This window comes from Spirosoma harenae (assembly GCF_054776975.1).
This window is the reverse complement of sequence record NZ_BAAHBD010000024.1, coordinates 115,344-173,014: the sequence shown is the minus strand read 5'-3', so window position 1 is coordinate 173,014 and position 57,671 is coordinate 115,344. Positions and strand designations below refer to the sequence as shown.

General features: G+C 47.1%; 44 protein-coding genes (2 of these 44 cut by a window edge). 15 read left to right on the top strand and 29 right to left on the bottom strand.

All coding sequences use genetic code 11. From position 1 onward, the window contains the following. Positions 1–491, top strand: partial view of an ABC1 kinase family protein gene (locus tag ACYVE4_RS23220; RefSeq protein WP_461042643.1) — the 3' end only. Its footprint begins 835 nt before the window's first position; the window shows 491 of its 1,326 coding nt (coding positions 836–1,326); the start codon falls outside the window, past its left edge; the stop codon is at positions 489–491. 71 nt (positions 492–562) lie between these two features. Here the strand turns inward: ACYVE4_RS23220 and ACYVE4_RS23215 are convergent, their stop codons facing one another. Further along, complete coding sequence (locus tag ACYVE4_RS23215) at positions 563–1,483, bottom strand: pirin family protein (protein ID WP_461042642.1); 921 nt, start codon at positions 1,481–1,483, stop codon at positions 563–565. Between the two features lie 222 nt (positions 1,484–1,705). On the opposite strand from ACYVE4_RS23215, the gene ACYVE4_RS23210 reads away from it, so the two are divergent. The 3 genes from ACYVE4_RS23210 to ACYVE4_RS23200 all read left to right on the top strand — a co-directional run bounded on the left by ACYVE4_RS23210 (position 1,706) and on the right by ACYVE4_RS23200 (position 3,832). Beyond that, entirely contained in the window at positions 1,706–2,296 is a 591-nt protein-coding gene (locus tag ACYVE4_RS23210) for an SHOCT domain-containing protein (RefSeq protein ID WP_461042641.1), read from the top strand. A gap of 152 nt (positions 2,297–2,448) precedes the next feature. Then, on the top strand, positions 2,449–3,645 hold the full coding sequence (locus tag ACYVE4_RS23205) for a serine hydrolase domain-containing protein (protein ID WP_461042640.1): 1,197 nt from the start codon (positions 2,449–2,451) through the stop codon (positions 3,643–3,645). A gap of 58 nt (positions 3,646–3,703) precedes the next feature. Continuing rightward, positions 3,704–3,832 (top strand): hypothetical protein, encoded by a 129-nt coding sequence (locus ACYVE4_RS23200; RefSeq protein WP_461042639.1) that lies wholly within the window; start codon positions 3,704–3,706, stop codon positions 3,830–3,832. On the opposite strand, the gene ACYVE4_RS23195 is transcribed toward ACYVE4_RS23200, so the two are convergent. Both ACYVE4_RS23195 and ACYVE4_RS23190 read right to left on the bottom strand, forming a co-directional pair. Then, positions 3,833–4,852 (bottom strand): Gfo/Idh/MocA family protein, encoded by a 1,020-nt coding sequence (locus ACYVE4_RS23195; RefSeq protein ID WP_461042638.1) that lies wholly within the window; start codon positions 4,850–4,852, stop codon positions 3,833–3,835. It abuts the gene before it with no gap. Between the two features lie 136 nt (positions 4,853–4,988). Further along, positions 4,989–5,567, bottom strand: coding sequence for a DUF4142 domain-containing protein (locus ACYVE4_RS23190; protein WP_461042637.1), 579 nt, complete (start codon positions 5,565–5,567; stop codon positions 4,989–4,991). Between the two features lie 126 nt (positions 5,568–5,693). Between ACYVE4_RS23190 and parS the strand changes: the two genes are divergently transcribed. From parS to ACYVE4_RS23170, 4 genes are all read left to right on the top strand, one after another. Beyond that, positions 5,694–6,077: a type II RES/Xre toxin-antitoxin system antitoxin gene (gene parS / locus ACYVE4_RS23185; RefSeq protein WP_461042636.1), complete on the top strand. Its 384-nt coding sequence runs from the start codon at positions 5,694–5,696 to the stop codon at positions 6,075–6,077. An 18-nt stretch (positions 6,078–6,095) separates the two neighbouring features. Further along, positions 6,096–6,545 carry an RES family NAD+ phosphorylase gene (locus ACYVE4_RS23180; protein WP_461042635.1) on the top strand — a complete coding sequence of 150 codons (450 nt, stop codon included), beginning with the start codon at positions 6,096–6,098 and terminating at the stop codon, positions 6,543–6,545. A gap of 273 nt (positions 6,546–6,818) precedes the next feature. Then, entirely contained in the window at positions 6,819–9,338 is a 2,520-nt protein-coding gene (gyrA, locus tag ACYVE4_RS23175; protein WP_461042634.1) for a DNA gyrase subunit A, read from the top strand. 149 nt (positions 9,339–9,487) lie between these two features. Continuing rightward, positions 9,488–10,927 (top strand): tetratricopeptide repeat protein, encoded by a 1,440-nt coding sequence (locus tag ACYVE4_RS23170; protein ID WP_461042633.1) that lies wholly within the window; start codon positions 9,488–9,490, stop codon positions 10,925–10,927. 508 nt (positions 10,928–11,435) lie between these two features. Here ACYVE4_RS23170 and ACYVE4_RS23165 read toward each other — a convergent pair. Both ACYVE4_RS23165 and ACYVE4_RS23160 read right to left on the bottom strand, forming a co-directional pair. Then, positions 11,436–11,951 carry a helix-turn-helix transcriptional regulator gene (locus tag ACYVE4_RS23165; protein WP_461042632.1) on the bottom strand — a complete coding sequence of 172 codons (516 nt, stop codon included), beginning with the start codon at positions 11,949–11,951 and terminating at the stop codon, positions 11,436–11,438. Between the two features lie 264 nt (positions 11,952–12,215). Further along, positions 12,216–13,031 (bottom strand): 2,3,4,5-tetrahydropyridine-2,6-dicarboxylate N-succinyltransferase, encoded by an 816-nt coding sequence (locus ACYVE4_RS23160; protein ID WP_461042631.1) that lies wholly within the window; start codon positions 13,029–13,031, stop codon positions 12,216–12,218. 1,050 nt (positions 13,032–14,081) lie between these two features. Between ACYVE4_RS23160 and gap the strand changes: the two genes are divergently transcribed. Next, complete coding sequence (gap, locus tag ACYVE4_RS23155; RefSeq protein WP_461042630.1) at positions 14,082–15,077, top strand: type I glyceraldehyde-3-phosphate dehydrogenase; 996 nt, start codon at positions 14,082–14,084, stop codon at positions 15,075–15,077. A 108-nt stretch (positions 15,078–15,185) separates the two neighbouring features. Here gap and trmB read toward each other — a convergent pair whose 3' ends face one another. The 4 genes from trmB to ACYVE4_RS23135 form a co-directional block, all read right to left on the bottom strand. Beyond that, positions 15,186–15,851, bottom strand: coding sequence for a tRNA (guanosine(46)-N7)-methyltransferase TrmB (gene trmB / locus ACYVE4_RS23150; RefSeq protein ID WP_461042629.1), 666 nt, complete (start codon positions 15,849–15,851; stop codon positions 15,186–15,188). A gap of 118 nt (positions 15,852–15,969) precedes the next feature. Then, positions 15,970–16,368, bottom strand: a complete 399-nt coding sequence (locus tag ACYVE4_RS23145) for a hypothetical protein (protein ID WP_461042628.1) — start codon at positions 16,366–16,368, stop codon at positions 15,970–15,972. A 25-nt stretch (positions 16,369–16,393) separates the two neighbouring features. Continuing rightward, positions 16,394–17,692, bottom strand: a complete 1,299-nt coding sequence (locus ACYVE4_RS23140; protein ID WP_461042627.1) for a bifunctional folylpolyglutamate synthase/dihydrofolate synthase — start codon at positions 17,690–17,692, stop codon at positions 16,394–16,396. Positions 17,693–17,701: 9 nt separating this feature from the next. Further along, positions 17,702–18,646 (bottom strand): hypothetical protein, encoded by a 945-nt coding sequence (locus ACYVE4_RS23135; protein ID WP_461042626.1) that lies wholly within the window; start codon positions 18,644–18,646, stop codon positions 17,702–17,704. A gap of 299 nt (positions 18,647–18,945) precedes the next feature. Between ACYVE4_RS23135 and menD the strand changes: the two genes are divergently transcribed. After that, on the top strand, positions 18,946–20,688 hold the full coding sequence (menD, locus tag ACYVE4_RS23130; protein WP_461042625.1) for a 2-succinyl-5-enolpyruvyl-6-hydroxy-3-cyclohexene-1-carboxylic-acid synthase: 1,743 nt from the start codon (positions 18,946–18,948) through the stop codon (positions 20,686–20,688). Between the two features lie 63 nt (positions 20,689–20,751). Here the strand turns inward: menD and ACYVE4_RS23125 are convergent, their stop codons facing one another. The 9 genes from ACYVE4_RS23125 to ACYVE4_RS23085 all read right to left on the bottom strand — a co-directional run bounded on the left by ACYVE4_RS23125 (position 20,752) and on the right by ACYVE4_RS23085 (position 34,275). Then, positions 20,752–22,479 carry an arylsulfatase gene (locus tag ACYVE4_RS23125; RefSeq protein ID WP_461042624.1) on the bottom strand — a complete coding sequence of 576 codons (1,728 nt, stop codon included), beginning with the start codon at positions 22,477–22,479 and terminating at the stop codon, positions 20,752–20,754. Positions 22,480–22,541: 62 nt separating this feature from the next. Next, a complete protein-coding gene (locus tag ACYVE4_RS23120; RefSeq protein ID WP_461042623.1) occupies positions 22,542–23,600 on the bottom strand; it encodes a cellulase family glycosylhydrolase in 1,059 nt (352 codons plus the stop codon). Between the two features lie 34 nt (positions 23,601–23,634). Further along, a complete protein-coding gene (locus ACYVE4_RS23115; protein ID WP_461042622.1) occupies positions 23,635–25,287 on the bottom strand; it encodes an arylsulfatase in 1,653 nt (550 codons plus the stop codon). 65 nt (positions 25,288–25,352) lie between these two features. Continuing rightward, positions 25,353–26,816: a RagB/SusD family nutrient uptake outer membrane protein gene (locus ACYVE4_RS23110; protein WP_461042621.1), complete on the bottom strand. Its 1,464-nt coding sequence runs from the start codon at positions 26,814–26,816 to the stop codon at positions 25,353–25,355. Between the two features lie 21 nt (positions 26,817–26,837). Beyond that, positions 26,838–30,332 (bottom strand): SusC/RagA family TonB-linked outer membrane protein, encoded by a 3,495-nt coding sequence (locus ACYVE4_RS23105; protein WP_461042620.1) that lies wholly within the window; start codon positions 30,330–30,332, stop codon positions 26,838–26,840. Positions 30,333–30,363: 31 nt separating this feature from the next. Next, a complete protein-coding gene (locus ACYVE4_RS23100) occupies positions 30,364–31,368 on the bottom strand; it encodes a FecR family protein (protein ID WP_461042619.1) in 1,005 nt (334 codons plus the stop codon). Then, positions 31,365–32,066, bottom strand: coding sequence for an RNA polymerase sigma-70 factor (locus ACYVE4_RS23095; RefSeq protein WP_461042618.1), 702 nt, complete (start codon positions 32,064–32,066; stop codon positions 31,365–31,367). The genes ACYVE4_RS23100 and ACYVE4_RS23095 overlap by 4 nt, the downstream gene beginning before the upstream one ends. A gap of 119 nt (positions 32,067–32,185) precedes the next feature. Continuing rightward, entirely contained in the window at positions 32,186–33,163 is a 978-nt protein-coding gene (locus ACYVE4_RS23090; protein WP_461042617.1) for a polysaccharide deacetylase family protein, read from the bottom strand. A gap of 35 nt (positions 33,164–33,198) precedes the next feature. Further along, positions 33,199–34,275: a tetratricopeptide repeat protein gene (locus ACYVE4_RS23085; RefSeq protein WP_461042616.1), complete on the bottom strand. Its 1,077-nt coding sequence runs from the start codon at positions 34,273–34,275 to the stop codon at positions 33,199–33,201. Positions 34,276–34,306: 31 nt separating this feature from the next. Between ACYVE4_RS23085 and ACYVE4_RS23080 the strand changes: the two genes are divergently transcribed. From ACYVE4_RS23080 to cobA, 3 genes are all read left to right on the top strand, one after another. Beyond that, complete coding sequence (locus ACYVE4_RS23080; RefSeq protein WP_461042615.1) at positions 34,307–34,555, top strand: hypothetical protein; 249 nt, start codon at positions 34,307–34,309, stop codon at positions 34,553–34,555. A 369-nt stretch (positions 34,556–34,924) separates the two neighbouring features. Continuing rightward, the gene (locus tag ACYVE4_RS23075; protein WP_461042614.1) at positions 34,925–37,075 is read left to right on the top strand and encodes a nitrite reductase; all 2,151 of its coding nucleotides are present in this window, start codon (positions 34,925–34,927) and stop codon (positions 37,073–37,075) included. An 87-nt stretch (positions 37,076–37,162) separates the two neighbouring features. Further along, entirely contained in the window at positions 37,163–37,915 is a 753-nt protein-coding gene (gene cobA / locus ACYVE4_RS23070; protein ID WP_461042613.1) for a uroporphyrinogen-III C-methyltransferase, read from the top strand. Between the two features lie 100 nt (positions 37,916–38,015). Here the strand turns inward: cobA and ACYVE4_RS23065 are convergent, their stop codons facing one another. Further along, positions 38,016–38,753 (bottom strand): FkbM family methyltransferase, encoded by a 738-nt coding sequence (locus ACYVE4_RS23065; RefSeq protein ID WP_461042612.1) that lies wholly within the window; start codon positions 38,751–38,753, stop codon positions 38,016–38,018. A gap of 23 nt (positions 38,754–38,776) precedes the next feature. Beyond that, positions 38,777–40,147, bottom strand: coding sequence for a histidine--tRNA ligase (gene hisS / locus ACYVE4_RS23060; RefSeq protein WP_461042611.1), 1,371 nt, complete (start codon positions 40,145–40,147; stop codon positions 38,777–38,779). A gap of 203 nt (positions 40,148–40,350) precedes the next feature. Between hisS and ACYVE4_RS23055 the strand changes: the two genes are divergently transcribed. Both ACYVE4_RS23055 and ACYVE4_RS23050 read left to right on the top strand, forming a co-directional pair. After that, a complete protein-coding gene (locus ACYVE4_RS23055; RefSeq protein ID WP_461042610.1) occupies positions 40,351–43,395 on the top strand; it encodes a SusC/RagA family TonB-linked outer membrane protein in 3,045 nt (1,014 codons plus the stop codon). 11 nt (positions 43,396–43,406) lie between these two features. After that, complete coding sequence (locus ACYVE4_RS23050) at positions 43,407–45,092, top strand: RagB/SusD family nutrient uptake outer membrane protein (protein WP_461042609.1); 1,686 nt, start codon at positions 43,407–43,409, stop codon at positions 45,090–45,092. Between the two features lie 51 nt (positions 45,093–45,143). Here the strand turns inward: ACYVE4_RS23050 and ACYVE4_RS23045 are convergent, their stop codons facing one another. From ACYVE4_RS23045 to ACYVE4_RS23005, 9 genes are all read right to left on the bottom strand, one after another. Next, the gene (locus ACYVE4_RS23045; protein WP_461042608.1) at positions 45,144–46,124 is read right to left on the bottom strand and encodes an XdhC family protein; all 981 of its coding nucleotides are present in this window, start codon (positions 46,122–46,124) and stop codon (positions 45,144–45,146) included. Then, positions 46,081–48,402 (bottom strand): xanthine dehydrogenase molybdopterin binding subunit, encoded by a 2,322-nt coding sequence (locus ACYVE4_RS23040; protein WP_461042607.1) that lies wholly within the window; start codon positions 48,400–48,402, stop codon positions 46,081–46,083. The genes ACYVE4_RS23045 and ACYVE4_RS23040 overlap by 44 nt, the downstream gene beginning before the upstream one ends. Before the next feature lie 9 nt (positions 48,403–48,411). After that, positions 48,412–49,857 (bottom strand): FAD binding domain-containing protein, encoded by a 1,446-nt coding sequence (locus ACYVE4_RS23035; RefSeq protein ID WP_461042606.1) that lies wholly within the window; start codon positions 49,855–49,857, stop codon positions 48,412–48,414. A gap of 52 nt (positions 49,858–49,909) precedes the next feature. After that, positions 49,910–51,178 carry an NAD-dependent dihydropyrimidine dehydrogenase subunit PreA gene (preA, locus tag ACYVE4_RS23030; protein WP_461042605.1) on the bottom strand — a complete coding sequence of 423 codons (1,269 nt, stop codon included), beginning with the start codon at positions 51,176–51,178 and terminating at the stop codon, positions 49,910–49,912. Positions 51,179–51,255: 77 nt separating this feature from the next. Then, on the bottom strand, positions 51,256–52,611 hold the full coding sequence (locus tag ACYVE4_RS23025) for an NAD(P)-dependent oxidoreductase (RefSeq protein ID WP_461042604.1): 1,356 nt from the start codon (positions 52,609–52,611) through the stop codon (positions 51,256–51,258). Between the two features lie 106 nt (positions 52,612–52,717). Beyond that, entirely contained in the window at positions 52,718–53,584 is an 867-nt protein-coding gene (locus tag ACYVE4_RS23020) for a nitrilase-related carbon-nitrogen hydrolase (RefSeq protein WP_461042603.1), read from the bottom strand. 138 nt (positions 53,585–53,722) lie between these two features. Continuing rightward, positions 53,723–55,105 carry a dihydropyrimidinase gene (gene hydA / locus ACYVE4_RS23015; protein WP_461042602.1) on the bottom strand — a complete coding sequence of 461 codons (1,383 nt, stop codon included), beginning with the start codon at positions 55,103–55,105 and terminating at the stop codon, positions 53,723–53,725. Continuing rightward, positions 55,089–56,591, bottom strand: a complete 1,503-nt coding sequence (locus ACYVE4_RS23010; RefSeq protein ID WP_461042601.1) for an NCS1 family nucleobase:cation symporter-1 — start codon at positions 56,589–56,591, stop codon at positions 55,089–55,091. Before ACYVE4_RS23010 ends, hydA begins: the two co-directional genes overlap by 17 nt. Before the next feature lie 116 nt (positions 56,592–56,707). Continuing rightward, positions 56,708–57,671, bottom strand: partial view of a nucleoside hydrolase gene (locus ACYVE4_RS23005; protein WP_461042600.1) — the 3' portion only. It continues 101 nt past the right edge of the window; the window shows 964 of its 1,065 coding nt (coding positions 102–1,065); its start codon lies off the right edge, out of view; the stop codon is at positions 56,708–56,710.

The following is a 57,671-nucleotide window of genomic DNA, read 5'->3' as shown; positions in this document are numbered from 1 at the left end:
ACCCGCATCCCGGTAATTTCCTGATGCGACCCGATGGCACCATGGGCGTTATTGATTTTGGTTGCGTGAAAGTAATTCCTGATTATTTCTATGATAATTATTTTCTGTTGCTCAGACCGGATAAACTCCTTGACCCGCCTGTAGCAGAGCAGGTTTTCCTGAATTTAGGCTTTCTGGTTCCACAGGATACTCCATCAGAACGGAAATTTTATTCGGATCTGTTTGTGCAGATGATCGATATGCTGGGCAAACCGTTTGCCTGTGAGACATTCGATTTTGGTGATGATGCTTATTTCAATAAAGTATACGCGTTTGCGGAAGATTTGTCGAAAATGGAAGAACTTCGTTCGTCGAAGGTCGTACGGGCCAATCGCGATGGATTATACATCAATCGAACGTACTATGGTCTGTATGCTATGCTTAACGAATTGAAAGCTCGCGTGACGATTACCAAGCCCGAATGGTTGCACACGAAGCAATTGGTAGCATAACAAATTATTCGCAACTTCCCCCGATTACTGATCAACGTACGTCAGTTATCGGGGGAAGTTGTGTTTAGTTGTCAGGATAAAGGCGGAGGTGGGGGCGTAGGCGTTCCTGCCGGTCTTGAATGATCCTGTGGCAAGGGGATAAACTCGTGATTATCATTGGGTGGTAATTGAATTCGACCGGCTTGCCAGTCGGCTTTGGCTTGTTCGATACGCTCCCGGCGCGACGAAACGAAATTCCACCAGATAAACCGTTCTCCAAGCGGTTCACCGCCAAGAAGCATGATCGTAGCCGTTTCAATCGCTGTAATCGCCGGATCAACACCGGCTGTGAAGACGAGCAATTGCCCTGCCCCATATCGATGTCCATTCACCTCAACGGTTCCTTTAGCCACATAGGCTCCGCGTTCTGGATATCCAATCGGCAACCCAAACCGTGTACCGGGCTGTAAAATTAGGTGTATATAAAATAAGGGTGAGTGCGTTTTTACGTCGTTCCGCAAACCAAATGCATCCCCGGCAATCAACCGCATCCAGATTCCCTTATCCCTGAAAATTGGTAGTTCGTGGGGAGCATAATTCGTAAAAGCAGGAGCAGATTCTTCGTCCGCTTCGGGTAGCGCTACCCAGGTTTGAATCATCTCCAAAGTGCCCCCAGCCAGAGTTGCCGGATCTTCAAATCGTTCAGAGTGCGCAATACCACTGCCTGCCGTCATCCAGTTGACCTCTCCAGGACGGATAATCTGCTGTACGCCCAGACTATCCCGGTGGGTAACTTGTCCATCAAATAGGTAGCTTACCGTAGATAGGCCAATATGTGGATGCGGAAGAACATCCATAGCAGAGACTTGATCGGGTGTAATCTGGACCGGGCCGCCATGATCCATGAAGATAAATGGACCGAGCATACGCCGAAGCCGGTAGGGGAGAATCCGGCGGACAGTGAAGCCATTGCCTAACGAAGCAGGCCGGGCATCAATTACTTGAGCAAGCATAAAAAAGAAGGTTACTTTCAGCGTATAAAAATCGGGTATTTCTCCAGAATCGCACTATACAGTCGTCTAAAACATCCGCATTGTTGTGTAATTCTTCGCCTTTTGTGAGGGTATAAACATGGCTTGTCTATCTTTGCGGTATACAGATGTTCATGTTTCTGAACATCTGTATACCGAATACAAAACTACTTTTTCTAACCCGTTTTTACCCGAATTACAGGAATGACGAGACGATTTACCTCCCTATTGGCAATAGGTCTTTTAGTAGTTATGTCCGTAAAAAGTATAGCCCAGAGTGGCCCCGTAACAGCCGATGAAGCGCGTGAACAGCGATTGGATTCGGATCGATTGGCCAATGGTTATAAAACGTCGATACCAGGCTGGGTCATTAAAATAGGCGATACACTCTATTTTGGAAAAGCATCTACGCCAACCAAACAGTTCGGGTTCATCTATGAAACGCCGGGTACATACGTAAATGGTCGAATGGTGTATCGGTATCTGCCGTCTGATTATGCCGGTAAACGGGGAATCGTTAAAGATTTAATCCAGAATGGTACCAAACGTCAAGGGTTTACAATGACCGCGGAGATCGGGGTGGGTATGCTGGTTCGGTATTCCGCCGAATTGGACAATGCAATTGAGGCTGGTGAAGTGATACCCCCTCCCCGGTTTCGAACGGCTGCCGCTACTGCCAAAACCAGTTCAGGCAGTGTAGCGGATGAATTACTGAAACTGAAGCAGTTGATGGATGCAGGAGCCCTGACCAAAGAGGAATATGAAGCGCAAAAGAAGAAACTACTGAATAACTAAAATTAAGGGAGGCTAGCCTCCCTTAATTTTTTTTGCCAACCAGTAACGAGTTCAAATACGCCTTCTTAAGACAAAATAATTCCCTTGTAACCTTCTTTGTTTACATCAGTTTCCACGGCTAAAACCCTGTTGAATCAATTGCCATGGAAGCTATGATAGCTAAACTACGAACCTTCTGTTTGTTCCTTTTCTTACAGATTTTATTTCTGGTTTCCCTGCCGATGCCGTCTTCCGGACAGGAAAAACCTATGGTAAGTAGCCTGTCGATTGAGAACAAAGTGATTCCTATCGCGAAGTCGGGTGCTGATAGCGGCTCTTATCAGACGATTTATGAACGGATGAAAGCCTTAGGCGTTCCGGGTGTAAGCATTGCTGTCTTTGATGGCGGTAAAATCAGTTGGACCAAAGGGTATGGGCTAAGCGATATAACGCGACATAAATCCGTAGATTCGGCTACGCTTTTTCAGGCGGCTTCCATTTCTAAGCCTGTAACCTCAGTAGCTACTTTCCGATTAATTGAGAAAAAGGCACTAGTACTAGACGAGGATGTGAACCTCAAACTTCGGCGATGGAAAGTACCAGAGAACGTATATACATCGAAAGAAAAAGTGACTGTCCGGCGTATTGTTAGCCATACAGCCGGCCTTTCGGTACACGGGTTTGCGGGCTACAATCCAGCCGCCAAACTTCCGACAGTAACGCAAATTCTTGATGGTGCTTCACCGGCTAATTCATCTCCGGTTCGGGTTATGGAAACACCGGGTGACAAAGAGCGGTATTCTGGTGGTGGTTTCACCATTCTTCAACTGCTTCTGGAAGACGTTACCGGTAACTCCTTTGGGCCCCTGGTGGAGGAACTGGTCTTACGACCGATTGGTATGCGACAAAGTACGTTTAGTATACCGTTATCTGGCGTTACGGTATTTCGTGCGGCAAAAGGCTACGAAGGAAATGGAACCCTGGTGGATGGCGGGTATCATCTTTACCCCGAATTGGCAGCTGCTGGCCTTTGGACAACCCCTGCTGATTTAGCTCGCTTTATGCTTAATGTTAGCGAGTCGTATCGATCAGGTAAAGGCATTCTTGCCCAGGCAACTGTCCGGCAGATGCTGACTAAAATTCCGGGGGCTGGTGGCTTAGGATTCGGGGTCGATGGCTCCGGCGAAACCCTGCGTTTTCGGCATAGTGGCGGTAATGCTGGTTTCGCCTGTTACGCAGTCGCCTTTGCACAAACGGGTCGTGGCGTGGTGATCATGACCAATTCGGATAATGGCACTCCTTTAATTCACGAGCTTGTGCGGACGATTGCGCGTGAATATCAGTGGCCTCCAATGTGGCCCAGGGAATAAGTGAACCGCTGAGTAAATTCTGTACAGTTTATACTTTAATTACTTAAACTTGTACTTTATGAATCGTTCCCTCAAAATAGATTTTATTACGACCGCAACCTGGCTTGCAGGCACTCTTCTGGCTTTGGTTATTGACTACGAATTATGCCGACTAGGCATTCAAACATTTTTCATGTTGAATCGCTAATTATGCTGCGGATTGATAAATCCGTTCGACGATTTCCTGTAAAATAGCCCCTTGTTCAGCGGTGCAGACGGTCGATGATTTTCCGGTACAGGCATCCAGAAATGCTTCGGTATTCTTTAGCTGAATATCAACTTCTTCCAGGTGTGGAAACTGAACATCGGCTAGTTCTCCGGCTAGTTCTGTATGCAGTGAAAATGGAAATAGATTCACTCCGCCTTTGCTGCCAAATATCTCCAGGTTTCGATCGCGCTCGGCCTGCATGTTCAGCGCAAAAGAGGCCGAAAGCATAATCGAAGCTTTGTTCGGAAAGGATAGATAGGCCATTGCGGCATCGTCTACGTCAAATGTGGATGGATTCCAGCTGCCTAATAGCCCTTTGCCTCCCATCCTGCCAATAAAATCATAGGTATTTCCCAGTACCTGATCGGGTGTCGGATAGCCAAGTGTATACAACGCTAAATCGAGTACATGGACACCGAGGTCGATTAGCGCACCTCCGCCCTGCATCGCTTTATTGGTGAAATAGCCCCATCCCGGAATGCCCCGCCGACGCAGGAAATTCGCTTTGATATGGTAAATATCGCCAAGTAGCCCATCAGCTTTGCAACGCATCAGCAGACTACTTTCACGCGTTTGTCGCAACTGAAAATTATAAGCCAGCGTTAGTCCTTGTTGGGCGGCCTTCTGTGCCATTTCGCGAGCGTGTTGTGCATTCAGCGCGGGCGGTTTCTCGCAAAATACGTGACAACCATGCGCCAGCGCTTCCATCGTTTGCGGGTAATGCAGGTTATTGGGCGTGCAAATCACCACTATATCAGGGGTACATTCTCGATAGAGCTCGGTAGTGTCGGCAAAGGCGTGAGGAATTCCGTGTTTATCCGCCAGGGCGCGGGCTTTGCTGAGATCCCGACTGCAAACAGCAACCAGATCAACTTGTTCGGGAAGGTGTTTTAGAGCAGGAATGTGGTTTTTATCGGCGATGTTTCCCCCGCCGATAATTGCGGCTTTGAATCTGGACATGTTGTAAAGAAAGCGAAAAGATGCGAAAGCACAGGTTGTTTCTTTACATAGATCACCGACGGAAACAAAACGGAAACAAAAAAAACTCGTGACCAAATCAATTGGTCACGGGTTGATTCATCCATCGAAGCGGTGATTATTTCATTTTTTTGTCAATAGCATTGATCGCGTCCATATGCTTTTGCAGAACAGGCAACGTTTTAGTCGCAAATTCCTTAACCGCTGGATTGGTTTCATTATCCTCCGATGCTTTTTTGAATAGATCAATGTCGTCTTTGTGGTCATCGACCATCATGCTGACATATTTCTTGTCGAACTCTGCGCCTGATAATTTGGCCATTTCATTAACATGCTTCTGTTCATCTTCGCCCAGTGTGGAAGGCAGCGTGATATTTTGCGTGGCGGCTATACTTTTCAGTTCATCATTCGCTTTAGAGTGATCTTTGACCATCATCGCTCCGAAATCCTTCACATCCTTGCTAGCGGCTTTTTCCTGCGCCATTCGACCTAATTCTACTTCCAGCATTCCACCATTCGCGGCTTTTACAGCGAATTCGCTGGTGTCATCATTCTGCCCTGTACCGGCATCTTCTTTAGCTTCATTGACGCTATCGGCGTTTTCAACACTGTCGGCACTTTCTGTCTTTTTGCTGCTGCAGGCCTGAAAGCTAAGGGTGCTGACGGCTAGTAATAGGATTAAACTTACCTTTTTCATAACGTGATTAATGAATTAGTTTACTTCCTACAACGATTAACGCCCAATTTGGTTTGGTAAAATGAGCGAAGATGAATTTTTGGACAAAATTCTATGTTTATCAGACAAAATTCCTACGTTTGTACTATGATACTGTCAGATCGAACAGCGCTGGTCTTTTCAGCTCTAAAAGGGGTGCCAGCCACGCGTTTTTTTGAAATAGCCGATTTAACCGGCTATAAGCGGGAGCAGCTCGCTGAGGTATTTGATACTTCACTGAAAACCTTTCAGCGGTATGAGCGTGAGCAGAAGAAGCTGAATCCGCAGGATAGTGAGAAAGTGCTGAAAATCATGGCCTTGTTTCAAACAGGAGAGGCTGTCTTTGGGTCGGCAGACGCGTTCAGGCGATGGATGGATAAACCGGCTTATGGTTTGGGTGATCAAATTCCGTTTGATCTTCTGCATACGTCGGGGGGGATCGACCTGGTGATGGATGAGGTCATTCGCGTTGAATACGGTGATTTAGCTTAACGTAGTGTAGATTAGTAAATGCTGGTGTATCGTATTACCAGGTCGATATATGCCGACCGATTAGTGGCATCGGGTGGGGCGGCCCGATGGAATACTCGGGGCCAGTTCGTGATCTATACGGCAGCAACCCGTGCATTAGCCTGTCTAGAAAATGTGGTGCATCGGAGCGGAGAGGGACTTTTATCCGATTTTCGGGTGATGATTATTGAGATACCCGATACGCTAAATGTAGAACGAATTCTTCCCGAAAACCTGCCAGCCGATTGGTTTGAGTTCCGGCAGTACGATGTCTGTCAGCGAATAGGAGGGGAGTGGCTCCGAAGTGGCCGTACTGCCGTACTGAACGTTCCATCGGCAATTATCCCGAATGAATCGAATTATTTGCTGAATCCAGCCCACCCTGATTTCGCTCAGATTCAGTTGATTCACACCGAACCCTTTACCTTCGATCCCCGGATTAAAACCTAGTCAATAAAGCGTTTTTTTAGTCAAATTCAGCGTATATAAAACGTTATATTTTAGATGAAACAGAATTGTATTTCATTCAGAAGGTAGCCTGGCGGATATAAGTCGAAATTGGATTAATCGAATCGCAATTTTGTAGCTATTTCTGGCGATTTTAGTGTGTTTTTACGGGTTTATTTCTCTTTTCTCCCGAAAATTTTGTATATTTGTCTAAAGGGTTACCTGAGTAAAGTACAGGCGACCGAATAGTAATTTTCTGCGAAACTCCTTTAACAAATGGCGGACGAAAATCCCGACCTCGAATCTCCCAGTAACATCATTCCCATTAACATTGAGGACGAAATGCGTGGCGCCTACATCGATTATTCGATGTCGGTTATTATTTCCCGCGCCTTGCCCGATGTTCGTGACGGCCTGAAACCGGTACACCGCCGGGTGCTGTTCGGAATGGCTGAACTGGGAGTTAGCTACAATAAGCCCCACAAGAAATCTGCCCGTATTGTAGGGGAAGTACTGGGTAAATATCACCCACACGGCGACGCGTCTGTATACGATACCATGGTTCGGATGGCTCAGGAATGGTCGCTCCGGTATCCACTGGTGGATGGCCAGGGTAATTTCGGGTCTATCGACGGCGATTCACCCGCTGCGATGCGATATACCGAAGCCCGATTGAAGCGTATTGCCGAGGAAATACTGAACGACATCTACAAGGAAACGGTTGATTTTCAGCCAAACTTCGATGACTCGCTTGAAGAACCGACGGTAATGCCCGCCAAACTTCCGAACCTGCTGCTCAATGGATCATCCGGGATTGCGGTAGGGATGGCGACGAACATGGCACCTCACAATCTGACGGAAGTCGTCGATGGAATCATTGCTTATCTGGATAACAATGACATTACGATCGAAGAACTAATGCAGTTCGTGAAAGCGCCGGATTTCCCCACTGGAGCCACTATTTATGGTATGGAGGGCGTAAAAGCGGCTTTCAAAACCGGTCGTGGACGGGTGGTGATGCGGGCCAATGCGACTATTGAAGAAAATAAAGGCAAAACTCAGATCATCGTCACGGATGTGCCGTATATGGTGAACAAAGCGGTGATGCTGGAAAAAACGGCCGAACTCATCAACGAAAAGAGAATTGAAGGCATCACTGCCTTCCGGGATGAATCGGATCGGGATGGATTACGTGTCGTATATGACCTCCGCAAGGACGCCATTCCGAACGTGGTCCTGAATAACCTCTATAAGCACACCTCTCTGCAATCGTCATTCAGTATCAACAACGTAGCGCTCGTGAAAGGGCGGCCGATGTTGCTGAATCTGAAGGATATGATGAAGTACTACGTTGAGCACCGGTTCGAAGTAGTAACCCGTCGGACGCAGTACGAACTGCGTGAAGCTGAGAAACGGGCGCATATTCTGGAAGGTTTGCTAATTGCCCTGGATAACATCGATGCGGTGATCAACCTGATTCGTTCGTCGCGCGATCCGGAGATTGCCCGAACGGGTCTGATGAGTCAATTTTCACTGAGCGATCTACAGGCGAAAGCGATTCTGGAAATGCGTTTGCAACGCCTGACTGGGCTGGAGCGGGATAAACTTCAGGCTGAGTATGACGAACTGATGGCTGAGATTGCGGAGCTGAAAGCAATTCTGGCCAGTGAGGAGCGTAAGCGTGAGGTAATTAAAGAAGAGTTAATTGATATTCGTGCCCGCTACGGTGACCAGCGCCGGACGGAAATCAACGCCCTAGGCGATGGTAACATCAGTGACCTTTCGCTGATAGCCGATGAGGATATGGTCATCACCATCTCGCACGAAGGCTATATCAAACGTACCCCAACAACCGAGTATCGTTCGCAGGGACGCGGTGGAGTAGGAGCGAAGGCAGTTGCTTCGAAAGAAGAAGATTTTACCGAGCATCTGTTCACGGCGACGATGCACAACACGCTGCTGGCGTTTACTCAGAAAGGACGGTTGTATTGGTTGCCGGTGTATGAGCTACCCGAAGGATCGCGTGTCTCGAAAGGACGACCTCTGGCAAATTTCATCAATATCGAATCCGACGATAAAGTCCGGGCGGTGATTAATGTGACCGATCTGAAGAACGAGGATTACATCAACAATAATTACATTGTGATGTGTACCCGGCAGGGGACGATCAAGAAAACGATGCTCGAAGCCTTCTCGCGTCCCCGTCAGAATGGTATTATTGCCATTACCATTGATGAGGATGATCAACTGATCGGCGTATGTATGACTAATGGCGATAACGATATTGTGATTGCGTCGAGTGCTGGGAAAGCAGTTCGGTTCCATGAGACTCGGGTTCGTCCGATGGGTCGTACAGCGGCCGGTGTACGAGGTATTACCCTGGATGAAGAAGATACAACCGATCACGTAATTGGGATGGTATGTATCGATTCTAAGGAAGCTCAACTATTGGTAGTTTCGGAGAAAGGGTACGGTAAACGCTCAGAGATTGATGAGTATCGGATTACTAACCGGGGAGCCAAAGGCGTTGGTACGCTGAAGGTTACCGAAAAAGTAGGTCGATTAGTCGCGATTCTGGATGTCGAAGACAAGGATGACCTGATGATTATTAATAAATCAGGGATTGCAATTCGCACTCCAGTCAATGAAATCAGCGTTATTGGTCGAAATACACAGGGTGTACGCCTGATTAGCCTACGCGATGGAGATGCGATTTCTTCGGTAACTAAAATTAAACAGGAAGAAGGTGAGGAGGGAAGCCCCGCTGAACAGCCGGAAGCCGTTATTGCTGAATAATTGCCAAAGCCTTTATAAAGAGTGTGTTGAGCCGACCGACTGGTTACAAAATCAGTCGGTCGGCTCAAACAATTTGGAGCCTGTCATGCTTATACAGACAGATTCCGTAATTTCGTTCCTGAAATAAAAAACACAACCCCGATTTACACATGAAACAAGTTCTGGTAGTTCTCGTCGCGTGTTGCCTCTCAGCAGGTGTTTACGCACAGCAGGGCGGAGCCGTTGATGCAGCTATGGTAGACGCCCTTAAGAAAGAAAAAGAAAAAAGTGATAAGGATATTACCGATCCCAAAGCAGGCGCTAAGGCCAGCACCTGGATGGACCGGGCCAAAACCTATCAGAATATTGCCGCTGGGGGAAATATTAAACTAGATTCTGCCGCTGCTACGACTGCCTATGATGCATTCAAGAAAGTGATCGAATTGGATAAAGATAAAAAAGGAGGCCCTGGTAAATTAGCTAAAGAAGCCGAGGAAGCGCTGAAAAGCCCAAACCTATACAATGCGTTTATGCAGCAGGGGGTCGCTAAGTTCCAGGCTAAAAACTATCCAGATGCGATGAAATCGCTGTCGATGGCTGGCGAACTCAATCCGAAAGACACGTTAGCTCCTTTATACACAGCTATCGCAGCTCAGCAGGTAAAGGATAATGCAACGGCCAAAACTCAGCTGGAAAAATACATTGCTGGCGGTGGGAAAGATGCTGCGATCTACGGTTCGTTAGCGATGTTATATAGTGCCGATAATGAGGTTGATAAAGCCATCGCTGCTCTGGATAAAGGAATTGCTTTAGCGCCAACGAATAAGGATCTGGCGAATGAAAAGATCAACATCATGTTGCGGACAAATCGCTTGGATGAGGCCATTAGCAACATGAAACAGATGGTTGAGAAAGATCCAAATAACGTGACGAATCTGGTGAACCTGTCGATTGTTTATAATAACATCGCTCAAAAAGCCGATGAGCAAGTAAAAAAATTAGAAGGCAACACCAAGAAATCTGGTAACTCGGCAAAGCAATTGGCAGATGCTAAGAGCGTGATAGATGCGTACAATTCGGAAGTCGCTCGGTTAAATGCTGCGATTAAAAAGTCTCCTAAGCCAGAATTGAAGCGTCAATTAGCTGATTTGCAGAAGAAAATAGCGGATCAGAAAGCAGAAGTGGCTAAACTGGAAGCCGATGCTAAAGAAGCTGCTGCGGCTGCGTCAGCTAATGCTGGAAACGAAGCAAAGGTGACGGAATTGAAAAAGACCGTTACCGATAATAAGTTATTAGAGAAGCAATATCTGGAAAAAGCATTGGCTGTTGATGCAAACAACTACGATGCTAACTTCAATATGGCGGTTTGGTTGTTTAACGACGCCGTTAATATGAAGAACGTAGTCGACCGAATGGATATGGCTGAGTATAATAAAAGTGGTAAGGAAATGGATGGTAAAGTTTGTGGTAAGTTTAAAGCGGCACTTCCATACTTCCAGAAAGCCAAATCCATTAAGGACGAAACAGAAGTTACGGATAACCTGACGAATACGGAAAACATCCTGAAGCAGTACGAAGAGAAGAAGATCGTCTGCATCGAGAGTAAATAAGGGAAATAGGGTCGGTGGTGAGCTATCGACCCTATTTAATTACTGTTTTACTTAACATAATATAAATTATACAACAAAACTTTAGCTTCAACTGTCACCGTTTTGAATACATTATCCACGTGGAACAATAAACTGTTGCTTTACAGAGAGTTAAGCAAAAAGGGGATTAAAATGGCTTAAAATGCGGTTTTTATGAAAAATATGGATGGTTATCTATATCTATTTGTTCAACTATTTTTTATTCAAATTTTTTAAATAGCTCTAGGAAGTCAATCCGTTTGCTGCCATTTTACTATCCTGCAATATTGTAGAGAAGTCGTCATTGTCATTAGTACTATTTACGCGATAATAGTGATTAACATCTCCTGCCTTTTTTATATATACTCAGCTTCTTAAGGGTGATTATGCCAGAGGAGTTTTAGAGGCAATAGAAATGAATCCTTACCAAATAATCGAGTAAGAGTTCATTAAAGAATAATGTATGATTTTACTGAGCTATAAACTAATCCTATGCGGATGGCATGTATTCTTTAAATGAACCATCAGTATAGAAGATCAAAATCCGTTCTACTTTCTTTTCTGACAATGCGCTGGTCTGTGTATTTGTTTCAGCTGGAGCTGACATTATTACTGGTTCCTGGACCTGTTGAATCGGTGGAGTGCTGATTGGCGGAATCTCGTTACGCTGACTTCGGATCGTTGTGGTGGGTTGAGTGGCGTAAGGAAAAATAGAAGATTGACCATTGTTGATAGTACCGTTCGGTCGAACAGGCCCACGATTCGGATAACCACTCGGTTGATTCCCGCCAGTCGAACCGTAATTAGCCTCTTCTTCCATAATCCAATCGTAACCGAGTTCAGGAAAACGACGGATAATTTTTTGAATAATATCGAAGCTAGGGCGATTACGGCCGGATAAAATATGAGAAATACTTGAGCGTTGTACACCAATCTCGTCAGCGAAGTAAGATGGTGTTAGATTTTTATCAATCAATATCTGTTTAATCTTGTCATTAATACTCATGGCTTATTTTATTACGTAAACAGATGGTAAATGTATATCATTACAAATATATAGGTTAAATTATTGAACAGAGCTAATTTACTATATCAATTAACAAAAATACCTACGTGTCAATTGTAACACGTAGGTATTTTTGTTAATTGTACTTATTGAATCGTAAATTGTAAATGATATAACGCAGAACTAGGTTGGTTTTTGTGATTATACAATTATAAATCACAATTGGATCTATTTACATTTTACGGAATTTACTTTTGAGTTTATTTACACGGATACATTGTTTTCTCGCAGCGCATCATTTAACGACGTCTTCAAATCGGTCGAAGGTTTACGTTGTCCGATGATTATTGCGCAGGGTACGTGAAATTCACCAGCTGGAAATTGTTTAGCATAACTCCCTGGAATGACAACCGAATTAGCAGGAACGTAACCCTTATATTCGACAGGTTTAGTATTAGTAACGTCGATAATTTTCGATGATCCCGTAATGGTAACCCCCGCTCCTAAAACGGCTCGTTTGCCAATCCGAGCCCCCTCAACGACAATGCAGCGAGAACCAATGAAAGCGCCATCTTCAACGATGACTGGAGCTGCCTGAGGTGGTTCCAGTACACCGCCTATTCCGACTCCACCGCTGAGGTGAACGTCCTTCCCTATCTGAGCACAGCTTCCTACCGTTGCCCAGGTATCGACCATTGTACGCTCGTCGACGTATGCACCAATGTTGACATAGGATGGCATGAGAATTACGCCCGGTGCCTGGTACGATCCATAGCGAGCAACGGCTGGTGGCACGGCCCGTACTTTAGCTTCCGCAAAATTTGTTTTAAGAGGTATCTTATCATGAAAGGTAAAAATCCCCACTTCTTCGGTCTTCATCTGCTGACTGATGAAGTAAAGGAGAATCGCTTTTTTTACCCATTCATTAACGGCCCAATCATCGGACTCAGAAGCTGGTGGAGTGGCTACCCGGAGTTCCCCCCTATCTAATTGATTTATTACTTCGTGTATAATCTGGATCGATTCAGACTCGGCCAATAACTCACGATTAGCCCATATTTCCTCAATTTGTTTGGTCATATAATTAAAGTAAAGATTTATAGATATTAGTATAACTTCTTGAATAGTAATGACTTATATTTCGACACCAAATTTTATATTGTTATACATCGATATTATAGTATATGCTTGTTCTTTTTTTTCAAAGGTAATCATAAGACACGTACAGTTGAAATATAGCACTTAAAATTTTATTTCTTCGGCATTGATATTTATTTATTAAGATGAATTCGAAGCCTGAGCAACGACCCGATTATGGTAGAGATATGAGTCCATTTATGTAGAAATATCAGACTAGATCAGAACGGTCTGTAACGCTTTTCTCCTACTTCCGGCTATCCCATTTATAGAACTCAAAAAGATATAGCCAATACCATGGAGGTATCAAGAACACCTAAAATAATCTGGTGACACTTGTGGAATATCGGCTGTAAAAGTTCACCAGTTTCTGATAAGATGTAGCAAACAGTAGAGTAGCAATAGTTCGATAAATCTCGATATCTCTGGTGGGTTAGATAGAAACAGGTTTAAAAATAAGATTTAACAAAAACGTTATCTAGTAATTAGTAAGGCCAACTACTTATTTCCGGGATGTAAAAAGTTTGGCTATTTAGGACGTATTCCTCCACTGCCTTACTGGTCTTAGTAAGTCTCCCTTGTGTTTAGTACGTGGGAGTGATACCGTTAGAGGGCTTGGGTAAATCCCTACTTATATTATTAAGGAGAAAATATTTCAATCTAGTGAGGCTTTTGGAGTGGTTTTAGTAATTCTATATTGGTGCACTCCTACCCTATTAAAAAGCAATAAACAACTATTTAGCAATTATTATAAATAGTTAGCATTTTTAGTATATATAACTAATAAAATTAGCAAAATATTACTAAAATACCAATATTTTTTAGTAAAACCACCCTATTTTACTAATTTTCTATCGATTTTTTGACTATTTTACTAAAATACCTTTCTATTGCTAAAAAATTAGCGTTTAGTTCTCTCCTGCAGGTGTCTTATCGGTATCCATTTATTAATATGTATATTTGGACCCGAAAACAAACCAATTTTCTCTGTTCATGAAAAAAATACGCGTTGCTATTAATGGCTTCGGTCGTATTGGACGATTATCGTTCAGACGGCTTCTGGAAAAAGAAAACATCGAAATAGTCGCAATTAATGATCTTACGGATAATGCGACACTCGCTCACCTTCTTAAATATGATTCTGTTCACGGTAAATTCTCTGGCGAAGTTTCTTCTGACAGCGAGAGCCTGACAGTTAATGGACAGCGTATACATGCGTATGCAGAGCGCGATCCTAAAAATCTTCCCTGGAAACAATTAGAAGTTGATGTAGTGCTGGAATCAACTGGCCGTTTCGTTGATGAAGCTGGCGCAGGTATGCACTTACAGGCCGGTGCTAAAAAAGTGGTAATCTCTGCCCCCGCAAAAGGAAATATTCCAACGGTTGTATTAGGTGTTAATGCGGATACATTAACCGGAGAAGAAACGATTGTTTCAAACGCTTCCTGCACGACCAACTGTCTCGCGCCAATGGCAAAAGTATTGGATGATGTATTTGGTATTGAAAAAGGCTACATGACCACTATTCACGCCTATACAGCCGATCAGAATCTTCAGGATGCTCCTCACTCCGATCTACGTCGGGCTCGCGCGGCAGCATTGTCAATTGTCCCAACCTCTACCGGTGCGGCTAAAGCTGTTGGTCTTGTTTTACCCCAATTAAAAGGTAAACTAGATGGTAACGCGCTACGTGTGCCAACCCCAGACGGTTCGTTGACGGATCTAACCGTGATTCTAAAGAAAGCTGCTACAATTGACGAGATCAATGCTGCTATTAAAGAGGCTTCAGAAACTTCGCTAAAAGGAATTCTGGAATATAACACAGATGAAATCGTTTCGATCGACATCGTTGGCAATCCACATTCCTGCATTTTTGATTCAAAATTGACAGCCGTAAATGGTAATCTCGCCAAAGTTGTTGGCTGGTATGATAACGAATACGGTTACTCAAGCCGGGTCGCTGATTTGATGGAACAGCTATTTAAATAGTTAAACTAGTTACATTTGTGATTTATAATTGTTAATTACAAATGTTTATAGAGATAAAATAGCTTAGCGTTTCCTTGCGAGTTACATAATTAAAATGGGTTCGACTTGTTAAACAGTTGAACCCATTTTGCATTGTAAATAGTTAATTGTAAATCCTTTATTGTAAAATAGTTGTTCGTACTTCGTCTTTATACCTATGTGAATTTTATTTAACGGCGAAGCATATAGATCATTTGTAAATTGTAATTCAATACCGCCATTCGATTTAACTTGTTCAATACTGTACGCAAATAATTCTGGGTTATCTGTCTTCAAATGGAGTGTTCCACCGGGAATTAAAATTTGTTTGTACAATTCTAAAAATCGTGGATGCGTTAATCGATGCTTCTCTTGCTTCGGGCGTGGTTGCGGATCTGGAAACGTGATCCAGATTTCATTCACTTCTCCCCCACTGAAAAATTCATGTAGAAAATTGATATCCGTTCGTAAAAAAGCAACGTTGGCTAATCCAAGCTTTTGGGCCGCCTGAGAGCCTCGGGCAATTCGATCTCCCTTAATATCAACTCCAATAAAATTCGTGTTCGGAAATGCCTGGGCTAACCCCACCGTATATTCTCCTTTTCCACAGGCCAGTTCCAAAACGATTGGATTGTCATTGTTAAAATAATCCGTTCGCCATTTCCCACGAATCGTTTTATATAGGGGTTTACCAACTTCAATAACATTAAGACTCTCGGCGTTCTGTAGAAACCGGTGCGTTTTTCGTCGTGTCATGGAAAAATACGATGGGCAAGTCGGCCCAGTAGAGAAATTATGGGGGTAATCAGAAAGAGCCTGTCAGTGATAATTTTATATAGGATGTATCCAGGGGGAGGATAGACAAAACAGGCACTTACAATTTAGCTTCTGGATAAACTTTCTTATGCTGCGTAGCCAGAATCGTGTATTGTTCGGGAGTTAAAATGGTCTTATAGGCCAATACTTTCTCACTTTCTACACCAATAGCCAACGTACGTAGTTTCTGCTGACTCATACCGCTGGCTTTTAACTTTTTCACCCCATCGTTAAATTTAACCACAGCATTCGTGATAATTTCTTTCGCCTTTGGCAACTGTTGATCGGTCAATTTTAGCCGTTGTTTATCCGCTTTGATTACGGATTTAATGATCATCCCCAGCGTTGCTCCATTATTGAGCAACACAAATTTCTCTTTCTCGACCGAGGGCGTCTGAGCAATTGCAGCGATGGAAAGGTTAACCATCAGAATAACTGTAGATATACGTTTAATCATGATATAGCTCTGATAGAGAAAGTCGTTAATCGATGGATGTCAAATTGGTTAGTTCGGCAATTGTGTAATTACTCCCTGTAATCAGAATTAAATCGGTTGGTAATGCTTCGGCAAGAGCAGCTTCCAGCGCAAGATTCACATCGGGAAACGCATCACCGAATCGTCCTGCTTCAGCGGCTTCCGCCTGTAAAGCTTCGGACGACAAGGCTCGAGGAGTTTGTGCCTGACAAAAATAGTATACAGCAGAAGCAGGTAACACAGCCAGTACTTTCGCCCGGTCTTTGTCTGCAACCAACCCAATGATAATACGAAGGGTATCATAGGGAATCGTGTTGATTGTCTCAAATAGCGCTTCCAGTCCTGGTTGGTTATGGGCCGTATCAGCAATGACACAGGGAAATTCACTTAGTGTCTGAAAGCGACCTTTTAACCCGGTTAACCTTGTAACATCCCGCAAAGCTTGTTCTTCCGCTTGGGTTGAAACAGGCAGAATCGATTGCAATACCGTTACCGTTGCTAAAGCTGTTGCGAGATTAGGCAACTGATAGGTTCCGAGTAAATCCAGCTGGAATATATGCCCCTGCCCTCCAGCACGAAAGACCTCTACCTGACGAATCCCTTCGGAGAGGCCTTTATCCTGTATTTGATACGCCTGATCAGCAAAGAGAATCGGAGCCTGATTTTCTCCGGCGGTTTCAGTAAAAACAGAATGGGTTTCCGGATGAGTTTCGCCAATAACTACCGGCACCCCCGGTTTAATAATACCTGCTTTTTCCGACGCAATGAGTGGCAATGTATCGCCAAGGATATCGGTATGATCGTAACCAATATTGGTAATAACCGAAACAAGGGGGGTAATCACATTGGTAGAATCCAGCCGTCCGCCCAAACCAACTTCAATGATGGCTACATCGACCAACTCTCGGGCAAAATAAGCAAAGGCCATGGCCACCGTTACTTCAAAAAACGAGGGTTCGATAGATTCAATGATTGCCTGATGTTGTTGTACGAAATCAGCTACTGCCTGTTCAGGAATGGGTTGACCGTTTAGCCGGATGCGTTCGGTAAACGATTGCAGATGGGGTGATGTATACAACCCAACCCGATAGCCCGCCGTTTGGTAAATGGCGGCCAGCATATGAGATGTGCTTCCCTTTCCGTTCGTTCCGCCAACGTGAATACTACGAAATTGCCGGTGTGGATTTCCCAGCGCTTCGCACAAAGCCAGGGTATTGCCTAAACCAGGTTTGATGGCCTTGGGGCCAATCCGATGAAAAACTGGGAGCCGACTATAGAGATAGTCAATCGCTTCCGTGTACTGCATTATTGACGACTAATCTTTTGCCTTAATAATAAAGGTAATGGTTCCGGTCGATGTTGGAGGAGTTGATCCGCCTTTGGGTTTCAGCCGGAGTTTTTGAACTGCTCTGCGGTATTGTTCGGACACAGATGGACTAACCGTTGACTGCTGCTGTTGCACCCGGATCACTTCGCCATCGCCATCGACGGTAATTTTGAATACAATCTTCCCGGTTTCATCCGAATCATCGTTGACCGCTGGGCGGCTGGCCAATGCCCAACCCGATACATCAAAGGCAACACCCGACGAAGCTCCACCCGGTGTACCGTAAAATTCTTTCGCGTTGATTTTTCCATTCGGATTGCCTTTGTCGCCAACGCCACTGGCATCATCGCCATTATTATTTCCGCCCGAACCAGCCGCTTTCCCAACCGTTCCATTCGAACCACCACCACCCGACGATTTTTTAAAGAGGGCGTCGTTGTTGATCGTCTCCACTTTTTTAGCCGGTGCTGGCGGAACAGGCCGCTCAACGGGTGCCGTATTTTTGGGTGCCTCGACTCGCTTAGGCTCTGGTCGTTCAGGTGTCGTAACAGGGCTTTCGGCCTTACTGACAATCAAGGGCTTTTCGGTAGCGACTTTAGCCGGTTTAGCTTCCTCCACTTTAGGGCTTGGCGTAGCTTTCACCTTTTCCACCCGTGGAGTTGTGTTGATTTTAGGGTTGGGACGTTTTTCGGCCGCTTTCACATCTTCTGCTCTTGGCGAGTCCGAGGCTTTGTTGTACGTTTGAATGCGTCCGCTCCCCCGGGCATCGGTACCGAAATTCACCTCGACGAATTGAATCGGGGGCGGATTCGGAATCGTTTGGGAAAGCTTAACAAGCAGTAGCAGGATAATCAGGACGACGTTTATAATAACAGCACCCGCTAGGGATTTAACCCGTATTTCGTCTTCGTTATCGTAAGCAATGCGGTTCATATCGAAATGGTCAGGATTGTCAAGCGTGTCAATTGTCCAGATTGGACAGGTATACTATAGTGGTTGTCTTTGCTCAATAACGTTAAAATGCGCAGTATCGTTTACTCCTTATAAACACACCGAAACGGTTGATCGTCTTTAGCGAAGACAAAGTAACAGAAAATAACAAACCCTCTACCTGAAAGGACAAAGGTTTAGACCTTAAGTTTGCAGCAAATCAATACTACCAATTCGTAACCGCGACGGCACGGGCCACCCCGTGTCAACCGTATAACACGTGTAAATCGTAACTATTGTCTATGCCTGTTCTCCAACCCATCGTTAACATTGCTGAACTGCTTTATCAAAAAGGGATAACTGATGTGGTGGTTTCGCCCGGCTCTCGCTCGGCACCGCTTACGTTGGCCGTAGCCCGACACCCTCACCTGCGGGTGCGCGTACTGGCGGATGAACGGTCAGCAGGATTTGTAGCACTGGGTATCGCGCAGCAACGTCAACAACCGGTGGCTGTTATTTGTACATCTGGGAGCGCCGTGTATAATCTGGCTCCTGCCGTGACGGAAGCTTTTTTTCAGCAGGTTCCTCTCCTGCTGCTTACGGCGGATCGCCCTCATGAATGGCTTTACCAACAGGATGGACAGACCATTGATCAGGTGGCTATTTTTGGAAACCAGGTAAAACGCAGTTACGATCTTCCTGCCGACTATACCCATCCGGATGCTCGCTGGGCAATCGACCGATCAGTCAACGAAGCCATTTCGCTGACGAGACTCTCCCCCGCTGGCCCTGTACATATAAATGTTCCACTTAGAGAACCGTTTTACCCGTCCAACGACGAGACGATGGTTCCAGAACGGGTACGAGTAATCGAAACGCTAGCAGCCTCCCCTACACTTTCTCCCGACACCTGGCATCGTTTGTATGCTGAATGGGATCGTAGCGAGCGTATTCTCATCGCTGTCGGGCAATTTCCCCATCATCCAGCCTTACTGGCTGTACTGAATCGAATTACAGAGGAATGGGGTGTGCCGGTTATTGGCGAGATCAGCAGCAACCTGCCTACCAACGATCGATTTATTACGCATACCGATACGTTCTTATCGAATATAAGCACGGAACAGGCTAATGAACTTCGGCCTGATCTGTTAGTTACGCTGGGGAATTCGTTTCTGACCCGAAATCTGAAAACGTTTTTCCGTCAGCACCCAGCCCAACGGCACTGGCATATTCAGCCAACTGTTGACCGCATCACCGACTCATTTCAACGTTTGTCAACCCTGATTCCAGCCGAACCGATCGCCTTCCTGGAAAAACTGTTTGCCGATATTGATTACCAACGGTTTTTACAGGGGGACGATGCCGATGAGTCCACTAGTTATTTTGATCACTGGCAAAATCTTGATCGGCAAGCCGCTCGATTAGTTGATCTGGTTTTATCCAAACCAGATCAGGCGATCACGGATTGGTCAGCGATGCAGGTAGTTCTGGAAAGTCTGCCCAAGAACTCGCAACTCCATTTAGCCAACAGTATGCCCGTACGTTATGCGAACCTCTGCGGAGTATCGGAGGAACAAGCCATACAGGTATGGTCGAACCGGGGTGTCAGTGGAATTGATGGGTGTTTGAGTACAGCCGTTGGAGCGGCTATGGCAACTGATCAATTAGTGACCGTTATTATGGGTGACGTCGCCTTTTTTTATGATCGCAATGCGCTGTGGTCAAATCCAGTTCCGCCGAATCTGCGAATCATCGTTCTTAATAATGACGGTGGACATATTTTCCGAATGATTGATGGCCCCAGTAGACAACCCGAACTGGAAACGTATTTTGAAACACCCCATGGTTATACTGCCCGGCGAACGGCCGAAGATGCTACTATTTCGTATCGGGTATGTACCACGCTGGAAAACCTACGCTCTCTCCTACCCGATTTTTTCCAGTCTGGCAATCAGGCAAAACTCCTGGAGATCTCAACGGATAAAAGAATGAATCAGGAACAATTCGCAAGTTATAAGGCCCTGTTAAAAAAATCAGGAAACTAAAACGATAGTTATAGTTAATAAGAAATAAAGAACGGGGCACAACTTTTTATTGTGCCCCGTTCTTTATTTCTTTCCTGGCTTTGGAAACACCTGATGGCTTTGTGCCCACGCCTGCCAGTGGGCCTTTAGTTGACGTACTTTATCAGGATATTGGGCGGCTACATCCTGCGTTTCTGATTTATCAGCCGATAAATTAAAAAGCTGCCAGGTTGTATCGCGGGTGGCGGATACGAGTTTCCAATCCCCCGCACGGACGGATCGAGCGCCAAAATGTTCGTTGAACAACGACGCATGCCCTACCGCTGCTTTCCCTTGAAACGACGGTAACAGACTGATGCCTGTAGTCGGAGTAATCGTATGCCCTTTATAGGTTTTCGGATAGGTCGCACCCGCCAGGTCAACGAATGTGCTCATAAAATCCATTACGTGCCCTACCTGTGCACTAAAACTCCCTTTCTTTGCTTTAATGCCTGATGGCCAGAAGGCAATAAGGGGTGTATGCACACCCCCTTCATACGATTCTGCTTTCCAATACGTATACGGTGTGTTCGCCACGTTCGCCCACCGCTGCCCAATGGATGAATAGGTCGTTTGAGGGCCGGGAATTACTTCTTTTTTTACATCAAACACAATTTTCTGCCCGTTGCGGGTTTCGCTGGGTCGGTCGAAGCCGGGACCGTAGGCTGCACAGTTTTCGGAACTGGCTCCATTGTCGGATAGGAATAGAATCAGCGTATTATCTAATTGACCGGTTTCACGCAAGGTGTTAATGATGCGGCCAATTCCCTGATCCATCCGGTCAATCATGGCAGCGTGAACAGCCATCGCATGGGCGTCCCAATCTTTATCGGAATTCGATTCCCAGCTTTGTTCCGACTTGAAACGTTCGGAAATCTTGGTTTTGGCCGGATCAACAAGGCCTAGTTTTATCATTTTCTGATAACGCGCCTGTCGAATGGCATCCCAGCCACCTTTATAACGGTCTTTATAGTGGGCAATGTCTTCTGGCAGCGCGTGCAGTGGCCAGTGCGGAGCCGTTTCCGCTACATATAAGAAAAACGGAGCCGATGATTTAGCATAGGATTTGATATAGGCTACTGCCGTATCATTGATGGCGTCGGTATGATAGTAGTTTTTCGGCACATTCTTTATCGGTTTTGTACCGCTGACCAGACTAAACGGATCGAAAAAATCAACCACGCCCCAGATATTCCCGAAATACTTATCAAATCCGCGATGAGTTGGATATTGGTCTAATGGGGCAAAATCGCCGTAGTCTTTCTGATGGTTCAACCAGGCCAATTGTTCTTTCGGGTCTTTTTGTACCGTGGTATTCGATACGTGCCATTTGCCCGACATCGCCGTATTATAACCAGCCGTTTTGAGTACTTCAGCTAGCGTAACGGTGTTGTCAGTCAAGTGCCCCTGATAACCAGGCTGATTTTCCAATTCGGTCATTTTGCCGATACCAGCCTGGTGATTATACAATCCTGTTAGCAAACTGGCCCGCGTTGGGCAGCAACGTGAGGTATTGTAAAACTGCGTGTATCGAATGCCATTGCTGGCCAGAAAATCCAAATTGGGTGTCTGAATTTCACTCCCATAACAACCTAGATCGGAGAAACCAAGGTCGTCAGCCATGATCAGAATAATATTGGGCCGGGCCGCACTCGGCTTTCGGGTTACAGCTGATGCATCAACAGGAGCTTCTTTTTTATTGAAACCCCCAAAAATCAACAGAGCAACCGTGGCGATAAGCGACAATCCGGAAACGAGGAATCTTTTTTTCATAACCTAAAAAATTAATAAAATCACCCACAGAAGGAATTCAGGGGGTAAGATTGGTATATAACTTATTTCTTCCCGGTCAGCGCTTTGATGGTTTTTACTTCGTCCTCGCTGAACGGTGTACCATCCTTTCGGAGAATGTCATGAAACCAGAGTTCCGGCTCTTTACCGCTGGGAATGGTCGTATCCCAGGCGAAAATGGTATTGGTTTTTCCTGCCACAAAGCCCCAGTTAATGGCTCCGATATGTTCCTGTTTTAGTACGGGCATGATGGTCAGAAACAGGCTCCCATTCCGACGAGCCATGTATTCGGTGCAGATCAGTGGTCGGTTGTACTTTCGCAGGTCAGCAATACGGCGCTTATGCTGGTCGATGTATTTATAGTGGTGATAGGTTACAACATCTGAGTTTTCAAGCTGAAATTTGTTTAGCTCATCGAAGCCCGAATCCCAATTCCACAAACCCGCACTGATCGGCTGCGATGGATTTACTTCACGCGCCCAGCCAAAAACAGCTTTCAGCAAGGGCAGACTTTTGCTCAGGTATTTATTATTTCCCGGTTCGTTGTATAAATCCCATAATAGGATGCGCTGATCGTCTTTAAAGGTAGTCATCACATCTTTTACATAGCGTTCCAGCACGGGCAAACTGTCAGCATGCGACAGGATCATGCTGCCGGGATCGCGAACCCAGCCACTGTTATGCACACCGGGTTTGGGCTCTGGCTGCTTACCCGGATGATATTCGTCGTTCCAGCAATCGTCAAAAAAGACAAGAATGGTTTTGATACCATGCTTGTTGGAAATCTGAAGATACTGATCGAGTCGTTTTTTGAAACCCGCCTGATCAGATGTCCACGCTACGTGATGCAGATAAACCCGCATGGCATTGAATCCCAGTCCCTCAGCCCAACCTAGTTCTTTATCAATCGTTTGTGGATCGAACGTGGCCGCCTGAAACATTTCAAGTTGATTGATGGCCGTACTCGGCTGAAAATTACACCCTCGAATCCAGCCTTGTTTTTTATACCATTCAGCCGCTTTTTCGGGGGTCCAGATTTTACTCTGAGCATTTAGGCTTGATACCGTAAGCAATAACAGAGCGATTGCAACTAGTTTATTCATATTTATTCATAAATAGTAGTCTGTATATCAATGGTTAATCCGTCGTTTTAACGAAATTCCACTCTTTTGAGAAATCAGCTTTCATCGTTCCTTTTGGAAATACGTAATGTGTATTGGCCCAGCGATTCCATTGTTCATCCAATTTTTTTACTAGATCGGGATGCTCGCTGGCAACGTTATGTTGCTCAACGCGGTCGATTTCCAGATTATACAACTCCCAGGGTTTCCCGATCACTCCCACAGCTTTCCAGTTTCCTGTTCGGATAGCCCGCATGTTTTCGTGTTCCCAATACATGTATTCGTGCTGCTGGCGAGTCCCTTTTGTCAGCACAGGCAGCAGGCTTTTCCCTTCCAGCGCATGAATTTTCTGACCTTTTGCTTCAGTCGGATACGTAGCGCCACTGGCATCAATGAAGGTGGACATAATGTCGATCAAATAGCCTGGTGCAGTTGAAACCCTACCCTTCTGGCCCGTTGTGCCGTTGGGATAGTGCATAATTAACGGCGTAGCAATACCGCCTTCGTAGGAAACATGCTTAAACCCTTTTAACGGCGTATTTGATGCATTGGCCCACACAGCCCCGTAGGAAATTGCTCCGGCTTTGTCGGGCTGATTGATCTCAGCGAGTTGACCTCCGCCCAAAATACCTCCTTCCTGACAGGCGCCATTATCGGACAGAAACACCAGGAGTGTGTTGTCAAGCTTTCCATTTTTAGTCAGGTAATCGACCAGTTTACCTATATTCTGATCCATTCGATAGACCTGTGCGGCATAAACGGCCATCCGATAATCCATCTCGCGCTGCTTCGCGGTGTCCTGCTCCGTCCAGGCCGGATAGATTTCCGGACGGGCAGAAAGTCCCCATTTTTCCGAGACAATCCCTTCGTTCACCTGCTTCCGAAACCGTTGTGCCCGTAGCGCATCCCATCCCTGACGGTATTTTCCCCGAAACTGCTCGATGTCTTTTTCCAACGCGTGCAGTGGCCAGTGTGGGGATGTAAAGGCCAGATACAGAAAAAAGGGGTCTTTATCGTTTTGTTCGGTCAGAAATGTAATGGCATTGTCTGTGAAGGCATCCGTCGTATAAAAAGGTTGTTTCACCTGCTCGATCGGCTCATTATCAACCCAGATACCTCGCGGCTGAATGGGGTCTAAGTAGCTACTGGCCCCTGATAATAACCCGTAAAACCGATCAAATCCGCGTTGGCGGGGCCGAACATCCGGTGTAGCGTGCCCCAAATGCCATTTGCCAGCCATATAAGTATGATAGCCTGCCGATTTGAGCACTTCGGCCAACGTAACACAGTTGCGGTTGATTTCACCCCGATAGCCATACACCCCATAATCGTAATCGATACGGTTAGCCGGTTCTTTGGTCATGTGGCCAATACCGGCCTGATGCTGAAATAGCCCCGTCAGCAAACTGGCCCGCGTCGGACAACAACGGGCTGTATTGTAAAATTGAGTAAACCGAACACCCTGACGAGCCAGCTTATCCAGATTAGGCGTTGGAATTTCCGAGCCATAGCAACCCAAGTCCGAATACCCCATATCATCGGCCATAATCAGAATGATATTCGGTCGGGCCGCGTTCGGTCGGGCAACACCTGGCTTTGCTTTTGGCGGTTGCGCCTGGCTTATCAAATTAATTATCAGGCAACCTAGCAGAATGGCTACTTTTTTCATACGACCCCAACTGATTTTATGACTGTTTATGATCATAAAAATCAGTGTTGTATTTTTTCTCCTCCTTAATACCCCGGATTTTGCACGCAAAGTTTGTTCGCATCGATTTCAACCTGTGGAATCGGAAATAAAGCTCGCTCGGGTTTAGCGTTGGCGATCCCCCGAGCCTGCGCCAGAGAAATAAAGGTTCCCTGCCGAATCAAGTCTTCCCGACGCTTGCCCTCCGAAACAAACTCCCATCCGCGTTCACGAAAAATGGCCGTACGAAAGGCTTCTTTTGTGGGTGTATCGGTTGCTGTCAGGTTGGGAATGCCGGCACGGGTGCGAACCTGATTGATTAATGCCAACGCTTCCGTGGTGGGGCCGTTTACTTCATTCAGGGCTTCGGCACGAGTTAGTAGCATATCGGCATACCGGAGAACCGGCACATCAGTACCGCTATTATTACCGACCGTATTATTGTCCCAATATTTGAAACTACGGGCATTGTCGCCGGTCGACAAATCTACGGTCTGGTCGCTGCTATTGACGTAGCTGGTACAGATCAACTGCAAACGTTTATCAGTACTTGCAAACGAACTCGTAAACGCGCTGCGTAGCCGATATTGGGTCGCAAAGTTCGACATGGTCGATTTGTAGACATAATTCGGAAACTGCGGACTGCTTTTATACGAAGGCGGCAACGCTCCTGCCTGATACCAGTTTCCAAACGGATCTTCGGTGCGGCATTGCAATACGAGCATCATTTCTTTGTTGCTACTACCTTCATTGTCAACCCGAAACAGATTCACAAAATTTGGATTCAGCGAATAATAAGTAAAATCCATTACGGCTTTGGCGGCATCGGCGGCTTTCTGCCACTGTTTGGTGTTCAGGAAAAACTTAGCCAGAATCCCATTCGCATTGCCTTTGTTTAGTCGGCCAAACGCTTCTTCCTTTCCCGGATCGGGTAAATCAGGGATCGCCTGGATCAGTTCCGTTTCGATAAAGGTTTTCAGTTCATCATCGGTTGCCCGTGCCAGTTCACCGGGTTGGGTAGTCGACGTACGCAAGGGAACTGTTCCAAAGAAAGTATACAGGGCCGCATAGGCCTGTGCCCGTAACGCACGGGCTTCAGCCTTATAGAGCTTTTTATTCGCATCGGTTGTGTTGACATTCGCGATGTTTTCAATGACACCATTCGCGTCCCGAATGGATCGGTAATTCGGTCCCCACATGTCGTCGTTGAACGTACCGAGCGAGGGGTCCCAGGTGAAATTGATAATCGTGATGAGTTGCCCGTTTTCGGCACCACCCGTATTAAAGCCCATATCGGTACACACTTCGGAGTCATTAATGACGTAGCGGGAGTTTGATTGGGTCTGCTCCTGCGCATAGGCTGAAAACAGTAATGATTTGATACCGCTTTCCGAAGTCAGTACGTTACCTGGCGAAAATTCAGACTTTGGGGTTACCTGCAGGGCTTCTTCACAGGATGAAAGTGTGAACAGGCTACCCGTCAGGAGAATATACTTGATGATCGTTTTCATGGTTGATTAAGAGTTTTCCCGTTAGAACTGGAGATTCAGCCCGGCTGTGAAGGTGCGGGTAAGTGGGTAGGTGTTGTAATCAATCCGTAAGATATTGTCACCGAGTGCATTAGCGGCCGGATCAGCCCCCGTATAGTTGGTGAACGTTGCCAGATTCTGTCCATTAATAAAGACCGATGCGCCACTCACAAAGCGGTTAGCCGGCAATGGAAGCTTATACGACAATCGAATGGATTGCAGCCGTAAATACGACGCATCTTCCACAGTTTTGTTGGTCACCTGACGCTGCCCCTGTACATCGTTCGGCAGGAACGACGGATATTCGTTGGTCGGGTTGGTAGGTGTCCAGCGATTCAGGTACGGATCAGCCAGTTTATTGCGTCGGTAATCAACCGGATAATACGAATCGACCAGGCTACTGTTCAGCATTTTAGCTCCGCCAGAGCCTTCGAAAAATATATCCAGAATCAGCGTTTTATACGATACACTGCTGTTAAAGCCGTAGTAAAAATCGGGCAGCGATTTCCCTAAAATAACCCGGTCGCTGGCGTTGATGATTTTATTGCCATCCAGATCGCGATATTTCAGGTCGCCGGGCCGAACACCGCTTTGCGCCTGTGCTAAATCGTCACCCGTCTGCCAGACGCCATCCACTACATAGCCGTAGAACGAACCGATCGATTCGCCCGGTTTCAGAATGCTCACCTGCCCAATGCTTCCCGGTCCGGAACCTATCGACTGACTGACGTTACCCAAACTCAAGACTCTGTTTTTCAGGGTCGTGATATTGAACCCGGCGTCTACCCGAAACTCTTTGTTATCGACCACAACGCCTTTCAGGGCAAACTCAAGCCCCGTATTCCGCATACTGCCGACGTTTTCGGTACGGCTGCCGAAGCCCGTACTGGCCGGTTGGGGAATATCGTATAATAGATTAGACGTTTTCCGATTGTAATAATCCAGACTTCCCGTAAGTCGCCCGTTGAAGAATCCGAAATCCACACCGATATCTGCCTGCACAGCCGACTCCCATTGCAGATCAGGATTGGCACTTCGCGACGGTTGTAACGAACTAACTTTAGCCCCGTTAAATACGGCATTACGTCCAGCCGAATAGGTCGAAAAATACAGGTAATTGGCCGTTGGCTGGTTACCTGTCACACCGTAGCTTGCCCGAAATTTCAACTCGCTGATCGCCCGACTGTTCTTCAGAAAATCCTCGTCGTGAATACGCCAGGCAACAGCTGCTGATGGAAAATAGCCGAATCGCTTGTTCGGTCCAAATCGCGCAGAGCCATCCGCCCGGACCGACCCAGTGATCAGGTATTTACCCATAAAGGCATAATTGACCCGCCCCAGAAACGATACCAGTTTGTTTTCCTGACGCCCACTTGCCACACCATTTAAGGTATTATCGCCGGTACCCAACGCATCGAACGTCAGATCAGGCAGGGCAAACGACCGGGAATTGGCAATCAGGGAACTGGATGTATACCGCTCATACGTAGAGCCAATAACCGCCGAAATCCGGTGATTTTTACTCTCTTTGTTATAGTTCAGCGTACCCTCAGCCAGATAATACCCGCGTTTTCCATCGCGTACATCCGCGTATCCATTGTACGATAAACCCGTCAACGTAGTCGGATCAATCCAGAAATACCGCTGGTTGTCGTTCAAATCTATGCCCACTCTCACTTTAGCTGATAACGATGGCATCAGGAAATATTCGGCATACACATTGCCAAAAGTCCGATAGGTATCGCCCATGCCATACTGACCATTAATCACCGCCAGCGGATTGTCCATCGGCGCCATTAATGGCGATCGGTAAAATGAGCCGTCAGCATTATAAGCGGGAGCAGTGGGATCATAATTCTGTGCCATGTATAGCGCACTGGCATTGTCGTTCAGGCCTACCCCGGTAGCATTGTAATAGTCGCGGGTGTAGGCCGTTGTCAGGCTGATGCCCACATTGTATTTCTGCGCTACGCCATTCTCTACGTTTACCCGGGCGTTGTAGCGTCGGGTGCCGGATTTCAGCATAATCCCGTCCTGATTGAAATAGCCAATCGACATATAATATCTGGTATTGCCTCCTGCGCCACTAAAGGATAGATCGTGCGACTGAATAGGTGCATCGCGAAGCAACAGACCCTGCCAGTCGGTATTCGCGTTGATGCCAGTCACTTTAGGGGTGGTCAATTTTCCCAGGTCAATGATTTCGTTGATGACTTTCGTGTATTCATCACCCGTCATAAACCGTTGTGTATGAGCCACTTTCTGGACGCCATAGGTACCATTGTATTCGACCTTTAGCTTGCCTTCTTTTCCTTTCTTTGTGGTGATAATAACCACTCCATTGGCACCCCTCGATCCGTAAATGGCCGAAGCAGACGCGTCTTTCAGAATTTCAATCGACTCAATATCAGCCGGATTTAAACTATTCAATGGTGTCCGGTTGTTAGGATTGCTGGTTGTTCCGCCCGCACTAGCTGAGCCAATGGCCGTGCCGTCATTCACGGGCAGCCCATCCACTACATAAAGCGGATCGTTGTTCCCTGTAATGGACGTAATCCCCCGGATCTGCACACTCATCGTAGCCCCCGGTTCACCACTTTTCTGATAGATCTGTACCCCAGCCGACCGTCCCTGTAAGGTCTGTTGCAGGTTGACATTCGTTCCCCGCGTTAAATCCTGTGCTTTCAGCGACGTGACCGAACCCGTCAGATCACTTTTGCGAACAGTGCCGTAACCCACGACCACCACTTCGTTCAGCGACTGGTTGTTTTCTTTCAACTGGACGTTGATTTCAGACCGATTAGTTATTTCTACCTCCTGCGCTTCGTAGCCGACGTATGAAAAAACCAATACCAGCGACGCAGCACCACCCGCCGGTTCGGGAATGACTACTTGATAACGCCCATTGGCATCGGTGGTCGTTCCTCGATTCGTGCCTTTAACCACAACACTCACACCGGGTAAAGCTCCCCCATTATCAGCCGCAGTGACCCGACCACTCACCGAAATATCGACCGGAACAGCCGCTACTGATGTTGTCGATTGGGAAGACAGGCCGGTGTCGAGGGCGTTGTTATCTGGTAAACTGGATTCAGTTTCTGACGTGACGGGAAATCGGCCCGCGGCATCGTTGCTGGCGGGAGATGATTTTCGGTTCAGAACAACCCAGGTACCGGGTTTCACTTGTTTATAGCGCAGGTTGAACGGTCTCAGTAATCGGCTCAGGGCGTTTTCCAGCGACATACTTTCCGACAATACATCGGCCGGAACGGTAAGGTTTACAATCGTCCGATCCTCAAACAGAATATCGGTTCGATAGCGGGTTTTGAGGTCGTTCAACACATCGACCAGTCGACGCGTGGCAATCGCTGACGAGGGCGTCGTCCGAATTTGTTGCCGTGCCATAGCAATCGTCTGGCTATTAGCAGGTTGCGGCCCACTCAGCAACGCGCCAGCGAGCAGAAAGGGCAACGTAGTGGAAGGAAAGTGTAAAAGCATAACGGGTCAAGGAAAAAGCAAAGACAGTGGGTTATTCGAAAAACGTGACGGTGTTATCTTTCTGTTTATAATTGATTTCCAGCAGTTCAGCAACCACCTGAAGAAACTCATCGGCATTGTGGGCTTCAAACGAGCCGGTTACCGTCCGATTAGCCAACTCCTGACTTTTGAGTTCTACGCGGAGATCGTACGTGTCGCACAAGAGTTCGGCGATTTCCCGGAAAGACGTACTCTTGAAAACAAATCGGTGTTCGCGCCAGGCCGTGCTGGTTTCTGGCTGATCAACATAACTCTGGATTAACTTACCAGCAGGATCGACGCGCACAGCATCACCCGGTTTCAACCGAAGCTGCCGGGTAATCTTGTCATTTTCTGCGTAATTGAGCTGAATAGCGCCTTTACTAAGCACAACGTTGGTTCCGCTCGGACGATCGGATACGTCAAATTCCGTACCTAACACGACTACATCAACTCCTCGGTTGGTATGCACAACAAATCGCTGATTCGATGGCGTGTGCTGGATGGAAAAAGCCGCTTCACCCGTCAGCCAGACCGCCCGCGTCTGATTCCCAAAACCAAATCGTGGTAGACGCAATGTTGAATGGGCATTAAGGGTTACCTGCGACCCATCCGGCAAGGTTAGCTGTCGGGTTTCGCCGTATGCGGTTTCAATGGTTTTATACCACCAGTAACCCCGGCCCACAAACAATCCCCCCAGCAGACAAAGCAGCACAGCCGCAGCGACCAGCCAACGCGGCTGAATCGGCATTACCCGAATTCGCCCCATTTCGGTCTCGGTCTGACTTGGATGCGTCTGTTCTTCCCATCTATCGATCTGCTGGGTCAGTTTTTGAAAAGCCGTTTCGTCGTCCGCCAGGTATTGAAGATGTAGCTGTTCCCATTCATCAAGCCAGGCCACATATTGCGTTTGGTGAGCAGGTTCCTGCAGCCAATCGGCGATCATCGTACGCTGAAGGGCCGACGAGCGACCGGCAAAGTGCTCAAACAGCGTATCTTTCATGCTTAACGGTTTCATTTCATAACGAAGGTTTGCACCGATGTCGAAACGCTCGGCTGAGTGGACAATGGAACAAAAGTGGTGGCGGTCAGCCAGCAGAAGAGGCCGGCTTTTAGCGTTAATCGCAATTGTGACAAAGCCCGGCTGAGGTGGGCTTCGATCGTTTTAGGGGAAATCTGAAGTTCTTCGGCAATTTCGCGGTGTTTCTTCCCCTCAAACCGACTCATCACAAACACCCGCTGACACTGCGGGGGAAGCGAACGCACCGTTTCTTCAATCCGCTGATAGAGTTCGGTGTACTGAAGCAATTGCTCGGGGTCGAGCGCTACGTCGGCATCGGCCCGCTCCGGATCGATTTCTGAAGGAATTGATTCCTGTTGAAATTCCTGCCGTAAATACGTATACGCACGTTTTCGAACGGCTGCGTACAGATATGCCTGATAGGTGGTCGCAATATGCTGGTGAACCTGATTTTTCCAGAAACTGAAAAATACTTCACTGACCAAATCCTCAGCAATTGTGCGGGAATGGACAAATCGAACGGCCTGACTACATAAGGTTCTATAATAGCGACGAAACAGCAGTTCATAGCCTCGTCGGGCGTTTTCATGGAAGGCCTGTCGAATCAGGAATTCAGCATCCAACACAATGGGTTCGGCATCGGATGGCCGAAACGGATGGGTCGGATCAGGTTTGTCAGGTACATTTTCGGCCATCAGCAGAAACAAACGGGTTTATTACTATGTCTACCAGAGCCCGTTTATCCCTTAGTCGATTCGTAGATTTTTTTTTATTATTTCTGGAAACCTGACTACTATTCTGGAATGACCACGCCTTATTTTCCTTCAGTACGTGCCACGCTGGTTGGTAATTCGTAGAGTAGCCAGCTTTTATTTTTGATTGAGGCATCATGTTCCTGAATCAGGCGGATAAAGTCGGTAATTCCCAAGGGTTCATTGCCGTTTGCATGTATCAGCACAAAACTACCCGACTTCGGTGATTGATTTTTAGCCAGCCACGCGTCACTGCCAATCGGCAACAGGCCAAATGCCAGCACCTGACCAAATAGGGATTTGTCGGAAATGAGGCCCGGAAAACGGAAAAATATTGACGGCAGCAAGCCGTTGCGAATCATATCCTGTTCATTTAACAGCACTTCGTCCGACACGTTCGTGCCCGTTTCGAGGAGGAAATTCATGGGTAATGGACGCCGGGGGTCAAAGCGATGGTGATAGGAATGATTCACCCAGGTAATAGTCAAATCACCCCGAGTGGCCAGATTTTTCAGATACCGCAAATCATCCTGATGGCTATTGATCCATAAGCCAGAAACGGTAATGGTTACGGGAATCGGCTTTTCGTCAGGCTCGAACGCGCGAATCAGGTCATCAAAAACCTGCCGGGTGAGCGGTTTGGTCGATGGGCACAGATCGATTGTCAGGCTAAAGCCCCGTTCTGTCGTATCGGCACGCTCAATACCCGCATCCTGTAGCGAACCCGACCGTTTCTGCTCCGCTTTCATCGCCCGACCGTACGGCGTCTGAGCGACTCGTTGAAGCACTTCATTCCAGGCTAGTGGGGTAAAACTGCCGGAGGGCATGGAGGTTATTCTCGTTTCCAGAGTTTGCGGATTTACGGTTAAATAAGCGGCCCTTCCAGCTTGTTGCCACTGACGCAGTACAATTTGTTGAGGAGTGGGCTTCGTGAGCCCATAAAGTACCCGATACCCCGGAAGTTGGGCTAACACATTATTGGCCGCAAAGTCAGTGATCAGGACGAAAAAATACACAAGCCAATGGCTCCAAAACTTCATAGCTGTTAGCAGACTAACGTCAAACAAAAATGCACTTACCGGCACCGTAACGCCCGCTCGTTTTTAGCTTGTCCATCTCCAGCCACTTCGCCCCGCTGCCAGGCCGTGCAAGCTTCTGTCTTATGCCCAAGAGCAAACTCAGTCGTTCCTATATAATAATAAAGTTGATCAACGGAAGCATCGAGCTTTTCGGCCTGCCGAAATTCAGTTAAGGCTTTATCCGGCTGTTTCTGACTCAGCCAGTAAAGTCCAAGTGTATGATGCGCCCAGGCATTCCGGCTATCACGCCGTAGCGACTCCTGCACCAATGGAAGCGCTTCGGCAGGTCGGTTTAGTTTCAGTAATAGATACGCTTTGTTGTTCAGATAATACGGTTGCCGGGGTTGCAACGCCAGTGCTCGTTCGACATACGTCAACGCTTCTGCGTACCTTCCTGACTTGGCCAGCAATAAACTTTGGTTATTTAATGCAGCATCCTGCTTCGGATTCAGTTTCAGCGCCTGCTCAACATCTTTCCCCGACAAATCATACAGTTTTTGGCCATAGAATAAAGCACCTCGATTAGTGAGTGCTTCTACATTATCAGGCGCCAGTTGCAATGCCCGGTCATAAGCGGCCTGAGCCAGAGCATCTTGATTGAGACGAACGTAGGTATCGCCCAATCGGGTATGATAAAACGTGGAGTCCTGGTAGGATTTTGCGATTCGTTCTAAATCAGACAAACTACCGGAGGCATCCCCTGTTTCCAACCGAACTTCAGCCCGATTTAGATACGCCGTGGCAAAATCCGGGTCCGCATCGATGGCGCGGGTATAATCAGCCAGAGCTCCTTCCCGATCATCGTCCCGAAATTTGGCTAACCCCCTATTGTTGTACGCATCGGCAAAATCCGATTTGCGGGCAATGGCTTCGGAATAATAGCGAATGGCTTCGCGATATTCGCGTTTTTGCAATTGCACATTTCCCTTCAGAAAAAATTGAGCCGCTTCGTCGGTAGAATTGCTACAAGATGTATTGATGAGTGATGAGTGATAAATGATGAGTGCCCAAATAAAAAAATGGGTAAGTATATTCCCTACCTTTGTTCGATCTATCCGCCAAAAATCATTCATAATTCATCGTTTATCACTCATCTCTCCCACCGTGCGTTTCGTACAGGATATCCCGCACCCGCAGTTCCGCATTGGCCTTTACGCCTGGAACGGCAAATATATCGTCAAAATTGAAGCCGGACCGTATGAACAGACCTATAAAGTCAGTGAATTAGATTTGCTTGATCCAGAATTAGTACCGGCACTGCTGGATGAGGAATTTTTACGTCGGGTTGCCCAACGTTTTCAGGATATGGACGCTGACTGGCAGGCTACGGGCGATCGTAATGATGTGTTTTAGTCACTGCCGGATATTTCCCTGTGGGATTGTTCCTTCAATTGAGTTCCCGATATTGTAATTGGAGGATTTTCCCCTTTTTGCGTTAGTGGGCCATCAAGAAAGTTAGATAGTTTATGGATTATATATTCCTGATTGGTCTTCATTTTGGTCAAACGCTGACTTTTAGTCAACTCATCTCTTGGGAGAGTAAATTCTGGAATTTTGTCCGTATACTATAACCGTTTTTTATCGACCATAACCAGAAGTTGGGGAGTTATCGAACTTAAGCGCCGGTGAATGGTTTTATATTTGTACATAAACAAAGACGCCGGACAATCCGGCGTTTCGTTTTAAAATATTAGTTGATAAATCCTATAGACAATAAACGCTATGTCTATCCAGTTGACCGACAACGTAAGTACAGCCGCCCGGCGTGATATTCTGGACTTGCAAACGAAAATCAGTTCATTTCAGCAAGGTGACATCGCTGAGGAAGCATTCCGCAAATTCCGATTGACACGCGGGGTGTACGGCCAGCGTCAACCGGGGGTGCAAATGATTCGGATCAAATTGCCACATGGTCGAATCACCGCCGATCAGCTTGTTCGGATTGCCGATTTATCAGACAAATACGCTACAGGAAACCTGCACGCAACCACCCGCCAGGATATACAACTACATTTTGTCAAACTGGCCGATTCGCCCCAGCTCTGGGCTGACCTGGAGGATGCAGGTATTACCTTGAAAGAAGCTTGTGGGAATACGGTTCGAAACGTAACAGGCTCTGCCAGAGCAGGTGTCGATCCAGAAGAACCGTTCGATATTACCCCTTACGCCTATAGTATCTTCGATTATTTCCTGCGCAATCCAATCTGCCAGGATATGGGCCGGAAGTTCAAAATCTCGGTTTCTTCGAGTGAGAAAGATTCGGCTTATGGATATATGCACGATGTGGGTCTCGTTGCTCGTGTGCAGGAGGGTAAACGTGGATTTAAAGTAATGCTGGGTGGTGGCTTAGGGGCTCAGCCCTTTGCAGCCCAAACAGCGTTTGAGTTTCTGGAAGAAGATCAGGTCATCCCATTCATCGAAGGAGTGATTCGTGTGTTTGATCGCTATGGCGAACGGCAGAAACGGCACAAAGCTCGGATGAAATACCTAATGAATGACGTTGGGCTAGAGGAATTACTCCGCCGGATTTCTGACGAAACCCCGGCATTACGGGTAAAATCATATCCTGTTGACGACACGTTAGCCAATGGTTTTTTCGCGACCCCGCCAGTGGCAAGGCCAGACGCTCCAGCTCCGAGTACCATTGCGGGTGATGAAGCCTACGCCCGTTGGCTGAAAACCAACGTTTTCGAACAGAAACAGTCGGGCTGGTACGCTGTTCAGTTGCGCGTTTTGCTGGGTGATATGCATTCAGATACCGCTCGTGCATTAGCGCAGATCGTGAAACAATACGCAGCTGACGACATTCGGGTGACCGTTAATCAGGGCTATTTACTTCGGTTTATTAAACCTGAGGATTTACCCGTTGTATACGAGGCCCTGCATACGCTTGGCTTAGCAGAACCGGGTTTTGACACAACCGCCGATATTACGACCTGTCCAGGTACAGATACCTGTAATCTGGCCATTTCGAGCAGTTACGGCATCACTCGGGCATTGGAGAACATGATGCATGACGAATTTCCTGATCTGATTTTCAATGATGACATAAAGATCAAGATTTCGGGTTGTATGAATGGCTGTGGTCAGCATTCAGTAGCGAATATTGGCTATCATGGCTCGTCGCTCAAAAACGGCGCTTATGTATTACCGGCCTTGCAAGTCTTGATAGGCGGTGGCTTTAATGGTAAAGGCGAAGGTTTGATTGCCGACAAAGTCATTAAAATCCCCGCGAAACGAGGCCCCGATTCGCTCCGTTTTTTGCTACGAGATTTTGAAGCCAATGCTTTCGACGGTGAATATTACAGCGACTACTACGCTCGCCAGGGCAAAAACTACTTCTATCAGCTCCTAAAACCACTAGCCGATCTGAAAACCCTGATTGACAGTGATTATATCGACTGGGATCATACTGAGCAGTATGTTACGGAAGTTGGAATTGGCGAATGTGCCAGCGTCCTGATCGATCTGGTTGCAACTACCTTGACGGAAGCTTCAGAAAAACTAGGCTGGGCGCGGGAAGCTCTTTCTGAAAGCCGCTGGGCAGATGCGCTCTATCATGCCTATAATGTATTCATCACCGGCGCTCGGGCTGCGCTGATGAGTCGTGATGTTCCGACAAATACACAACACGGTATTGTCAGTGATTTCGACAAAACCTTTGTGGGTGAACCCGATTTTCACCAGGAAGAAGGTGAGTTTAAAGCACTGGTTTTCAGCATTAATAAACAGGAACCATCTGAAAGCTTCGCCAAGCAATTTATCGCCCAGGCGGAAGCGTTCCTACAGGCCGTTCAGGCCTATCGCGAAACCCAGATCGAACTGGAAGGAGTTCCTGAATTGCAAGCCTTAACACAGGCGCAGGACAGCTAATTGTAGTGATGAGTGATGAACGATAAGTGATGAATGGCTGACGCGAAAAATCACTCATCGTATATCACTCATAGCTCATCACTTATTATGAAACTTACTCTCGTGGGTGCCGGGCCCGGTGACCCGGATTTAATTACAGTAAAAGGAATCCGGGCTTTGCAGCAGGCCGATGTGGTCATGTATGATGCGCTCGTTCACCCTGATTTATTGGAGTATTGCCGCCCGGATGCCCTGAAGGTTTACGTGGGTAAACGTCGGGGGGCGTATTCATGTGTTCAGGAAGACATCAATCCGCTGATCGTACACTATGCCGAGCAATATGGTCATGTTGTTCGGCTGAAAGGTGGAGACTCCTTCGTGTTTGGTCGTGGTTATGAGGAAATTGAGTACGCCCGTCAGCATGGTATGGAAACTGATGTGGTGCCTGGTTTATCCAGCAGCTATGCCGTTCCAGCTTCCGCAGGTGTTCCGTTGACAACCCGTGGGTTGTCGGAAAGCTTCTGGGTGGTTACGGGTACAACAAAAGACGGGCACTTTTCTGCCGATTTGCATTTGGCAGCGCAGTCAACGGCAACGGTCGTTATTTTAATGGGCATGCATAAACTGGCCGAAGTCATGGCAGTTTTTGCAATTAATGGAAAAAAGGATACCCCTGTAGCCATTATCCAAAATGGTACTCTGCCCGAACAGCAGACGGTGGTTGGCAGCGTATCCGATATTGTGCAGCGTGTGGCTGATTCAGGAATTAGCAATCCAGCCATTATCGTCGTCGGTGAAGTAGCTAAACTGGCGATAACTGATGCTCCAGCGCTAAAAAATCAGATATACTCTGGTTTATAGACTGTTTTGTCATGCTGACGCAGGAAGAATCTTAACGTATCCTAACTCACTGGTTAGGGAACACCAACATTCTTCCTGCGTCAGAATGGCAAAAAATCACTTAAGATTGTCGCACGAAAAGGGCTGACGTCCAGGATAATTCCCGACCTGTTGCCCGTTCTTTCTCGTAAAAATCGACTAATCTCATCTGCTGATTCCGTAGCAGTTGCATGATTTCCAGCGCATCAGACTGTCCTTCGTATAAAGAGGCAAAATTCAGCTCCAGCAAAACAGCCCCAATTTGTTTTCGTTGAAATAATTCCGTTGCTCCGCGAAGAACAGGTAGCTCAAATCCTTGTGTATCAATCTTTAGTAAATCGATTTGGTCAATTTCCTGGCTAGCGCAAAAGTTATCCAACGTTTCAACAGGAACGGATTCTATGGAAATCAACTCTTCTTCGGCAAATAGATTTTCCGATTTGTCGGGATTGACGGCGAGAAACGAACTTAACTCGGATTGCCTGTAGTTTCTGAACTCGGCTACGCCAATCTGTTCGCCCATAGCCAGTTGATGCAGGTATACCGACGAGACAAACGGTTGACTCGCCAGTGTGGCAAACGTTTGACTGGCCGGTTCAAACGAATAAATAACAGGTCGTTTCAGACATTGCTGAAATAGCTGAATTGTTTGCCCTTGATTGGCCCCAATGTCAAAACAGACTGGATTTTTCTGCTGCAGTAGAAATTTTAGATCATCCTCCAGTTTGTAGCCGTTTACCTGATTGGGAAATTTTCGAGCCAAAAACATTCCCGCTGTGGAAAACGCTGACTTCACCGTGTTGAGGACTGATTTTTTCACGCTATATCGCCGACAAATCGAGACTAATTTTCGAGTATAAACCGCTGAATATCTTCTATTTTGACTTTAGATTGTTCGCCGGTCACCATATTTTTCACCGTTAGCTGCCCGGTTTGAACCTCTTCTGACCCAATCAGCACCACATACGGAATCGCTTTACCATTAGCGTAATCAAGCATCTTTTTCACTTTGGCTAGGTCGGGATACACTTCAGTCGGAATATCAGCCAGACGAAGCTGACTCACTAGCGGTAGCCCAACAGCACGAGCGTCAGCATCGAAAGGCACAACAAGCACCTGCGTTCCCTGCCCTGTGCTGGCGGGGAACAGGTTCCACTCTTCCAGCACATCGTAAATCCGATCGACACCAAATGAGATGCCTACACCCGATAGTCCTGGCATGCCAAATGTCCCCGTCAGATTATCGTATCGCCCCCCCCCGCTTACACTACCGATACTCACTCCATTGGCTTTCACTTCAAAAATTGCTCCAGTATAATACGATAAGCCTCGGGCTAGTGTTGGATCGATTTCAATTTGACTGTCAACCAAACCGTATTTGTTCACCAGTTGAAGCGTTTCTAGTAGTTCAGCAATTCCCTGATTCGCAGTTTGCGAACTCGAAAGCCAGGTTGTCAATTGGTCGAGTAGCTGCTGAGGAGCTTGTCCTGCAAACGTAAATAATGGAGAAAGCTTTGCAATCGTCTCCTCCGAAAATCCCCGGCCACGTAGCTCGTCGAGCACTTTTTCCTGACCAATTTTGTCCAGCTTGTCGATAGCCACCGATAGTGTTCCCTCCTGCCCCGGTGCGCCAATAACTTCGGCAATACCCGCTAGGATCTTCCGGTTATTAATTTTCAGGGTAAAATCCTGAATGCCCAGATTCCGAAATACTTCATGAATCATCAGGATAATTTCGGCTTCACAAATCAGTGAATCCGTTCCAACAACATCAGCATCACATTGATAAAATTCCCGGTAACGGCCTTTCTGAGGCCGGTCGGCGCGCCAGACGGGTTGCATCTGATATCGTTTAAAAGGCATCGCCAGGGAATTTCGATTCATGACCACATACCGGGCAAAAGGTACAGTCAAATCGTACCGTAATCCTTTTTCAGCAATTTTCGGAGTTAGTTTTTTATAGCCGGTTGTAATATCCAGTTCGGTCAGGTCGGCGGAAAAGTCGCCGGAGTTCAGGATTTTGAACAGGAGCTGATCGCCTTCATCACCGTATTTCCCCGTCAGTGTCGACAGGTTCTCCATGGATGGGGTTTCGAGGGGTAAAAAGCCAAACCGTTTGAAGGTTTGGCGGATGGTGTCGAATATAAATAGCCGTTTGCTCATTTGCTCCGGCCCGAAATCGCGTGTGCCTTTAGGTAATGTCGGTTTCTGCATTCCGCAAAATTACGGAGGAAGTGAAATAAAGCGTGATAGATATCCCCATACAAATTCGTTTCTTATATAATTATTTGATTATTTTTTAGTACTATACAATATTTATTAATTTTAATTTAAGCTTTCTTAAACCATTCTTAAATCCCCAAGAATGCCTTTAATTTGGCAGATTAACCAATCAATCAATTTACTCTCTACCAATTATGACGTTTTTTTATCTTTCTCCTCCATTTCTCCGAAAATGGATTGCATCATGCTGGTTTCTGCTATTGCCCGGCTTCCAGGTAGTTGCAGGCAGCGTTTCTCCAGATGGCCCTACTCGGCTATCCTCTCAGTCTGATAAACCAACCGCTGATATCACCGTCAGTGGACGTGTTACCGATGCGACGACCAATGAAGCCCTGGCTGGTTGCAGTGTCGTTGTGAAAGGAACCAATCGCGGAACAACCACTGACGCGAATGGTGATTATAAAATCGCAGTACCGGATGGAAATGCGACCCTGGTATTCGGCTTTATTGGGTTTATCACGCAGGAAATTCCTGTTGGCAACCAAACCACAATGAACGTATCGCTGAAGGCGTCAGCCTCTGAACTGGCACAAGTCGTTGTTATCGGCTACGGAAGTGCCTCTAAAAAGGACATGACGGGATCGGTTAAATCCATTAAAAGCACCGAATTCAACAAAGGCATTATCAACTCACCCGAACAACTTCTACAAGGGAAAGTGGCCGGTGTCAATGTGACCTCTGCTAGTGGTGAACCGGGTAGTAACCAAAACATTACGATTCGCGGACCCGGTGGCGTTCGTACGGGAAGTACGCCATTGTTTGTACTGGATGGTATTGCCCTGGATAATTCGAGTACGGGTGGCGCTACCAATCCCCTGAATTTTTTAAATCCACAGGATATCGAGTCAATTGATGTCTTGAAAGATGCGTCTGCTACGGCTATTTATGGTTCACGTGGTGCGAATGGCGTTGTACTTATCACCACGAAAAAAGGGAAGGCAGGCTTTTCCAATTTTACGGTATCAAGCAGCCTGGGCATTTCCAATCTAACCCGTCCATTAGCAGTATTCTCAGCCGATGAATATCGACGCCAGGTACCAGCCGTTGGTGGTGTACTGGAAGATTTCAAAGGCTCGACCGACTGGCAAAAGGAAGTTACTCGGACAGCATACACCTGGAATCATAACCTGTCGTTCGGTGGCGGCTCCGATAAACTGACCTATTACGGCTCGTTAGGCGTTCAAAACCAGGAAGGAATTATCAAAAATAGCCGAATGAATCGGTATACCGGGCGATTAAACGTTTCGCAGAAATTACTGGATGACCGGCTGAATCTGGATGTTAACCTCACGGCTTCTTATACCTTTAACCAACGTACGCCCACCGAAACGATTTTGGGCAGTGCTATTTCGGCCAATCCAACCTTACCGGCCTATGACGCCAACGGTGATCCGTATAAATACCTGAGTGGCACGAACCCACTGATTACAATGGCGCTGGAGAAAGACCTTACCACAATCAACCGGGTTGTCGGCAATATTTCTCCCTCGTTCAAAATCACGAAAGACCTGGTATATAAGTTGAATCTGGGCGTTGACAACTCCAGCTCGATGCGAGATATTCAATCACTGGCTAGCCTGGTTCCCCAGCAAGATGGCCGTCTGGAAACACTTTATCGTATCAATCGTAACCTGCTGGTTGAAAACTATTTCACGTATACGCTGGCGAAAGAGGATCACAACCTCACGGGTTTGCTAGGGCATTCGTACCAGAAGATTTACGTTCAGGAGCGTACGTCCAGCATTAACAAATTCCCCATTACACCCATTGAACCTATTTATAATCCGGGCTTAGGACAGGATCTAACCCTGACCAACAATAAGCCAACCGGGTTTGCGCTGGAGAACGAATTGCAGTCATTTTTTGGCCGGGTAAATTATCAGTATAAAGATAAGTATCTGGCAACTGCCACCGTACGAGCGGATGGTTCATCGAAGTTCGGATCGAACAACAAATACGGGGTATTCCCTTCGTTCTCGCTAGGCTGGCGGCTTTCGGAAGAAAGCTTCCTGAAATCTGGACCGTTCAGCGATCTGAAGCTTCGGGCAGGCTGGGGCCGAACTGGTAACCAGGAAATTCCGTCCAAGATCACGCAGGCCTTGTTTACCTCGCAGGTTTCGGCTTCGGCCAGCTATCCGCTGGCAGCCTCAGGTCCGTATCCAGCGGGTACATCTTACACTCGACTGGCCAACCCCGATATTCAATGGGAAGTGTCGACACAGACCGATGTCGGATTAGATTTTGCGCTGTTCAAAGGTGCACTAGCGGGCTCGGTCGATTATTTCCGGAAAATCTCCAACAACATTCTGCTGGAAGTAATCCCTTCCGATCCTGTTCAGCCAGCGGGTACGTTCTGGACCAATGTGCCTGATATGACAATTACGAACCAAGGTGTTGAGATCGATCTGAACTATCGTTATGCCAGCCTTAGCGGTTTCCGGTTCGATATTGGTGGTAATATTACCTTCATCGATAACATCGTGAATAATTCGCCGTATACCGTTATTCCATCGGGGAATGCGTCGGGTTCCGGGCTCACTTCCGCTACAATCAACGGTTACCTGAACGGGCAACCCATCGGTACGTTCTTCCTCAAAAACTTCATCGGTCTGGACGATAAGGGGATCAGTAAATTCCAGGATGCGGATGGCGATGGCATCATTACAGACAAAGATCGGATTGCGGCTGGTAGTGCGCTACCAACCAAACAGTTCAACCTGAATAGCACCATTGCCTATAAAGGATTCGATCTAGCCATCAATCTCAATGGGGTGTCGGGCAATAAACTGTATGACAATACAGCCAACGCCAATTTCTACAAACTTCGCCTATCAAAAGGTTTGAATACGACGACCGAAGCCATTCAGTACCCTACTGAGTCGATCAACAACTCCGCCCCGGTTTCAACCCGCTATTTGAAAAATGGCTCGTTTTTCCGGCTGAATAACCTGTCGTTGGGCTATAACCTTAATCCCAAGATGATCGGGTTGAAAAAGTGGATATCAGGCATTCGATTGTCGGCCACCGGACAAAACCTCTTCGTGATCACCCAATACGATGGCTTTGATCCGGAAGTAAACACCGACCGGACCATCAACGGGATTTCGTCTTATGGCATCGATTACCTGAGCTATCCCAAAGCCAAAACGTTTGTTCTTGGCCTTTCTCTTACGTTTTAATTCTGGCATTCATGAAAAAGAAAGTTATATCAATTCTGGCAATGACCAGCCTGATCGTTGCCGCAGGTTGCACCAATCTAGCCGAAAAAGTACTGGATGAAGCTTCGGTATCCGGACTAACCGACCGACAGGCTGCCGATGGAATCATTGCGCCCGTTTACGCTCGTCTACCAGACATTTTTCTGCATACCAACTATTTTGCGCTTCAGGAAATTTCGACCGATGAAGCTATTTTGCCTTATCGGGGCGGCACCGACTGGGGTGACAATGGCATCTATCTGGCTATGCACCAGCATACGTATACCAGCACCGACCCGAACTTACGTAGCACCTGGACATTGATTTTACAGGGTATGTCACGGGCCATTACCGCCATTAATGCGTTGCCAACACTCAATGATCCTGTTACAAAAACCTATCTGGCCGAAGCCCGGGGCATGCGCGCTTATTATAGTCTGTTAACCCTGGACCTTTTCGGGTTAGTATTTGTGAAAGATGATCTGGGCGCTACATCAACTATCCTGCGAGGGGAACAGGCTGTTGACTACCTGAAGTCCGAATTTCTGGCCGTAGAACCCAATCTGGAAACGAATGTTGGTCCAGGCCGACTGACGAAAGGAGCCGTTTGGGGGTTGCTGGCTCGATTATATCTGAACGCGGGTGTTTATCGGGATAAGTATGCCACCCAGGCCACGTTCAAGCCGGAGGATATGGACAAGGTGGTGGAATACTGCGATAAAATCATCAACGCGGGTCAATACCAGTTGTCAAAAGATTATTTCTCCATCTTCAATTCGGATAATCACGACAATAAGGAATTGATTTTTGCAGTCGATCAACGGGCAGATTTGAACGGTCATAATCGTATGGCCTATTTCTCCTTGTCCGGCGACCAGTTCCCGATTCCGGCTTATCCAGCTGCTAACGGCACTGATGGCCCAGGAATCACGCCCGATTATTATCGGACCTGGGTTAACGCCTACGCCCCTAAAGATCCATCGGTAGACCCACGGTTTTACAAGCAAAATCTCTCTATTTACTCTAATCCAGCCGATTCGTGCGTAGCCGAAGCCGATTTCAATATTAACAGGGGGATTCTGCGCGGTCAGCAATATGGCTTGATTCGACGGAATGGCGCATTCGTAAAATGTCCGGATGGGAAGTTTAAAGTAGGCAAGCTTTTCTCGGATACCCGAAACAAACCCACGCTGGCGGTTGATTTTACCGAACAGATCGACTTCACTGTTGCGGGAAGCAATTACAATACAGGGTATCGGGTGGAGAAATACGAATTCAGCAAAAAATCGGCGAGTGGTCGGAATTTCGGCGAAGCGGATATTATTATCCTTCGCCTGGCCGATGTTTACCTGATGCGGGCAGAAGCCAAACTTCGCAAAAGCAACGATGCGGCCAGTGCATTAGCCGATGTTAATGCTGTGAGGGCAGCCCGCTCCGTAACGGCTCCCCCTCCTGCCCTTACCTCAATGAATCTGGACCTGCTTTATCGGGAACGAGGGTTTGAATTATACTGGGAAATGGTTCGCCGAACCGATATGATCCGTTTTGGCAAATATGAGGGTACCTGGACCGAAAAGACCAATACCGATGTAAAAAAACGGATTTTCCCCATTCCGCAAACGGCCATCGACGGAGCCTCGAACCTGCCAGGCTATCTGGTCCAGAACGACAGTTATTAAGCTTTTTTACACTGACTACGTACCTAAAAAGCTGCCCAATGTGGCAGCTTTTTAGGTTTCTGGCGAGTTTTTCACCTGAATGATTTGGGCAGCGATGCTAATGGCAATTTCGTCGGGTGTCTGGCTATGAATGGGCAGGCCGATCGGCGCGTGCATGCGGGCCAGTTGCTCTTCCGGTATCCCTTCCAGTCGATAATCAGCGACTAGTTTGGTGATCTTGGCTGCACTGCCTAAAACACCCAAATACTGGAGTGACTTACTCAGTACAGCTCGAATCGCCAGATCATCGGTGCGATAGCCAACGGTCATTACAACTACAAACTGATGATGACCGGAAGGAATTATGTTAGTGAGCTCGTCATAACTGTCGATGACAATAATCTCGTGAGCCGTATCATTTGCCTGAAGGGTATGTAACCCGGAGCGATGATCAATCACACGGATGTAAAAATCCAATTGACTCATTATTCTGGACAACGCCAGCGCGCAGTGCCCTCCGCCAATTATCGTGAGGTTGTTCTTATAGCCAAGCCGCTCCCGATACAGCCATTCGCGTTCCGACTGCATCGAAAATTGACATTTCCAATCAGGCATTGACTTTCCATCGAATCGCAACCCATCGGGTGATAACTCCAGCAATCCATTTCGGTTATTAGTTAAACAGCTAACAATCTGCTGGATAGATACGTGATCCTCTGATTGAATTCTATAGAGAAGAATGGTTTGGTCACCGGAACAGATCATACCACTCTGATTTTGAGCGGCCTGCTTGTCATGATATTGTGTTCGGATGGACAATTCATTTTGAGGTTGGCGCAGACGTTCCTTCGCCATTTCCACAAACTTATGTTCCATGATTCCTCCACCAATCGATCCTGCGATCTCCCCCTTTGCATTCACTCCCATCAGAAATCCTTGTCGTCCAGGACTACTGCCGTGGCTATCCAGCACGTACAACAACATGACAGGAATCTCCTGTCGTAGACTATCATGAATTAACTGCCAAATGGGTAGCGACCTGTGTTTGTTCATTGGCAGAGGGCATGGGGCTTTGGGCAGAGGGGGTTTGATAGAGTGCCATTAATACTTTTTCGGGCGTCATGGGTGCAGCAAAAGGGATGTTGGCTGCTGGGTTAAAGGCGGAAATTGCGTTCCGAAGCGCGAAGTAAGCGCCAATTCCATACATCAATGGGGGTTCTCCCACGGCTTTCGACTTAAAGATAGCCAGGTTATCCAACTCCGTTTTCAGGGGCTCAATGGCAATTTCTTTTGGAACGGAATAAATGTCAGGCACTTTGTACGTCGATAGCGCATTGGAGCGTAACCGCCCGGCTTCGTCATAAACGACTTCCTCCATCGTCATCCAGCCGAGTCCCTGTACAATACCTCCTTCAATCTGTCCACGATCGATGAGGGGATTCATGCTTACGCCAAAATCATGCACTACTTTAACAGCCTCCATTTCATACGTTCCCCGCAAGCAATCTACGGTAACTTCAACGATAGCGGTGCCATATACGTGATAGGCAAAGGGGTGCCCTTTCTCTTTCGTGGCATCAAAATAGATATCCGGCGTGGCATAATGGGCGTGTTCCGACAAACTGACCCGTTTCGTATAAGCCGCCAGGATCAATCGCTTCCAATCCCATTCGGTTTTCTGCCGGTTAACAAATACCCATTCGTCTTTTATGTCAATGGATTCAACCGGAGTGCGTAGTTCATCAGCCGCCACTGTTTTTAATCGCTTACAGATTTCCAGACAGGCTAACTGAACCGCTTTCCCGTTTAAATCAGCCGTAGCGCTAGCGGCAGAGGGAGACGTGTTGGCAATGCGATAGGTGCTGGTAGAGTGTAATTTCACCCGTTCCGGTTGAATCGACAGAACCTGGGCAGCGACCTGTACCATTTTTGTGTTTACCCCCTGTCCCATCTCCACCGCGCCTGTGCTTACACTGACACTTCCATCGGTATAGACGTGCACGAGTGCTCGTGCCTGATTCATTCGGGTATTCGTAAACGAAATCCCAAAGCAAACCGGCATCAAGGCGAACCCCTTCTTATACAGCTCATTAACACTGTTAAACGAAACTATTCCTTGACGAATAGCGGCCAAACTGTAGACTTCTGTAGCTTTATGCCAGCAAGCATGTGCTTCACTCACTGCCTGTTGGCCATACGGAAAGGCATCACCGGTTTGATTCAGATTTTTTGCCTGGATGACTGATGCTTCGACCCCCAGGGCTTCAGCCGCTTTCGCAATCGCGGCTTCAATCACAAACATTCCCTGCGGTCCACCGAATCCCCGGAAGGCTGTGTTCGGTGGTAGATTCGTCCGACAACTGTACGCTGTTGCGATTACATTAGGGATGAAGTAACTATTGGTGCAGTGAAACAACGTTCGTTCCATTACGGCAGGCGATAAATCGGCAGCGGCACCGGCATTCTGATAAAACGTAACTTCGTACGCAAGAATCGTCAGATCGTCGCTCAAGCCAATTTTAAAGTCGGAGGAATAAGGATGCCGTTTGCCAGTCATGGCCATATCTTCCAGCCTATGCAGCGAATACTTAACTGGTTTTCGGAGAATATGAGTCGCTAAGGCACAGAGAGCTCCCCACATATTGGCCTGGTCTTCTTTACCGCCAAATCCTCCGCCCAACCGGGTTACATCGACATCAATCTGGTGCATCGCTAAGCCCGACGAACGAGCCACGGCACGTTGTACAGCTGTTGGTCCCTGGGTAGACGAATACAGTTTTATACCGTTATTTTCCAGAGGAACGGCATAGGCTCCCTGCGTTTCGATATATAAATGCTCCTGACCATTCGTATCCGCTCTCCCTTCGACAATGTGCGTACAATCTTTCCAGACAGTAGCCGGATCACCAAGCCGAAAGGTTCTTGGGGGAATGATTAATTCTCCTCTTCTCTGTGCCTCTCTGGGGTCGGTAATGACCGGAAGGGGGTCAAAATCAACCGCTATTTTTTTGACAGCAGCCCGAGCTTCGTCCTCGGTTTCGGCCAGCACAAAGGCAATCGGCATTCCGCAGTAATGTACGTGGTTCTCAGCTAGCAGTGGTTCATCCGGAATGATTCCTCCAATCTGGTTTTCGCCAGTGACGTCTTTATAGGTTAAAATCCGGACGACCCCCGGCATCGATTCCGCTGTCGATAAATCCAGGGTTTTAATGATACCATGCGCTATTGGCAAGCCAAACGCTACACCAAACAACGTCCCCTGAATCAAGGGAATGTCATCCAGATAAACCGATTCGCCCCGTACATGCGTGCTGGAATCTATATTCTTCATGTCTGTATTCTATTGAACCAACAACTGCTCTACTTTCAACCGCGGAAACAGTTTGATAAAATGCGCTTTGATAAGTTGACTGAGTAATAGTCGCTTGTAGGCTTCGCTACCACGGGCGTCACTTATTGGAGATATGTCGGTTTGGGCAACTTTAGTTGCTGTGATAATCAAGTCTTCGGACAGCCTTTGTCCGGTTAGCCACGCTTCCGTTTTGTCCAGCCGTTTCGGAATGGGTGCCACGCCACCTGCCGATAAAGATACTTTCGTGATTCGGTCACCATCCATGTCGAGCCGCATAGCCGAGTTGACACTGGCAATATCCAAATGTGTTCGTTTGCTGACTTTCTCGAAATTGAACCGGGTTGACACTGTTGGCAAATCAAACCGAATTTGTTTCAGGTATTCGTCGGGCTGACTATCAAGCAATTTGTAGCCTTTGTACAGGGCTCGTAACGGTATTACCCGTTCTAAATTTCCACCTAAGAATGTCAGTTGGGCATCCAACGCGAGAAAGAAAATCGTCAAATCACCGATGGGCGAAGCATTGATGAAATTCCCCCCAATCGTTGCCATATTACGAATCGGCGTCGACGATACCAGCTTTGTATAGTCAGTGAAATCAGGGAAATAGATACGTATTATGGGCGCTTCCATCAAATCGGTTACGGTCGTAGACGCCCCAATAATGCATTGTCCTTCCTCTTGGGTAATGCCCTTTAAATCAACTCGCTCCGAAAGAAACTGAATCGTAGCTTCTTTGATTTCGTCGTGTTTTTGTACGTATACATCCGTACCGCCACCTACTCGCTGGGCTACTGAATCACTGTCCGTTTGTTCACCATTCAGGTGTACCGCCAATGCTTGTAATCGATCAGGAATAGAAGCAAAATAATCGGGAAATAATCCTTGATTTACGACAAAGTCGATTGGATTGTCTTCCGTACGTTTTTCCAATAAATGGGCAATCTGTGTAGCGGCTCGTTCGATAGATTTATACCCAGTGCATCGGCAAATATTTCCATCAATTGCAGCCATCGCATTTTGCGCAGTCGGTTCTTTTTTACTTAAACAAAACCCGGCCAGCGACATCACAAAACCCGGTGTGCAAAAGCCACATTGCGTCGCCGATTGATCGGACATGGCTTGCTGGACGGGATTCAACCCTTGCTTATTTAGGCCTTCGATGGTTACAATGTGTTTGCCTTGTACATTGCCAAGCGGCATCAGGCAGGAGGTAACTGTTCGATAACGTAATCCCTCTTCCGCCAGGTTGCCAACCAGCACTGTACAAGCTCCGCAATCCCCTTCACGACAGCCGATTTTTGTGCCCATCAGGTGTTTATGATAGCGCACAAAATCGAGCACCGGCGTGCCGGGGAACATCGTCGTTCGTATTTCTCTATTATTTAAAATGAACGTAATCAAATCATTATCAGAGTTATTACCTGAGGCCATGATGAACGATACCTGATGAGTTTACACGCGTCAGGTATCGTTCATCACTCAATTAATGGTCGTTTAGGGGAAGGCCGCGTCGTTGAAATTCTTTCCAGTTCAGGTATTCGTCCCCTTTACGTTGCTCTACCATCGTGATACAGCTGTCGACCGGACAGACTAATTTACACAAATTGCAGCCAACGCACTCATTTTCAATGATTGAATAGGTGTTGTAAGGCTTACCAAATGTGAGGTTGATGGCTTGATGCGATGTATCCTCACAGGCAATGTAGCAGAGTCCGCAGTGAATGCATTTGTCCTGATTGATGTTGGCGACGATGTGATAATTGATGTCCAGATCTTCCCAATGCGTAATAGTTGGGACCGATTTACCAATGAAATCATATACGGTTTTGAAGCCTTTTTCGTCCATCCAGTTGTTCAGCCCATCACACAGATCGTCGATAATGCGGAATCCGTGGGTCATCACGGCCGTACAAACCTGTACCGACCTGGCTCCTAACAGCATAAACTCAGCCGCATCTTTCCAGGTGCTTACTCCGCCAATACCCGAAATAGGGACTTTTGACGTGATTGGGTCTTGCGCTATGGTCGTCAGCATTTTCAACGCTATCGGCTTCACCGCCGGACCACAATAGCCACCATACACCGATTTACCAGCCACGTACGGATTTGGCACAAACGTATTCAAATCAACACCCGTAACCGATTGAATTGTATTGATCAGCGATAAGGCATTCGTGCCTCCTTCAACGGATGCTCTTCCCGTCGGCACGACTGAATGTACGTTTGGTGTCAGTTTGGTAATAACCGGGATAGTGGCTTTTTCCATTACCCATTCCACCACCATTTTCGCGATTTCTGGATCCTGCCCGACAGCGGCTCCCATCCCCCGTTCAGTCATGCCATGCGGGCAACCGAAGTTGAGTTCCAGGCCGTGTGCGCCCGTATCTTCGACTTGAGCGATCAATTCATGCCATTTATCACGGGTATTATCGGCCATGAGCGATACGACCATCGCCCGATCCGGAAATTCGCGCACACATTCGGCAATTTCACGCAGATTAATGGCTAACGGACGATCCGAAATAAGCTCGATATTATTCAGACCCATCACTTTCGTGCCGTTGTAATCGACCGCCGAATAGCGCGATGATACATTTTTGACCTGTGAACCCAGCGTTTTCCAGACTACACCACCCCATCCCGCTTCAAAAGCACGGAGTACATTGTATTGTTTATCCGTCGGCGGAGCACTCGCCAACCAAAACGGATTCGGCGATCTTATACCGAGAAAATCTGTGCTTAAATCTGCCATATTTTAAAGAATGAACGAGCGAATGAGTGAATGAGTGAAAGTGGCTTACGCCAGCTATTAGCAAGCGAATCGCTCGTTCACTCAATCGCTCGTTCACTCTTTATAAAATTCAGTATTGCCCTCGCACCGTCTTTACCGGCCTGCACCGCATCGACCACTTCTTTGCCGCCGTTGACGCAATCGCCACCGGCAAATACGCCTGGAATGTTTGTTTCGCAATTGTCGTTGATGGCGATTTTACCGTACCAGTTTTTGAGTTGGTTGCTACTCACCAGTTCTTCGTAAGGAATCTGCCCGGCGGCTTTGATTACCATATCAACATCCAGCGTAATTGTTTCTCCGGTGTCAACGGGTGAACGGCGACCGCTCGTATCAGGCACGTCAAGCTCCATCACGCTGCATATCAGTTGGGTAACACGGCCGTTTTCGCCTTTTACTTCCTTCGGTGCAGCAAGCCAGATAATGTTACACCCATCCAGTTTTGCCAGATTGAGTTCAACTTCGGTGCTGGGCATTTCAGCCTGCGTCCGGCGATAGACGATAGTTACTTCTTTGGCCCCCAGTCGTTTGGCTTGCGTAGCGGCATCAATTGCCGTCATGCCTAAACCAATTACCGCGACTTTATCTCCCACCTGAACAGACGGATAACCTTTCTCCCGAATGTCATAAATGAACCGAAGGGCATCTTCTACACCGAGCAGATCTTCACCAGGAATTTCCAGATGTCGTGCTACGCCTACACCAATTCCCAGATAAACAGCATCATAATTAGCCTGTAAATCAGATAACGTAATATTGCGCCCTAATTCCTGATCGTATTTAATATCGATACCGCCCACCGATGTAATGAAATTCACCTCATCCTCGCAGAATTGGGGAGTCACTTTGTAAGCGGCAATCCCGTAGGTCATCAGACCTCCGCCTTTGTTTTCCTTTTCGTAGATTGTTACATCCACACCTTCCCGACTCAATACGTGCGCACAACTCAATCCCGCAGGTCCAGCCCCCACCACAGCGACTTTCTGTCCGCTGGATGGCTTACGCTGAAACAAGGGCCATTTTTGTTCAATCGCTTTTTCCGTCGAATAGCGCTGAAGTTTCGCAATCGGAATGGGAGGTTCATGCAGCAGATTATACACACATGAACCTTCGCAAAGCTTATCAACAGGGCACACCTTCGAGCAACCGCCCCCCATAATGTTGGAATCCAGAATGGTGTAGGCTGATCCCTTGATGTTATCGGTGGTAATCTGCTTAATAAACTTCGGAATATTGATGCTCGTGGGGCAGCTCTTTACACACGGCGCATCATAACAAAACAGGCAGCGATTCGCTTCCACCAACGCCGATTCCCGCGTTTCGAACGGCGGATGAATGTCGCTGAAGTTTTGCTCGTACTGCTCTGTCGTCAGTCGGTTATTGAGTATAGCCATTTTTAGGAGTGATGAGTGATGAGCGATAAGTGATGAGTTTGCTGTCGCGAGTAAAAGTTTGTACGTCAGCAAACTCATCACTTATCGCTCATCACTCATCGTTCACTTATAGTTCTACTAATTTATCATACGTCTCCGGCCGTCGGTCGCGGAAGAATTGCCAGACGCTTCGCACGTCGTCGATCATATCCAAATCGAATTCAGCAATGAGCAATTCGTCTTTATCTTCCGAAGCCGTTGCAAAGATTTGGCCGCGTGGGTCCACGAAATATGAAGTACCATAAAATCGGCCCAGATTCCAGGGTTTCTCTTCACCAACACGGTTGATACAACCCATGAAATAGCCATTAGCAGCTGCGTGGGCAGGTTGCTCCAACTTCCAGAGGTATTGCGACAAACCTGCTACTGTCGCCGATGGATTGTAGACAATTTCGGCTCCGTTCAAACCTAAGCACCGAGCCCCATCAGGAAAATGGCGGTCGTAGCAAATGTATACCCCGACTTTCGCATACATCGTCTGGAAAACCGGATAGCCTAGATTGCCTGGTTTAAAGAAAAACTTCTCCCAGAAACCCGATGTGTGCGGAATGTGGTTTTTGCGGTATTTGCCCAGATACGTTCCGTCGGCATCAATCACAGCAGCCGTATTATAGAGTACACCCGCCTGTTCCTTTTCGTAAACGGGTACGATCATGACCATTTTATATTTTTTGGCGTACTCAGCCATCCGGTCTGTCGTTGGACCGGGGACCGATTCGGCCGACGCATACCAGGCGCTATTTTGCCCCGGACAGAAATAGGGGGTGTTGAAAATTTCCTGCAAGCATAAAATCTGCACACCTTTCTGACCCGCTTCTTCAATGAGCGGAATGTGCTTTTGCACCATCGCTTCTTTAATTTCCTCGATCGTACCTTCGCCTTCCGTCTTCGGCAGGCTCATTTGTATCAATCCTGATTTTATGATTCGTGGCATAGTTTGGTTTGGTTTTTACTATAATAAACCTCACCCCTGGCCCCTCTCCTAAAACAGGGAGAGGGGAGCAAAAACTTCCTCGTTCTCCCCTCTCCCTGTTTTAGGAGAGGGGCCAGGGGTGAGGTCAACTTTCTATACTTAAATCTTCCCGCTTACTTTGTTTCGTTTAATAAATTGACCATACCCCTTGTCAACCAGGCATTTGTTGCCATCGATTGCGACCTTGCCTCGCAGCAAAACAGTCTTGACTTTTCCGGTTAGCTCCCATCCTTCGTATCCTGAATAGTCGACGTTCATGTGGTGGGTTTTCGCCGAAATCGTATGTTTTTCTTTTGGATCGAAAATGACTAGATCGGCATCGCTGCCAATGCCGATTGTTCCTTTTTTGGGGAACATTCCAAAGATTTTAGCTGGATTCGTGCAGGCAACTTCCACATACTTATTGAGCGTGATTTTACCTTTATGAACACCTTCGCTGAACAGTAATTCCATTCGATTTTCGATGGCTGGATGCCCATTAGGAATCTTCGAAAAATCATCTTTCCCCATCAGTTTCTGCTCCCACATAAACGGGCAATGATCGGTCGCCACTACTTGCACCAAACCTTGATTGATACCTGCCCAAAGCGCTTCCTGATCTTTTTTCTCCCGCAATGGTGGACTCATGACCCACTTAGCGCCCTCGAAATCTTCCTGATAGAGTGACGCATCCAGTACTAAATATTGAATACAGGTTTCAGCATATACTTTCTGATTGCGTCGGGTTGCGTTGCGAACGCCGTTCAACGCACCTTCGCAGGTCATGTGGACGATGTAGCCGGGACAGCCAGTATAATCGGCCAGGTCGGTGAAGCGGCAGCTGGCTTCGGCTTCGGTCACTTCGGGCTGTGAGAGGTAATGATACAATGGCGACAATTTTCCTTCCGACCGATGCTTGGCAATCAAATAATCGATCATGTCGCCGTTGGTCGCGTGCACCGTCACCATACCGCCCTGCTTCTGCACTTCCTGCATCAGGCCGACCATCTGGCTATCGTTGATCATCAGGGCACCTTTGTAGGCCATAAATGTTTTGAACGAAGTAATCCCTTCCTTCTCAACCATCTCCTGAATTTCAATCTTCGAATTCTCGTTGAAATCCGTTACAGCCATGTGAAAGCTGTAATCACCTACCGCCGTTCCCTGCGCCCGAGAATTCCATTCGTCCAAGGCTTCTTTAAGTGAGTGTCCTTGTTTTTGCAGAACAAAATCAATAACTGTTGTGGTACCTCCAAATAGCGCTGCACGCGTACCTGTTTCGTGGGTATCACTCGAAAACGTGCCCATGAAGGGCATATCCAGATGCACATGGGGATCAATACCGCCGGGGAAGACTAATTTACCCGTTGCGTCAATCACCGTATCGGCGTCAACAGACAGGTTTTTGCCAATAGACGAAATGGTTTCGCCCTCTATGAAAATATCCGCGACATAATCATCGGCCGCCGTAATAATCCGACCGTTTTTAATCAAAAGCGACATGAGTAGTTTCTTTATGGGTCACAGGTTGAGCAGAGCGCATTAATACTAAATACACGCCCGCACTCACAAAAAAGCCTACAAACCAGGCATAACTGTACAGTTGCGAAATCCATCCAGGGACACTATTTGCCGGAATCACCTGAATTGTGGTCAAAAATCCCGGAATATTGGGAATAATCCCAGCTAGTAATGCCAGAATAGCCGCTGTATTATAGCCATTTTTAAAACGATAAATACCCGTTTCGCTGTACAAATCCTCTACGAACAGTATTTGCTTGCGCAGGAAAAAGTAGTCGGCGATCATGATTCCGCCTACGGGCCCGAGCAAACTCGAATAGCCAACTAACCAGGTAAAAATGAATCCAGTAGGATCGGCAATGAGTTTCCAGGGGAAGATGAAGACGCCAATCACACCTGTTATATAGCCGCCTTTGCGGAAGTCAATTTTTGAGGGTGCCAGATTGGCGAAGTCGTTGGCCGGGCTGACGATATTGGCCGCAATATTGGTTGCTAACGTCGAGATAGCTACCGCAATCATGGCAATACTCACCAGTAGTTTACTATCGAACTTCCCGGCTAATAAGATGGGGTCCCAAATCGTTGTTCCGTAGATAATGGTGGTGGCCGATGTAACGACGACGCCAATAAACGAAAATAGGGTCATAGCGGGCGGAAGACCAATAATCTGTCCGCGTACCTGCGCTTGCTGGCTTGTCGCGTAACGCGTAAAATCAGGGATGTTCAGCGAGAGTGTCGCCCAGAAACCAACCATGCCGGTCAAGGCCGGAAAGAAAAAGGTAAAAAACTGAGCTGAATCAGTAAATTTAGCGGGTTGCTGTAGAATGGGTCCTAAGCCATTTCCAACCGAGATTGCCCAGAATAGCAGAGCCAATGCAGCAACTGGCAGAAAAAATGCTTTGAACACCAGTAGTTTCCGAATACTATCGACGCCCAGATAGACGACGTACATGTTCAGCAGCCAGAACAAAAGGAAGCAAATCGCCGGACCGGTTTGCAGTCCCCACGACGCGGGAAAGACCTCAGGCAGCGTTGCCAGCGACGGCATCCAGAGCCGAAGCATCTGGTAAATGGAAAAACCGCCAATCCAGGTCTGAATACCGAACCAGCCACAGGCTACAATGGCGCGAAGCAGCGCAGGAATATTAGCCCCTTTTGTGCCGAAGCTGGACCGCACCAACACCGGAAACGGAATCCCATATTTGGCACCAGCATGCCCATTCAACACCATGGGAATCAACACAATGGTGTTACCTAGAAAGATAGTCAATATGGCTTGCCACCAGTTCATACCGCCCTGAATTAGTGAACTGGCCATCATATACGTCGGAATACAGAGGCTCATGCTAATCCATAGCGCTGCGTAATTCCAGGTAGTCCAGGTTCGATTGCCTGCGGGAATTGGCGCCAGATCTTCGCTGTATAAAGACGATGATTCGCTCCTGGTTTCCTGAGTTCGTTCTTGCATAAGTATTCAGTTAGCGGTTTTACGTATTCGGGTCACAGTAAGTTGACACCATTCTCCTTAGGTCAATTCGCTGTAATCCGTATACCGTAACCTGAATACCGTAAACTACAAACTTTTTAACCCAATCTCAAGGTATCGAATACCATTTGCTTAAATTTTGGCTCGCTGGCTTCAACGCAAATTTTGGCATTCGGTGCTTTTTTCCACACGTCCAATTCGTCGATAGCCAAAGCCCCAACCGTTAATTCTCCTCGTGTTTCAACATCGACGTATCGGTTTATCGACTGCGAAATTATCGTCGGATCGATCACAGCGGCAACGGTGATTGCATCTGGGTGATTCGAGCCTTTCATTTTCTGATGCTCTTTACAATACTGGCGACGAATCCGGTTGATGCTCATGAAAAAGCTTGCATACTTCGTTCCCAGCTTTTCAACCACGCCGTAATCGGCATCCGTAAACACTGAACTCTTTACACTTACATCGAAACCGACGGTCGTAATCGGCATGCCCGACTGAAAAACAATACGAGCGGCTTCCGGATCAACCCATGCATTATACGTTGCACTCGGGTTGATATTTCCATAGAACTTATAAAAGCCCCCCATGAAATATATCTCCTTGACCTTTTTCGCAATCGACGGCGCTTTCAACAACGCCAGCGCAATATTGGTCAACGGTCCGATGGCAACCAGGGTAATTTCATTCGGGTACTTCTCTACCAATCGGATAATGGCATCGACGGCATGTTCTTTCTCCGGCTTTTGTTTCGGGTCCGGAAAAAAGGAATCACTCATCCCATCCGTACCATGTACGTACGTTGCAGTCCCGTGAATTTCCCGCGTTATGGGCCGGGAAGATCCTTGATACACAGGAATCTGCCCCGATTTACCCGCCATTTCCAATGTGTAGAGGGCATTTTTCGTCTGCTGCTCAAACCCGACATTGCCGACCGTTATCGTAATCGCTTCGACGTGTAAGGCGGGCGAGGTTACGGCCATCAACAAGGCCAGCGCATCGTCAGTGGCTGTATCCGAATCTAGAATTACTCGTTTTGCGCCTACTGGCTTGTCTCGATGG

Bases quoted from the DNA above. Each gene is read 5' to 3' on its own strand.
- ACYVE4_RS23210 (WP_461042641.1), top strand. From the start codon at position 1,706: ATGACGAGACGATTTACCTCCCTATTGGCAATAGGTCTTTTAGTAGTT.
- cobA (WP_461042613.1), top strand. From the start codon at position 37,163: ATGAAACTTACTCTCGTGGGTGCCGGGCCCGGTGACCCGGATTTAATT.
- hisS (WP_461042611.1), bottom strand. From the start codon at position 40,147: ATGCAGAAACCGACATTACCTAAAGGCACACGCGATTTCGGGCCGGAG.
- ACYVE4_RS23125 (WP_461042624.1), bottom strand. From the start codon at position 22,479: ATGAAAAAAAGATTCCTCGTTTCCGGATTGTCGCTTATCGCCACGGTT.
- ACYVE4_RS23140 (WP_461042627.1), bottom strand. From the start codon at position 17,692: ATGCAGTACACGGAAGCGATTGACTATCTCTATAGTCGGCTCCCAGTT.
- ACYVE4_RS23160 (WP_461042631.1), bottom strand. From the start codon at position 13,031: ATGACCAAACAAATTGAGGAAATATGGGCTAATCGTGAGTTATTGGCC.
- ACYVE4_RS23165 (WP_461042632.1), bottom strand. From the start codon at position 11,951: ATGAGTATTAATGACAAGATTAAACAGATATTGATTGATAAAAATCTA.
- ACYVE4_RS23055 (WP_461042610.1), top strand. From the start codon at position 40,351: ATGACGTTTTTTTATCTTTCTCCTCCATTTCTCCGAAAATGGATTGCA.
- gyrA (WP_461042634.1), top strand. From the start codon at position 6,819: ATGGCGGACGAAAATCCCGACCTCGAATCTCCCAGTAACATCATTCCC.
- hydA (WP_461042602.1), bottom strand. From the start codon at position 55,105: ATGTCGCTTTTGATTAAAAACGGTCGGATTATTACGGCGGCCGATGAT.
- ACYVE4_RS23045 (WP_461042608.1), bottom strand. From the start codon at position 46,124: ATGAACAAACACAGGTCGCTACCCATTTGGCAGTTAATTCATGATAGT.
- ACYVE4_RS23035 (WP_461042606.1), bottom strand. From the start codon at position 49,857: ATGGCCTCAGGTAATAACTCTGATAATGATTTGATTACGTTCATTTTA.
- ACYVE4_RS23105 (WP_461042620.1), bottom strand. From the start codon at position 30,332: ATGCTTTTACACTTTCCTTCCACTACGTTGCCCTTTCTGCTCGCTGGC.
- ACYVE4_RS23090 (WP_461042617.1), bottom strand. From the start codon at position 33,163: ATGAAGTTTTGGAGCCATTGGCTTGTGTATTTTTTCGTCCTGATCACT.
- ACYVE4_RS23115 (WP_461042622.1), bottom strand. From the start codon at position 25,287: ATGAAAAAAGTAGCCATTCTGCTAGGTTGCCTGATAATTAATTTGATA.
- menD (WP_461042625.1), top strand. From the start codon at position 18,946: ATGCCTGTTCTCCAACCCATCGTTAACATTGCTGAACTGCTTTATCAA.
- ACYVE4_RS23050 (WP_461042609.1), top strand. From the start codon at position 43,407: ATGAAAAAGAAAGTTATATCAATTCTGGCAATGACCAGCCTGATCGTT.
- ACYVE4_RS23100 (WP_461042619.1), bottom strand. From the start codon at position 31,368: ATGAAACCGTTAAGCATGAAAGATACGCTGTTTGAGCACTTTGCCGGT.
- ACYVE4_RS23025 (WP_461042604.1), bottom strand. From the start codon at position 52,611: ATGGCTATACTCAATAACCGACTGACGACAGAGCAGTACGAGCAAAAC.
- gap (WP_461042630.1), top strand. From the start codon at position 14,082: ATGAAAAAAATACGCGTTGCTATTAATGGCTTCGGTCGTATTGGACGA.
- ACYVE4_RS23195 (WP_461042638.1), bottom strand. From the start codon at position 4,852: ATGTCCAGATTCAAAGCCGCAATTATCGGCGGGGGAAACATCGCCGAT.
- trmB (WP_461042629.1), bottom strand. From the start codon at position 15,851: ATGACACGACGAAAAACGCACCGGTTTCTACAGAACGCCGAGAGTCTT.
- ACYVE4_RS23010 (WP_461042601.1), bottom strand. From the start codon at position 56,591: ATGCAAGAACGAACTCAGGAAACCAGGAGCGAATCATCGTCTTTATAC.
- ACYVE4_RS23180 (WP_461042635.1), top strand. From the start codon at position 6,096: ATGCTGGTGTATCGTATTACCAGGTCGATATATGCCGACCGATTAGTG.
- ACYVE4_RS23145 (WP_461042628.1), bottom strand. From the start codon at position 16,368: ATGATTAAACGTATATCTACAGTTATTCTGATGGTTAACCTTTCCATC.
- ACYVE4_RS23120 (WP_461042623.1), bottom strand. From the start codon at position 23,600: ATGAATAAACTAGTTGCAATCGCTCTGTTATTGCTTACGGTATCAAGC.
- ACYVE4_RS23085 (WP_461042616.1), bottom strand. From the start codon at position 34,275: ATGAATGATTTTTGGCGGATAGATCGAACAAAGGTAGGGAATATACTT.
- ACYVE4_RS23020 (WP_461042603.1), bottom strand. From the start codon at position 53,584: ATGCCACGAATCATAAAATCAGGATTGATACAAATGAGCCTGCCGAAG.
- ACYVE4_RS23200 (WP_461042639.1), top strand. From the start codon at position 3,704: ATGAATCGTTCCCTCAAAATAGATTTTATTACGACCGCAACCTGGCTT.
- ACYVE4_RS23040 (WP_461042607.1), bottom strand. From the start codon at position 48,402: ATGAAGAATATAGATTCCAGCACGCATGTACGGGGCGAATCGGTTTAT.
- ACYVE4_RS23190 (WP_461042637.1), bottom strand. From the start codon at position 5,567: ATGAAAAAGGTAAGTTTAATCCTATTACTAGCCGTCAGCACCCTTAGC.
- ACYVE4_RS23170 (WP_461042633.1), top strand. From the start codon at position 9,488: ATGAAACAAGTTCTGGTAGTTCTCGTCGCGTGTTGCCTCTCAGCAGGT.
- ACYVE4_RS23205 (WP_461042640.1), top strand. From the start codon at position 2,449: ATGATAGCTAAACTACGAACCTTCTGTTTGTTCCTTTTCTTACAGATT.
- parS (WP_461042636.1), top strand. From the start codon at position 5,694: ATGATACTGTCAGATCGAACAGCGCTGGTCTTTTCAGCTCTAAAAGGG.
- preA (WP_461042605.1), bottom strand. From the start codon at position 51,178: ATGGCAGATTTAAGCACAGATTTTCTCGGTATAAGATCGCCGAATCCG.
- ACYVE4_RS23135 (WP_461042626.1), bottom strand. From the start codon at position 18,646: ATGAACCGCATTGCTTACGATAACGAAGACGAAATACGGGTTAAATCC.
- ACYVE4_RS23095 (WP_461042618.1), bottom strand. From the start codon at position 32,066: ATGGCCGAAAATGTACCTGACAAACCTGATCCGACCCATCCGTTTCGG.
- ACYVE4_RS23110 (WP_461042621.1), bottom strand. From the start codon at position 26,816: ATGAAAACGATCATCAAGTATATTCTCCTGACGGGTAGCCTGTTCACA.
- ACYVE4_RS23075 (WP_461042614.1), top strand. From the start codon at position 34,925: ATGTCTATCCAGTTGACCGACAACGTAAGTACAGCCGCCCGGCGTGAT.
- ACYVE4_RS23215 (WP_461042642.1), bottom strand. From the start codon at position 1,483: ATGCTTGCTCAAGTAATTGATGCCCGGCCTGCTTCGTTAGGCAATGGC.